Here is a 54,505-nt window from a genome sequence, read left to right as displayed (position 1 = left end):
ACACGAGCATCCCGGCAAGCGGCAAGGCGGTCTAGTGCCCCTGCTGCTGATCAGCGGTCTGGCAGCGGGGGGCATCGGCTACGGGGCCGAGACCTACCTTGACCGCCGACAAGACAGCGGCGCCGACTTTGCCGCTCTGATCGACGCCCAATCCGAACGTATCGACGCCCTTGGCGCCGAGGTCGATGCGATCCCGCCCGCCCCGGACCTGACACCGCTGAAAGACCGTATCGACGGGCTGCAACAGGACTTGACCCAGCAAATCGGCACGCTGGAGGCCGACCTGACTGACCGTATTGATGGTCTTGATGCACGCCTGACCGATGTCGAGAAGCGCCCGGAAGGCGATGGCACGCTGAGTGATACCGCCATGGCCGCCTATGAGCGCGAGCTGGATGACTTGCGCGCTGACCTTGCAACGCAGCGTGAAGAAGTCGCCGCCATTGCACAAAAGGCGGCCGAGGACCTGAGCGCGGCCCGTGCCGAGGCTGAACAGCTTGAGCAGCAGGCCTTGCAGGAGGCGCGTGCCGCCGCCGGCCGGGCCGCGTTGAACCGGTTGCGCGTGGCCGTGGCGGACGGGGACCCCTTCGATGATCTTCTGGGCGATTTGCAAGAGGTGGCCAGCGAGTTGCCTCAGCCGCTTGTGGCCGTGGCCGAGGCCGGTGTCGCGGACCAAGCGACCCTGGAAGAGGAATTCGACCCGGCCGCGCGTGCGGCACTCGCCGCTGCCCGGGAAGAAGGTCTGGCCGGGGAAACCGGCGGGTTGGGCACTTTCCTGCGTCAGCAGTTCGACGTCCGCTCGACCCAACCGCGCAAGGGAAGCGATCCCGATGCCATACTGTCACGGGCCGAGGCCGCGGTCGAAGAGGACCGTCTTTCCGATGCGCTGGCCGAAATCGCCACCCTCCCCGAAGTTGCGCGCGCCGAAATGACTGGCTGGACCGGCAAGGCGCAGGCCCGAGCCGATGCCTTGGCCGCGATTTCCGATCTGTCCCAATCACTGAACACAAACTGAGGCTGCCCCGATGATCTGGTCCCTGGTGAAGATTTTGGCCTTCGTGGTCCTCGTGACGGCTCTGACCTATGGCGGCGTGCTGCTGATGGAGGTGCCAGGGGAGGTCGTGATCGACGTGGCCGGCTTCAGCATGACGATGAGTGTACTGGAACTTGTCGTCGTCCTGGGGCTGCTTATCGCGCTTGTCTGGTTGGGCTTCAAGCTGGCGGGGCTTCTGGTGGCCTCTTTCAAGTTTCTCAACGGGGACGAGACCGCGATCTCGCGCTACTTCTCGCGGAATCGCGAACGCAAGGGGTTTGATGCCCTGTCCGAGGGGATGATGGCGCTCGCCTCTGGCGAGGGGCAGTTGGCCATGACCAAGGCATCGCGGGCAGAGAAATATCTCGGCAAGCCCCACCTGACGAACCTTCTGGCTGCACAAGCGGCCGAGATGGCCGGCGACCGAAAGATGGCCGAACGCACCTATCGCAAGCTGCTTGAGGACGAGCGAACCCGTTTCGTCGGCGTGCGCGGGATCATGAAGCAGAAACTCTCGGATGGGGATACCGACACGGCGATGAAGCTGGCCGAGAAGGCCTTTGCCCTCAAGCCGCGCCACGAAGAGACCCAGGACACGTTGTTGCGCCTGCAGGCCGAGACGGCGGACTGGAATGGTGCTCGGGAGACCCTGGGCATCAAGCTCAAGACAGGGACTTTGCCGCGCGACGTTCACACGCGACGCGATGCCGTACTTGCCCTGTCGCAAGCCAGCGAGATGCTGGAAAAGGGCGAAGAGGCCAAGGCGCAGGAAACGATCCTCGAAGCCAACCGCCTGTCGCCCGAACTGATCCCTGCTGCGGTCATGGCCTCCAAAGTGCATGTCGACAAAGGCAACACGCGGGCGGCGTCCAGGCTCATCAAGAAGACCTGGGGTAGCCACCCTCACCCGGACCTGGCCCGCGCCTTTGCCGCGATTGCTCCCGAGGAAGATCCGCAGGCGCGCATCAAGCGGTTCAAGCCGGTGCTCAAGGTTAGGCCCGAGGACCCCGAAACCCGAATGCTCCTCGCCGAGTTGCACATCGCGGCCGAGGACTTCCCCGAGGCCCGCCGTGCGCTGGGCGACCTTATCGAGACCGACCCGACGGCCCGCAGCCTGACGCTGATGGCGGCGATCGAACGCGGCGAAGGCAAGCCGGATACCGTGGTGCGCGGCTGGTTGACCAAGGCCCTGACAGCGCCGCGCGGCCCACAATGGATCTGCGACAAGTGCCACACGATCCACGCCGATTGGGTCCCCGTCTGCACGAATTGCAAGGCTTTCGACACCCTGACCTGGCGCCGCCCACCGGTCGGCGAGGTCGCGATGCCTGGTGGCACCGAGATGTTGCCCCTTATCGTCGGTCAGCTGGACAGTACGGCGTCGACGCAAACCAAACCTGCCGAGGACGCGGAGTTGATCGAGGACACAACGGAAGTGGCGACCAAGCCGGAAAAATAGCCCTTTTCCTTGGATGCGCCCCGGTGCTAAAGGAGCGCCGTGGCCGCTGTAGCTCAGCTGGTAGAGCACGTCATTCGTAATGATGGGGTCGGGGGTTCGAGTCCCTTCAGCGGCACCACCCAAGCAGGCAAAACACTGGTTTCCCTACAGCTTTTCGCAGCTGCTAGGAGCCGTAGACCATGTCTGAGACCATTTCACGCCACTTCACCTTCCTTAAGCTTGGAGTTTTCTACTTCAGTCGTCGCATCCCGAAGGACCTTCGGAGCCACTACAAATCATCCCGGATCGCATATTCGCTTCGCACTAGAATGGCCCGGATCGCTGAGACCAGGGCAAGGAAAGCTGCGGAGCAACTGGACGAATACTGGTTCCACTTGGGGTGTCGCGATAAAGGGCTTCTAGGTAAGCACCTTTTGCGTATGCTGGCTGTGGCTGGGGAGGTGACCGGTCATCCCTCCCCCTCGATTTCATCTGCATCTGTTCGGTTGTCGGAGGCCGTCCGCATCTATCTCGATCTCAACAAAGGCAAAGGTCGTCCTGCCACCTTCCATTGGTCCGCTGAGAGGGCCTGCGGCTACGTCGTGGAGGCCTGTGGCGACCAACACCTTGACGCATACACCAAAAAAAGCCGACGCCTTTCGTGACGCGCTGATCGCTCGAGGCCTGACGGGAAGCAGCATGACTAGGGTCTTCGATACCGTGAGGTCCGTGGTCAACTTCGCGGCCAGCGAACAGGCGCTATCAATCAACAACCCGTTCGCAGGTGTCTACTGCGACCGCTCTGCCGGTGCCTCGGGTCGCAACCCGGTCCTGAGAGAGTCGTTGAAACGGATTCAAACTGAATGTCGAGTGCTGGACGATGAATTGCGCTGGTTGGTTGCTATGGTCTCGGATACCGGACCGTGTCTCGCTGAAGCGGCGGGCATGAGGCGTGACGATATTGTCGCCCATGATGAGGGAGGTCTGTTTGCGCGTATCTGGGTCGAACAGGCCCAGCCGCGACACCTTGCCCACACCATCAGGTTTGGGCTGGATTGCTGGGCAATTCCGATTAGAGTCCAGTGCAGATTCAGTCGAACTGACAATCAGCCACCAGATTAGGAGACATCATGACCAGATTCGCAATTACGGCCGCAGCCCTCATGCTTGCAGCCCCTGCCTTCGCGGAGAGCCACGCTGCCTCGGGCGATGCCGCCGCCGGAGAACAGGCCTTCAACCGTCAGTGTGTGACTTGCCATAACGTTGTCGATGACGAGGGCGAGGTGCTGGCCGGTCGCCCGAACATGCGCACCGGACCCAACCTTTATGGAATTGCGGGTGGGCAGATCGCCTCGGTCGAGGATTTCCGGTATGGTCCGGGTATCCAGCAGCTGAGCGAGGAAGGCATGGTCTGGAACGAGGAGAACTTCGTTGCCTACCTGCAGGACACTACCGGTTGGCTGCGCGAGGCCACGGGCGATGACCGGGCCCGGTCCCGCATGTCGTGGCGCGTCCGTAACCCCGAAGATGCCGTCAACATCTATGCCTATCTCGCCAGCCTTGGCGGGGACATGGCCGCCGAATAGGCCAGTGACCCGAGTTGACCGTGGCGGCCACGCTCCTCGTAGCGTGGCCGTTTTTCATTGTGCGTGACACGGCCCGCTCACTTTCGCGTCAAGCGGATTGCCACCGGATTGCCACGGGGGCCCGTCTTCGCGAAAAGTGCCGCAGCGAGGAGTGCCAATGCTTGACGCCGCCGTCCGGAAACTGATTGACCCGCCGCTGACTGCGGTGGGCCGGCGTATCGCCAAGATAGGTGTCGGGGCAGATGTTGTTACCCTGATTGGTCTGGCTCTGGGCCTGCTGGCGGCGCTGTTGATCGCGCTGGGCCAACCGCTCTGGGCGCTTGTTCCCCTTCTGACCTCGCGCATCGCGGACGGTCTGGACGGGGCCGTCGCCCGCGCCACCCGCAAGACGGACTTTGGCGGCTACCTTGATATCGCATGCGATTTCCTGTTCTACGGCGCTGTTCCGCTGGCCTTCGTCTTTCTGGACCCGGCGGAAAATGGTTTGGCCGGGGCCTTTTTGCTTGCTGCTTTCTACGTCAACGGCACAAGTTTCTTGGGCTACGCGATCCTGGCGGAAAAACACGGCTTCGAGACGGCGGCGCAGGGGGTCAAGTCGCTCTACTTCTCCAACGGTTTGCTGGAAGGGACGGAAACGATTCTGTTCTTTGTCCTGCTATGCCTTTTTTCGGGGGCATTCGCCCCGCTTGCCTGGGTTTTCGGCGCCCTTTGCTTTGTGACCGCGGCCCTGCGTATCCTGGCTGCCCGAACCGCCTTTTCATCGAATGAGGACCACGCATGAGATTCCTGCCACTTGTCGCCGCCCTGGCCTTTCCCATGGCCGCCGCCGCCACGCCGGACCCCTCCGACTGGGAGGCCGTGCTTCAAGAGGCCGATGGCCAGACTGTCTACTGGAACGCTTGGGGCGGTTCCACCACGACAAACGATTTCATCGCTTGGGTGGGAGCGCGTGTGTCCGAACGGCATGGCGTGACGCTGGAGCACGTGAAGCTGACCGACACGGCCGACGCCGTTACCCGCGTGGTCAGTGAAAAGCAGGCAGGTGAAGACAGTGACGGCGCGATCGACCTCATCTGGATCAACGGCGCCAATTTCGCGGCGATGAAAGAGGCGGACCTCTTGTTCGGACCCTTCGCCGAGCAATTGCCGAATTGGGGCTATGTTGACACTGAAGGCAAGACGGTGCGTACCGACTTCACGGTTCCTACAGAGGGCTATGAAAGCCCCTGGGCCATGGCGCAGGTGGTCTTCATGTACGATACTGCTGACATTACGGAACCGTTCGGGTCGATGACCGCGATCCTGGAATGGGCCAAGGCGAACCCCGGGCGCTTTACCTATCCGCAGCCGCCGGATTTCCTTGGCACGACCTTCCTCAAACAGGCCCTGGTGGACCTGACCGATGATATCGAGGTCCTGCAAAAGCCCGTGACCGAGGTCGACTATGACGCGGTCACCGCGCCGCTCTGGTCCTTTCTCGAGGAATTGACGCCGAACCTTTGGCGGCAGGGGCGTGCCTATCCCCAGAGCGGGCCCGCGCAGCTGCAGCTGATCGCTGATGGCGAGATAGACCTCGCGATCTCCTTCAGCCCAGGCGAGGCGACGGCAGCCATTGCTAACAACCAATTGCCTGATACCGTACGCACTTTCGTGCTGGACAATGGTACCATCGGCAATGCCAGCTTCGTGGCGATCCCCTACAACTCCGGGTCCGCTGCGGGAGCCATGGTCGTGGCAAACGTTTTGATGTCGCCCGAGGCGCAGCTGCGCGCCCAAGACCCCGAGGTGCTGGGCTATGGTACGGTTCTGGACATGGACAAGATCCCCCGGGACGATCGCGCCGCCTTCGAGGCGCTGGATCTTGGTATTGCGACCCTGTCCCCCGAAGAGTTGGGCAACGTGCAGGCCGAGCCGCATCCCAGCTGGATGACGCGCATCGCGGAGGAATGGGCCACGCGTTACGGTACCGCCCGCTAACGTGCTGCGCCATGTGCCCCTTGTGACGCTGGTCGTGATGATTGGACCGGTAGTGGCCGGGCTGTGGGGCGCCTTGATCCCGGCCCTTGGGCACCTTCCGGGGGCTGGTCTGACCGGGCCGTCTTTCGAGGCTATCCGGGCTCTGTTCGATTGGCCCGGCCTCGAACGGGCCCTTCGCCTGTCCGTCAGCACCGGGGTTCTTGCAACGGTGCTGACGTTGCTGATCGTTGTTCTGGTCACCGCCGGATGGTCGGGCACGCGGACCTTCGCGCTGTTGCAGCGGGTGCTTGCGCCGATCCTGTCGGTACCACATGCGGCGGCTGCTTTCGGCGTGGCTTTCCTGATCGCCCCATCGGGCTGGCTCGCCCGCCTCGCGTCGCCTTGGCTGACCGGTTGGGACCGGCCGCCTGACCTTCTGATCATCCAGGACCCGGCGGGCTTGGCCATGACCGCGGGTCTTGTCACCAAGGAAGTGCCGTTCCTGCTGCTGATGACGCTTGCGGCTTTGGGGCAAGTTCAGCAGGAGCAGAGACTGAAAACAGCGCGCACACTCGGGTATGACAGGGTGACCGGCTGGCTCAAGTGTGTCTTTCCGGCTGTCTACCGGCAGATTCGATTGCCGGTTTACGTGGTGCTGGCCTATTCCATGAGTGTCGTCGACGTGGCCATGATCCTTGGCCCGACCCGGCCGCCCAGCCTGTCTGTTCAGATCGTCAAATGGATGGGCGACCCGGATCTGTCGATGCGGCTGGTCGCGGCGGCTGGGGCACTCTTGCAGCTTGCACTGGTCATCGGGGCGCTGGGGTTCTGGCGGCTGGGAGAGATCGGGTTTGCGTGGCTGGGCAGGATCTGGATCGAGGCCGGGCAACGTGGTGGACTCGACCCGGTATTGCGGATCGGCGGGATCTGCATGGGCATTCTTTCGGCGATGGCGACCCTGCTGGCTTTGCTTGGGCTTTTCGTCTGGTCCATCTCCGGGTTCTGGGGCTTTCCGAACGCGTTTCCTGAAGGTTTCACCCTGCGCAACTGGGAGAGGCATGGGCCTGGCACGCTGGAGGCGGCCGCCGAGACTTTCCTTGTTGCCGGGGCCGCCACCGGTCTTGCGCTGGTGCTGGTGCTGGGATGCCTAGAGGCCGAGCATCGCAGCGGCCGCACCCTGACCACGAGGGGGCTATGGCTGCTTTACCTCCCACTCCTGGTGCCGCAGACTGCCTTTTTGCCAGGGCTGCAGAACCTGCTTTTGTCGGTCGGGGCCGACGTCGGGCGCGGCCCGGTCATCCTCGCGCATCTGGTCTTCGTGCTACCTTATGTCTTCCTGTCGCTCGGGGATTCCTGGCGCGCCTGGGACCCGCGCAACGCGGTCGTCGCCGGCACCCTCGGGGCGGCGCCCTGGCGTGTCTTCTGGCAAGTGCGGTTGCCGATGCTGTTGCGCCCGATCCTGACCGCTGTTGCGGTCGGCATGGCCGTCTCGGTCGGGCAATACCTGCCGACCTTGCTAATCGGCGGGGGGCGTGTCGCCACCCTGACGACAGAGGCCGTGGCCCTCGCCTCGGGCGGGGACCGGCGGGCAATCGGTGTCTACAGCCTGATGCAGACCCTTGCTGCCCTGCTGCCCTTCGCCTTGGCGATCCTTGTGCCGGCTATGGCGTGGCGCAACAGGCGGGGGCTGCATGTCTGAGGGATTGAAGCTGGATGCTGTCCGCATCACCGATGGTCGGCAGATGGTGATCGAGGTCGATTGCACAATCGCCCCGGGCGCTGTCATGACGATCATGGGGCCCTCTGGCGTCGGAAAATCCACGCTTCTGGCCTTTGTCACCGGCACCTTGAACAGGGCTTTCACCGCGACAGGGCGGGTTCTTCTGGATGGGGAAGACATCACCTCCCTGCCTCCACACCGCCGTCATGTAGGCATCCTTTATCAGGACGATATCCTGTTTCCACACATGAGCGTCGGACAGAATCTCGCCTTTGGCATGGAGCGGGGCGGCAAACGGGCCGACAGATGGGCGACCGTCGTCGCCGCGCTCTCCGAGATCGGGCTGGAAGGTTTCGCGCACCGAGACCCGGCAACGCTTTCGGGGGGACAGGCGGCGCGGGTACAATTACTACGTGTGCTGCTGTCGCAGCCAAGGGCCCTGTTGCTGGACGAAGCCTTTTCCCGGCTGGACACGAACCGTCGGACACAGATCCGGACGTTGGTTTTCAACATGGCCCGAGACCGCAACCTACCGGTGCTCATGGTTACCCATGATGCCGAAGACGCCCGGGCTGCGGGCGGCCATATCATCACCTTGGGGGAATAGGGACTATTCCGCCGCGTTTCGCCTGGGCAACACCCAGTCAGGTCGCGGAAAGTGGCAGGTATAGCCGTTGGGCACCCGCTCGAGGTAATCTTGGTGGAACGCTTCGGCCTCCCAGAAATCGCCTGCCGGTTCCACTTCGGTCACGACATTGCCGGGCCACAGGCCCGAGGCCTCGACGTCCTTGACGGTCTCCAGCGCGATCTCACGCTGCCGCGCATCGGTGTAATAGATGGCCGAGCGGTAACTCGTCCCGATATCGTTGCCCTGCCGGTTCTTGGTGGTCGGATCGTGGATCTGGAAGAAGAATTCAAGAACCCGCCGGTAGCTGAGCGTTTCGGGATCATAGATTATCTCGATACCCTCGGCGTGGGTGCCATGATCGCGGTAGGTCGCGTTGGGCACGTCGCCGCCAGTATAGCCGACACGGGTCGAAATCACGCCGGGCAATTTTCGGATCAAGTCCTGCATGCCCCAGAAACAGCCGCCGGCAAGGACGGCACGGTCTTCAGCCATCAGATATCCTCCACTTGGTCAAGGTAGGCACCATAGCCCTTGGCTTCCATCTCGTCACGATGGATGAAACGCAGGGCGGCGCCGTTGATGCAATAGCGCAGCCCGCCCTGGCTGGACGGACCGTCGGGAAAGACATGGCCAAGGTGACTGTCGCCATGGGCCGAGCGCACCTCCGTGCGCACCATGCCAAGGCTGTTGTCCGTCAGTTCGGCCACATGCTCAGGCTCGATGGGCTTGGTGAAACTGGGCCAGCCGCAGCCCGAGTCATACTTTGCCGAGGATGCGAAGAGGGGTTCACCCGAGACCACGTCGACATAGATACCCGGTTTCTTGTTGTCCAGGTATGGCCCTGTCCAGGGCCGCTCGGTGCCGTTCTCTTGGGTGACGCGATACTGCTCTGGCGAAAGCCTGGCGATGGCGTCGGGAGTCTTGCGATAGTCGGTCATGCGCGATCCTTTCTCAAACAGGATATGGGGCATTCTTGGCGGGATGCCAGTGTCGGTCACGCGACCGCGATCCGCGCGGTCAAAGACGTTTTGACTTGGCAGGCGCTTTGGGATTCAGTGCTTGATGCGGGGGTAGTCAGGATTGGGATGTGTGACATGAACGGGCCAGTCGCCTGGCAGCTGCAGGACGTGACCCGACGCACGGCTCTCGGGCGCTAATCCAGTGGCAGGAGAGAACGGGAACATCCCCGACGCCGCCCGGGCCCTGCACCGCGCGGGCCGGCTTGAGGCGGCGCGTGCGCGCTACGTCGCCCATCTGGCGGCGCACCCGGACGATGCGGGCATCTGGTCCAATCTCGGGGCGCTGCTGCGGACGCAGGGCAGGCACCAGCTGGCCCGCCGTGCCCAGGATCGCGCCCACGCACTGGCGCCCCATGATCCCGTAATCTGCAACAACCGCGCCAACATCCTGTCGGACCTTGGGGACTACGACGCTTCGATCCGGCTGCGGCAGGCCGTGCTGGAACAGCACCCGTCGCGGGTGATGCATCATGCCATGATCGGGCGCTGCTTGCGTGGCAAGGGGGACTACCAGGCGGCGATCGACTATCTGGCGCCGAAGGTGCTGCAGTATCCCCAGAATCACGAGATCGAGCTGCAACTGGCCTTTGCCCAGCTTGGCGCCGGGCAGTATGGCCCTGGTTTCCGCAGCTATCGGGCCCGCTGGCGCAGCCCGGAAATGACGCCGAAGACCCTCGACCTGCCGAAATGGCGCGACGGTGATCCCATCGCGGGCAAGAGGCTGCTGGTCCTGCCTGAACAAGGCTTCGGAGATGCGATCCTTTTTGCACGTTTCGTCCCTGTTCTGGCCCAAATGGGGGTCAGGATGCATGTCCTGGCCGAGAGTCCCGTCGCCCGTCTGCTCGCTGATCTGGATGGGGCCGACTGGGTGGGAACCGCGACCCGGGGAGATGCGCGCTTTGACAACTGGATGCCACTGATGGACATGCCCATGGCGGCTTTCGGCTCCGCCGATCGCGGTGCGCCACCTCCGCCTGCGCGCCTGACCGTGCCGTCTGACAGCAGGGACAGGGCAGGAAGGATCGCAGCACCCTATCGCGACCGCTTCAAGGTCGGCGTGGTCTGGTCGGGTTCGGCCACCTACAAAGGTAATGTATTTCGCTCGTTTTCGCACCGGGCCTTCCTGCCCATGGCGGACATACCCGGCGTGCAGCTTTTCTCTCTCTACAAAGGATCGCGGTTGCAGGACCTGCATTCGGACGGTAGTTCCGCCTTCATCCTGGACGCTGCCGGGACAGACCGGGATTTCGCTGATTGCGCCGCGATGATGCAGGAGATGGACCTGGTCATCACCTCGGATACGGCCACGGCGCATATCGCCGGGTCTCTGGGTCTTCCGACCTGGGTGATCCTTCACTGGGATCCGTTCTGGGTCTATACCCATGCAGGAGAGACGACGCCGTGGTATCCGTCCATGCGGCTGTTTCGGCAGGACAGGCCGCTTGACTGGGACGGCGTATTCGCGAAGGTCGAAAAGGCCCTGCGTAAGCGGGTGACAGGAGGCTGAGGCGATGGAAAGGATCATGGTGCCCACCGCCCCGGCGGAACTGATCGACAAGCTGACCATCCTACGCCTCAAAATCGAGAACATCACGGACCAGGAAAAGTTGGCCAACGTCCTGCACGAGCAAGCGGCGCTGCAGGCCACCGCCGATGCATATCTGCCTCAAGAGGTTCCGCTTTCCGCCTTGTACGAGGCGCTTTACTGCATCAACGCTCGTCTCTGGCAGATCGAGGACGATATCCGGGCTTGTGAGGCCCGCCAGGATTTCGGCCCCGCGTTCATAGAACTGGCCCGTGCGGTCTACCTGACCAACGATCGCCGGGCCGAAGTCAAGAGACAGATCAACACCTTGCTGGGATCCGACCTGGTCGAGGAGAAATCCTACACTGATCATGGAGCCCAGACATGAGCGATGATGTCCTTGTCGAGGCGCGTCGGTCCCTTTTCGCCGAGGTGCGTCGCCTCTCCGGCCTGCTGGAGACCGAAAAAACCCGTCGCCGTGCGCCCATGGTCCGCCGCCTGCACGAGATCCGCCGGATGTTGGACCGAGGCTATCACTACAGTTCGCAGGCCGGTCAGGACCTGGTGATCGACATGATGATGCAACGCAAACGTGGCGGCACATTCCTGGATATTGGTGGGTATGACGGCGTAACAGGGTCGAACACTTTCTTTCTCGAGGTTTTTCGTGGCTGGACGGGCGCACTGGTCGAACCCGTGCCTGCGCAACTGCAGAAAGCGCAGGAGGTGCGGCGCTGTCCCTGCCATGGTGTCGCAGTGGCCGCGTCCGAGGGTGAGGCGGATTTCATCGAGGTTGTTGAGGGCTACACACAGATGAGTGGCCTGGCCGAAACCGATGACGCAAGGGTGCTCCAGACGGTGCGTGCGGACGCGCGCCACAAGGAACGCCGAATCTCCGTCAAGACCCGCACGCTGGCCCGGATCATGGCAGACACCGGCGTGACTGCGCCCGATCTGATCTCGCTCGATATTGAAGGAAGCGAGATCCCGGTGCTGGAGTCCTTCGATTTCGCCAAATACAGTGTCGAGTTCTGGTCGATCGAGAACAACACCGGCGACTTGGCGCTCAGCGAGATCATGCGGGCCAACGGTTATCGCCTGGCCGAGTTCTGCGGGCCCGACGAGCTTTACCAGCGTGTGCCGGAATAGGTTGTATTTGAACGGTTAGGCCCGTTTTCACCTTTGCCCTGCTACTCCGAACGCGGGTGAGAAAATGGGTGAGGTCATGGGCGACAAGTCCAACGCGCCGATTATTGTGAAACGCAAGAAGGTCGTCGCGAGCGATGCCCATCACGGCGGTGCCTGGAAGGTCGCCTACGCGGATTTTGTGACGGCCATGATGGCTTTTTTCCTGCTGATGTGGCTTCTCAACGCAACTACCGAACAGCAACGCAAGGGTATCGCGGACTATTTCTCACCCACCGTGCCGGTCAACCGCGTGTCAGGCGGCGGGGCCGACATGTTCGGTGGAGACAGCATCATGTCGGACCAGGCGCTTGCCCGGAACGGGACCGGGCAGGCCGCTGGCCTGCGCGTTCAGGGACATCAATTGGCCGCCGAAGCCGCTGCCGAGGTCGCGGTCCTGCGCGAGGTCGAGCGGAAGCTCATGGGTGTGGGCGGCGAAAGCCTGCTCCAGATGGAAGCGTTGCGCCACGTCGTGACCCGGGTGACGGACGAAGGGCTGATCGTCGAGATTTTCGCGCGCGAGGGCGCGCCGATCTTCCGGGGCAACACGAGCGAACCCACTCGCGTGATGATCGAACTGCTGACCAGCTTCGCGCCGGTTTTCGAAATGGTCAGAAACCCGATCGCCATCGACGGGCATGTCCGGACCCAGCCGCTGGTCCTGGCGGACAATCCCGTCTGGAACATCTCTGCCGGCCGAGCCGAAGCGGTGCGTGCGCGCCTCGTTTCCGCTGGCCTGGACGAGGAACGGATGGCGCGGCTGACGGGGCATGCCAACCGCGAACCGGCAACGGCCGATGGCTCGGCTATCCGCAATGACCGGATCGAGATCACGCTCCTGCGAGGGCGATAGGGCCTGGCGAACCGCATCGCATTTTAGACGTTAGCCTGCCGTTAATCGCCAGGGCGGTAGGAAGGGATCAGACCGCATGTGCGTTTTGTGACAGAAAGGCCAATAAGATGACAATCTCCTCCTCGCTCAATGCCGGTGTCGCCGGGTTGGCCGCGAATGCCAGCAAATTGGCGACCATCTCGGACAATATCGCGAATTCCTCGACATACGGGTACAAGCGCGCCGTTACGGATTTCCATTCCATGGTCATCGACAGCGGCCTTGGAAGCTATTCCGCAGGCGGTGTTCGGGCCACCACCCAGCGCCTGATAGACGAGCGCGGCCCCCTGGTTTCGACCGAAAACGCGACGGACCTGGCCGTGCGCGGTCGCGGCATGCTGCCGGTGTCGGATTCCTCGGCCATAGGCGCCGGCGGGGACTTGCCGTTCAAGCTGGCCTCGACCGGGTCCTTCCGCCCCGATGCCGACGGCTACCTGACCACCTCCAGCGGGTTGACCCTGATGGGCTGGGCCGCGAATCCCGACGGCACAGTGCCAACCTACCCCCGGGATACCACCGGTGGCCTGGAACCTGTTCAGATCAATTCGAACCAGTTCTTCGGCAATGCCACGACCGCCATAGACCTGGCGATGAACCTGCCCGCCACCGAGACCGAGGCCGGTGCGCCCGGTGCCACGCAGGAGCTTTCGGTCGAGTATTTCGACAACCTGGGCAAGTCCGAAAGCCTCTCGATCACATTCGTGCCGACGGTGCCGGGTGCCGGTGCTTCCAACCAGTGGACAATGATCCTCGAAGACAGCGCCTCCGGCGGGGCGGTTGTCGGCGAATACACCTTGTCCTTCGATGATACGCGGGGGCAGGGAGGGCGGCTTTTGTCGGTTGCCGATGTCAGCGGCGGACCCTACGACGCCGCCGCCGGCACGGTCCAGGTCAACGTCGATGGCGGGCCCATCGATATCGATATCGGTACGCTGGGCGATCCGGGCGGATTGACCCAGCTTTCCGATGCATTCGCGCCCGTCTCGATTTCCAAGGACGGCTCGCCGGTAGGCAATATGACCTCGGTCGAGGTCGATCCGACCGGCAATGTCCATGCCTATTTCGACAACGGTATGTCCCGGCTGATCTACAAGGTCCCGCTGGTGGATGTCCCCAATCCCAATGGTCTGCTGACCCAGGACCACCAGAGTTACACCGTCACGCCCGACAGCGGACCGTTCTTCCTGTGGGATGCGGGCGATGGACCCACGGGTGACGTGGTCAGCTTCGCGCGCGAGGAATCGGCCACCGATGTGGCCGGGGAACTGACCCAACTGATCCAGACCCAGCGGGCTTATTCTTCCAACGCCAAGGTCATCCAGACGGTCGATGAAATGCTCCAGGAAACGACGAACATAAAGCGGTAAACTGATGGTGGAGGTCCCGGCATGAGCCTGTCACATACCCTGTCCAACGCGGTCGGCGGCATGAATGCGGCAAGCCGACTTGCCGAGGTCGTTTCCTCGAACGTGTCCAACGCGCTGACCGAAGGTTATGGCCGACGCCAACTGGACTTGAACGCCGCATCCATCGGCGGGCGGGGGAGTGGCGTGCAGATCGGCCAGGTGACACGGGTAGTTGACAAGGCCGTGATCGGGGACCGGCGTCTTGCCGATGCCGCGGTTTCGGGCGCGGGGGCCACGGTCGACCTGCACGTCAGGCTCGAAGCGATCTTCGGCGCACCGGGTCAGCAGGATGCGCTGTCCAGCCGTGTCACGGTGCTCGAACAATCGCTCTTAGATGCCGCGACCGACCCGTCTTCGTCCCTGCGCCTCGACCAGGTGCAAAATCGGGCGCAGGACCTGGCCGGAGCGCTGAATACGGCCACGGACCGGGTACAGTCGCTGCGCCGCCGGGCGGATGCCGATATTGCTGCCCAAGTGGATCAGCTTAACACCGCGCTCGAACAGGTCGAACGACTGAACGGAGATATCGCCAACAGCCTCAACGTCGGGGCCGACTCCTCGGCGCTGATGGACCAACGCCAGAGGGTGATCGACCAAGTGTCCGGCATCGTTCCGATGCGTGAGCTGGCGCGCCCCGATGGCCGCATTGCCCTGATGACACCCGGCGGCGAGATGCTGGTCGATGGCCCGGCCAAGCGGTTCGACTTTGCCCATACGCCGGTTGTCACTGCCGACATGACCCTGTCAAGCGGCGGCCTGGTCGGCATTTCCGTCGACGGTGTTCCCATCGCTGCCGACGGCCTTGGCAAGCTCGCCGGCGGGAGCCTTGGCGCGGCGTTCGTGGCACGTGACGACACATTGGTCGCGGCACAGCAAAAGCTTGACCATGCGGCCGCCCATCTCATTCAACGCATGCAGGGCGGTTCCGTCGATCCGACCCTCGGCCCGATGGATGCGGGGCTCTTTACCGATGCCGGTCAACCCCTTGATCCTCTGAACACCACCGGGCTGGCTGGACGCATCGAGGTAAACACCGCTGTAGACCCGGCCCGCAATGGCGATACCCGGCGGCTGCGAGACGGTCTGAATGCACCCGCGCCGGGCGCGGCGGGCGATAGCACCCTCTTGCTGGCCACTGGCGCGGCACTTTCATCCAGTCAGCCCATTGGCGGCAGTGGATCGTCTCGCAGTGTTGCCGGCCATTTTGCCGACATCCAGTCGAGCATCGGCCAAGCGCGCGTGGAGGCCGACCAAGAGCTTGGCTTCACCAATGCCCGTCAGGCGACTCTGGCCGAGGCCGAGGCGATGACCGGCGTGGATACCGACCACGAAATGCAGATGCTTCTGCGCGTAGAACAAGCCTATGCAGCGAACGCACGGCTGGTTCAGACCGTCGAAGCCATGATCGACCGCCTGATGGAGCTTTGAAGATGGGCCTGACGACAATCGGTGATCTCAGCCAGCACCTCGTTTCCGTGCGGCACAACAGCCAGCTCAAGGAGCGGCTCAATACCTTGGCGCAAGAACTTGCGACCGGGCGCATCGCCGATCTGACGACCCACTTGGGGGGCGACCAGCAGCGCTACCTCGACGCCGGACGCCACCTCGATCTCCTGGCGTCCCGGGGGCGGTCGCTGGACGAAACCGCCAACATGCTCTCGGTCATGCAGACCGCACTGGGCGCTGTGCAGGATGCGGGGGCAACGGCGGGCGAGACACTCTTGACCGTCTCGCCGCAGTCGGGCCCGACGCACCGGGCAACCGCCGCGATCGAGGCCCGCACAGCCTTCGAGGGCATGGTCAGCGCCTTGAACACGCGCCTCGCCGACCATTCGGTGCTGGCCGGGGCAGAGCCGGACAAGACCCCCTTGCCGCCCGCTTCCGACATGCTCGACGCCATCCTGGCCGCGGCGTCCGGGGCAGTCGATGCGGACGGGGTCATTGCCGCCGTTGATGACTGGTTCGACACGACGTCCGGGGGTTTCATGACAACGGCCTATGGCGGAAGCATGACCACAAACCTGTCGCGGCCCATGAGCGAAGGGACGGCGCTCGAGATCGAGGCCCGGGCGGACCATCCGGCGATCCGGGGAGCGCTCAAGGCGGCGGCCCTGGGGACTATTGCCGAGGATGCCGGTCTGAGCCTCTCCGATACGGAGCGCGCTGGCCTCTTGCGACATGCCGGCGAGGCCCTCATCGCCGGCGCGGGGAACTTGGTTCAGCTCCGCGCCTCCGTCGGATCAGCCGAAGCGCGGGTCGAAGAGGCCTCAGCACGTCTCTCCGCGCGTGAGACCGCGCTGGAAATCGCCCGTAACGACATGAGCGCGGCCGATCCCTATGAAACCGCATCGAACTTGCAAGAGGTCCAGTTGCAACTCGAGACCCACTATACGCTGACCGCGCGCCTGTCGCGCCTGTCCCTGACGGAGTATCTTCGTTGACCCGCCTTCTTGCCATGATCCTCGCACTTGCCACGTGGGCGTCGTTGGCCGGCGCAACTCCTGTCCGTCTCAAGGACCTGGTGGAATTCGATGGTGTGCGCTCGAACGATCTTGTTGGATACGGGTTGGTCGTCGGCCTGAACGGCACCGGGGACGGGCTGCGCAACTCCCCTTTCACCGAGGAAATCATGTCGAACATCCTCGAACGCCTGGGTGTCAACGTGACCGGTGAACAGTTCCGACCGAACAACGTTGCGGCCGTTCTGGTAACAGCCAGCCTTCCGCCCTTTGCCCGGGCGGGCAGTTCCATTGACGTTACCGTTTCTGCCATCGGGGACGCGGACAGCCTGCTTGGGGGAACTCTTGTCATGACCCCGCTCAATGCCGCTGATGGTGAAATCTACGCGGTCGCCCAGGGTACGATCATCGCCGGTGGTGCTTCGGCCGAAGGTGAGGCAGCCACGGTAGTACAGGGGGTGCCCACCTCGGGAACCATCCCCAGCGGTGCGACGGTAGAGCGTGAGGTCGATTTCCAGTTTGCCGGTCTCAAGATCATCCGGCTGGCCCTGCGTACGCCTGACTTCACCACGGCGGCCCGGATCGAGGCGGCGATCAACAGCAACTTTGGCCGGGGCGTTGCAACGATGCTGGACGCGGGGACCGTGCGACTTGACATCGACGCGACCGGGGCGACCTCGCCTGCCCATGCTCTGGTGCGGGTCGAGAACATACTGGTCGAACCCGAGCGTCGTGCCCGCGTCGTCGTCGATCAGCGATCCGGAACGATCGTCATGGGCGAGGATGTGCGAATCTCGCGCGTGGCCGTCAGCCAGGGCAATCTGACACTGCGCATCGAGGAGGCGCCGCAGGTGGCACAACCAAACCCTTTCGCCCCGGGCGAAACGGTGGTTGTGCCGCGCACGAACGCCCAGATCGAGGAGGATCCCGGGCTGGCCATGGCCGAGGTGCCAGCGGGCACCTCGCTTTCCGAGGTCGTCGCGGGGCTCAACGCGCTGGGCGTCGCGCCTCGGGACATGATTGACATCCTCAAGAGCATAAAGGCCGCTGGGGCCCTGCATGCGGACTTTGTTGTACAATAGGATCAAGGTGCCCAAAGTGTGACGAGTAACTGTCGGACCCCAACACGATCTGCCCGATGGCCGGTCCCGGGGCCTTTTGAAAGGCTCGTTGCGTGACCGCCGCTCCGGGCGTCGAGGTTTGGAGAAAACCCCGGCCCGTCACCAGAAGATCCCAATTCGGCGCCGAGTAGAACAGGCTGACCGGGATCTGTGAACATATTCACGAGAGACAGCTTCCTGCTCTGCCTCGCGCCCCGCACATGGTTAGAAATAGCTGCGTACCAAGCTGCTCGCGATGAGGCTCCAGCCGTCTGCGACCACGAAAAAGGCAAGCTTGAACGGCAACGAGACGATCGCCGGCGGGACCATCATCATCCCCATGGACATCAGCACGGCGGCCACCACCAGATCTATGATTAGGAAGGGCAGGAACACGAGGAAGCCTATCTGGAAGGCGCGCTCGATCTCGCTGAGCAGGAAGGAGGGCACGAGAACAGAAAGCGGTGCCGACTCGAGTGGCGCTTGCGCCGGAACCGTGTCGCGCAGCGCGGCCAGATCCTCGAAGGTGCCCGGGTCGACCCGACTGCCCATGAAGGCCCGAAAGGGCTCCATCACGCGGGGAAAGGCCTCTTCCACGGTCAGCGCACCCTCGATCAGCGGGTCGACACCTGCGGCCCAGGCGGTGACGAAGACCGGTTCCATGACGAAATAGCTTAGAAACAGGGCCAGGCTGATGATCAGCATGTTCGGCGGCGATTGTTGCAGCCCTATGCCTTGGCGCAGGATAGCCAGAACTGTTACGATAAAAGGAAAGCAGGTGATCATGATCGCGATGCCCGGCACAAGGCTGAGTACCGTGAGCAGCAGGATCAGCTGGATTGATCGTGTCGTCAGGGACCCGTCGGCACCGAAGTCGATGGAGAGGTCCTGTGCCGACGCCGGTCCGGCCAGAGCGACAAGCCCCAGGACCAGCACCGCGGCGGTCGCGGAGCTGCGTCTAGCCAAGGGACAGCCCCCCGGAGACCACCTCGGTGAGGCGCACGGCGATGCTGCCGTTGCCCGCCTCTGACTCTTCGAGCTGGCCGCGGGCGATCAAGCGGCCGCCGACGAAAAGTTCGACCGGGTCCTCTACCCTGCGATCAAGCTGCAGCACGGCCTTTTCTTCGAGCGACAGCAGGTCGCGCACCAAGGGGCGGGCCCGCCCCACCGAGACAGTGATCTCGATCGGCAGGTCGTGCAGCGGGTGGTCGGATGATGTCGGCTCAGCCATTGGCACTTGTCCTTTCTTCTGGAAGCAGGGCGACCAGGGCGTCCTGCAATTGACGGGTCAACGCGGGCAGGTCGAGCAGGGTTTCCGTCTCTGTGCAGGAGAATCGCGCTTGATCTTCCGAGACCTCTGGGTCTGCAACGACCCGGACCGTCGCCCGGGACAGCGCCGCCGCGACGGATTCGTGCTGTGAGGGACTGACCGAAAGGGTCAGCGGTGTCTCCGCGGCCTCGGCGATGGAGTTCTGGATCGTTTGTGCAAGACGCGGCACGAAAGTCTCGGAGACAAGGTCGGGCAGAATCCTCTGAAACAGCTGCTCGATCACCGGTGCGATCGCCTCAAGCAACTCCTCGCGGACCTCTGACCGAGTGACTTCGGTGTTCTGAAGATGCGTAACGAGCGCCTTGCTCAGGTGGCCATGCTGTAGCTCGGCGGCGTGCTGGCCGGCGCGGACGCCATCCTCGAACCCGGCAAGATACCGCTTTGACGGGCCCGTTTCAGCAGCGGACCCGGATTGGACGCCGAAGTCTTCGAACTGCGGTGCGCCGCTCATCGTCCAGCCTCGTCGCCGTTGGTATCATCCATCCAGGATTTCAAGACCTGGACAGCCTCCTGGCGGCGGTCCTGGATCAGGTCGCGTAGCCGGTCCACCGGGTCGGAGGCTGGATCGGGTGCAGGCTCAACCGGGTCTCCGTTCCCGGCTTCTGCCCGGTCGCGTGGTGCCGCAAGGGCGGGCAATCCGGTTGTCGGGGCCGCGCCGCTGTCGTCCAGCCATGCTTCACCCTGCGTGCCTCCGGTCCGCCGCCCCGCCAGTATCGGGCGGACAACAAAAAGCCCCAGGATCAGCGCGACGAGGGCCAGCACCCCGGTCTGGACGAGGCGCATCACGTCCAGCGGTGCCGGCGACGCGGCAGTGGTGCCAGTGGCCTGTCCCGGTTCGGCGGGCGGCTCGAAAGCCATGGAGCGGATCGTGATTTCGTCGCCGCGGTCAGCGTTGAACCCCACGGCCGCCGCCACGAGCTGGCGCAGATCCTCCAGCTCTTCCTCGGCGCGGGGTGCTTGCTGGACCTCGCCCGCGTCGGTTGCCGTATCGACCGCGTTGACCAGCACGGCAACGGTCAGACGGCGCACGGCTCCGGGGGCCCGAACCAGTTCGCGCTGCGTCTCGGAGACCTCGTAATTCGTGATCGCCCGGCTCTCGGATGCTTCGTTGCTCGAGGTGCCCCTGTCGCCCTCTGCATCACCATCAGGCAGGTTAGAGGCGACGGTGACATCCCCGCCGCGACTGTCGGCGGCGGTGTTCGTGCTTTCCTCGACCTCGGTCGAGATGGCGATCCGGCTCTCCGGGTCGATCCGTCGCTCGGTGATCGATTCGGTCTCGGTGACGGTTTCAAGGCTCACCTCGACCACGGCATTGCCTGGTCCTACGCGTGCTGCCAGAAGGCGTTCGACCCGGGCGCGGATCTCTCCGGCGCGGTCGTCCTGGGCGCCGGGTGCCGCCGGGTCCTGCCCGCCCTGAACCAGGCCTTTGGCGCCGTCGATCACCGCGACATCCTCGGGCAGCATCCCCGGAACGGATGAGGCGACCAGAAACCGCAGCGCGTCCGCCTGCCCCGCGTCGAGGCGGCCGAGGATCGTCGCGACCGTCACCGCGGCCGTCGGCTTCTGATCGCGGCGAAAGGGCTGCGCGGTGGGCGAGGAGATATGCACCCGGGCGGATTTGATATGCGGGCTGGCCAGCATCGTGCGCGCCAGTTCGCCCTCCTTTGCGCGCCAGTATGCGGCGTCGAACATCTGTGATGTCGTGCCGAAGCCGGAAAGATTGTCGAGGATCTCGTATCCCTGCGTGGTGTTGGCCGGCAACCCCTCTGTGGCGAGGGTCATGCGCAGCCTGTCGCGCTGGTCGGCGGGCACAAAGATCGAGGTGCCGCGCACCTCGTAGCGCGCGCCTCGTTGGTCGAGGGCCATGATGACCTCGCCCGAGGCGGTATTGTCGAGATTCGCGTAAAGCAGGGACATCTCGGCGCTGGTGCTGGCCCGGGCCAACGCAAGGACAGCCACGAAGACCGCAACGGTGGCCCCGATGACGATGACCCGGCGGCGCATATCGAGTTTCGACCAGAGGGACGAGGGTGAATCCAAGGAAGTTCTCCGATGTCAGCGGGCGTTCTGCCGCGGAGACCTGAATAGGTCGGTCAGCCTTAACAATCAGTTAGTCAGTCCGGGGCTATCTGAGGGACAGCGTCTGAAAAGGGAATCGCTGCATGACCGACGAAACCGCCGACCGATTGGCCGAAGAAAAGGCGCAGCCGAAGAAGGCGCCCCGGTGGCCGCTGATCCTGGGGGTCGTGCTTGCAATCGGGGGTGGTGGCGGCGGGTTCGCGGCGGTTCAGATGGGCCTGTTGGACGGCGTGCCGAGTATCGGCGGCGCCGAGCCGAAGGAAGAGACAGCCAAGGCAGAGCCGCTGGATCCCTTGGCGTTCGTGCCGCTGGACACCGTGATCATCAGCCTCGCGCCATCGGCGGCGGCGGCCCACCTGCGGTTCAACGCGCAACTGGAAGTGGCGCCGGACCAGGTCGAAGAGGTCGAAACGCTGCGTCCGCGCATCATGGACGTGCTTAACGGCTACCTGCGCGCCGTCGCGGTCGAGGAACTGCAGGATCCCGCCGCTCTGGCCCGGCTCCGGGCCCAGATGCTGCGGCGCGTACAGGTTGTCGTCGGCGAAGGTCGGGTGCGTGACCTTCTGATCATGGAATTCGTACTGGACTAGAAAGGCGCGAGAGATGGCGATGATCGCGGATATCCTGCTGGCGGCCGGGGCCCTGGCTGCAAGTTTCTATTGTTTGACGCTGTCACGGCGGCTGCGGCGCCTGTCAGACCTCGACAAGGGGTTGGGCGGGGCAATTGCCGTGCTGTCGGTTCAAGTCGACGACCTTGTTACGGCACTGAAGCAGACCGAGGCCGCCTCGGAGCGGGCCACGGATGACCTGGTCCGTCAAACCGAACGTGCCGAGACGGCGGCGCAGCAGCTGCAATTGCTGATCGCCTCGTTGCACGACCTGCCCCGGCCCGTGCGGGACGAGACCCCGATCTCGCCCTTCTTCAGCCAATCCGAACACAAGACCAAGGAGCGGACATGACCCCTCGTGCCCCATCGGCTCTGGGCATCCTTGTCGGTATGCTTTTCTTCTCGGCGGCGTTGCGGCTGACCATCGGTGCCGGTCCGGCGTTGGCCGAGGCCGAGGAGATGCTGGCCGGAAGCCCGGAGGCCCCCCGCGAGGCACCCGCCGATTGCAATGATGCAGTTTCGGAGGAACTGCTGGCGGCGCTTCAGGCCCGCGAGGAGCGTTTGAGCACGCGCGAGTCCCAGGTTGCGGATCGGATGCAGGCGTTGCGCGTGGCCGAGCGGGAAGTGCGGGAACACCTGGAACAGTTGCGTGCTGCCGAAGAAAGCCTCGAGGCAACGATCGCGACGGCCGAGACAGCCAATGATGGCGACATAACAAACCTGGTCAGTGTCTACGAAAGCATGAAGCCGGCCGAGGCCGCCGCGCTCTTCGAGGAGATGACCCCGGAATTCGCCGCTGGTTTCATGGCACGGATGCGCCCCGATACGGCGGCCGCCGTCATGGCCGGGCTGGAGCCTGCAACGGCCTATTCCATCAGCGTCGTCATCGCTGGCCGCAACGCCCGGGTTCCAACGGAATAGGCCCACGTCACTGGTGGATCAGCAAAGAATTAACGATCCACGTGGCAGAACTCGTTCGTCATGAAGTGATCGTGGAAGGCCGAAGTTCATGTTCAGTATCGTGGGAATCATCATCATCTTCGTCATGGTGTTCGGGGGCTACATGCTTGCAGGTGGCAAGATCGGCATGATCCTCAAGGCCCTGCCGTTCGAGATGATGATGATCGGAGGTGCGGCCATAGGGTCTTTCGCATTGTCCAATGACGGCTCGATCGCCAAGCATACGCTCAAGGACCTTGGAAAGGTCTTCAAGGGCCCTCAATGGAAGAACGAGGACTACCGCGACCTGCTGTGCCTGCTGTTCGAACTGATCCGCCTGGCCCGGGCCAACCCCGTGGGGTTGGAGGAACATATCGAGGCCCCGGGGGAGAGCAGCATTTTCGCCCGCTACCCCCGAATCCAGGCCGATGACGAGGCTGTTGCCCTGATCTGTGACACGCTGCGCACCGCTTCGATGAACTACGATGACCCGCATCAGGTCGAGGAGGTGCTTGAAAAGCGGATCGAGGCCTCGTTGCATCACAAGCTGCACACGGCTCATGCCCTGCAGACGGTGGCCGACGCACTCCCCGCGCTCGGGATCGTCGCCGCCGTTCTCGGCGTGATCAAGACAATGGCCTCTATCGACCAGCCACCCGAGATTCTGGGCAAGATGATCGGGGGTGCCCTTGTGGGGACCTTTCTGGGCGTCTTTCTCGCCTACGGTTTCATGGGGCCATTCGCCAACAAGGTGAAATCCGTGATCGAGGAGGATGCGCACTTCTACCAGTTGATCCGCGAGGTGCTGGTCGCGAATCTGCATCGTCATGCGCCGAACATCTGTATCGAGGTGGGCCGACAGAACACACCCGGGCATCATAGACCCAGTTTCTTGGACCTGGAGGCGGCGCTGAAGGCCACAAAGGAAGCCGCATGAGGGTTCTGTGGCTTTGCCTGGCACTCCTGCTTGGCGCTGTGTCCGCCGTGGCGCAAAACGTCGCGATTCGCTCGGGTGAGCACGAGAGTTTCTCGCGCCTTGTCCTGAACATTGGCGATGGCACCCAGTGGCAGCTGGAGACACACAGCGCGGGCGCCCGCCTGCGCCTGTCAGACCCTGAGGCGGCGTTCGACACGTCCGGCATATTCGACAGGCTTCCCCGCCAGCGCCTCGATGCCGTCACGGATGAAGGTGGTGGTGTCCTGTCGCTTCGGCTCGCCTGTGATCCCTGCCACGTCGACCCCTTCCTTTGGCGGCCCGGGCGGCTGGTGCTCGATATTGTCGAGGGCCCTGACCCTGCGGGGCTCGGCCCGCCCAAGCTCACGACCAGTCCGATCCGTTTGCCGCTGGCTCGGGACTGGACCGGACGTGAAAGGGCTTTCCTTTTGCCCGGGGCCTTCTCTTTCGGGCCGGACGCGCCCGCTGCCGATCCGCGGGTGGCTACCATGGCGGCAGAGGTCGCCCGCGCCGTTTCAGCCGGTTATCTGAGGCCGTCCGTCGAGAGCGCCACCGCCTCGAAGGACGAGATGAGACCCCCGCCCCAAGATCCGCCCGAGACATCCAGCGGGGCGCAATCGGCTGCGCCTCTCCCCCCTGTGCCGGGTGCGGCGCGACCGGGCCTGAGCGTGGGCAACGCGCTCGACCGCGAACTCGTGGCCCTCAATGCCGCTCTGGCCGATGCCGTCGATCCGACATGTCTCGCCCCCGAGGTTTTCGATGTGGCCGGCTGGGCCGATGATACGGGTTTCTCTCAGCAGATCGCGACCCTGCGCAACGGCCTCGTGACCGAATTCGACCGCCCGTCCCAGCAGGCGATACTGAGGCTCGCGCGGGGCTATGTTCATTTTGGCCTCGGGCGTGAAGCGCTGGCAACGCTTGAGCGCGGTCGCGCCGCTGACCCGGCGCGCGCGGCGCTGTCCGAGATGGCGCGTCTGGTGGACGGTCTGCAAGGCACCTATCCCGTGCTGTCCGCTCAGGCCGACTGTGACAACAATGCGGCCCCCTGGCGCCTGCTGTCGGGCACCGCCCCGTTGCAGGCGCTGGACCGCAACAACGTGATCCGTACCTTCCGGCTGTTTCCCCAGCCGCTACAGGCGCAACTGGCAACGCGCATGGCTGGGGCCTTTCTCGAGGCTGAGGATGTCGATGGCGCCGCGCTGGTTTTCGAATCCATTCATGGTCATGACGCGGCCCGAACCCCGGCGGCTGTGCGGATGCGGGCGTCATTACTGGAGGCCGGAGGAGATATCGGAGCCGCCCTCGGTGTGCTGGACGGTGCCGCAGGCCGGACAGAGCCCGCCTCCCTGATCCGGCTTCTGGACCTGACGCTCGAGACTGGGGCCCTGCCGCAAGAGGGGGACATGACCCTGGGTGCCGCGTTACTGCGCGAAAATGCCGGGACAGAGACGGAATTGAGCCTTGCGTCGATCATGTTGCGCGCTCATGTCGCCCGTGCAGAGTGGGATGAGGCGCTGGGGCTGCTCGCCCGCCATGATGGCCGCTGGCCCAGGTCCGAGCGCCGGACGCTTTCCGATACACTCTTCAACGGGGTGGCCGACTCCGCTGCGGCGCCCTCGTTTCTTGAAATGGTCTTTGGGGACGTGCCGCAAGACCTGGATTCAGGGACCGTGAACAGGCTGGCCGCGCGTCTGGTGAATCTGGGGTTCCCGGAACGGGCACTCGAATTGATGGCCCGGCGTGCCTCTGCCAGCGCCATGGGCGAACGGCGTTACCTGCGTGCCCAGGCCGCTCTTCAACTGGGCCGGAACGAGGATGTCTTGCAGCACCTGGGCGGGATGACGGATGCCCGTGCCGCACGCTTGCGTGCTCAGGCCCTCTTTGCCATGGGTGACGACCGGGCTGCCCTCGGCGCCCTGCCAGACACCCCTGACGCCGAGACCGATTTCCGGGCGGGCGCTTGGGACCGACTGGCGACGTCCGAAGACCCGCTGTTGCGGCGTGTCGGCGAACAGGCCCTGATCCGGCCTGACATGACTAGGATGGAGGATTTGGCCGCGCGCCGCTCTGCACTTGAGCGCGCCCGGGAAACACGGCGAACGGTCAACGAACTGCTCGCGCGGTTCCCTGCGGCAACCCAGGACCAATCGACACGGTAAGTCCGGCGCGGCAAGACGCGACGGCTTACGAGTTGGTAACCGTCCCGGTCTAGCCTCGGCATGACAGCAGGCAGCAGAAAGCGCTTAGATGAGAATCCAACGACTGATCCCTCGACCCCCGTTCGCAGGGGGCTGCCACCCGGCCCTGCCTGCTCCTACCTGCAGGCCGATTGGGACGCACAATCGGCGCGTCCGCGGGCTCGATGCCCTCCTTGGGGTCTGATCGTGCCGGCGATCACGCTGTCCGATATCTTCAGGCCGACGATCCTGCTCGCGCTGGCGCTAATGGCGGTGATCGTCATGATGATTCTGCCCATGCCCGCCTGGGTGCTGGACATCGGCCTAGCAGCTTCATTCGCGCTGGCCATCCTGATCTTCACGGTCACTCTGTTCATCGAGCGTCCGTTGGATTTCTCGGCCTTTCCGACGGTCCTTCTGGCATCGCTCATGCTGCGACTTTCGCTCAACGTTTCGTCTACGAAGCTGATCATCGGCAACGGGCATGCCGGGACGAATGCCGCCGGCGACGTTATCGAGGGGTTTGCGGATTTCGTCATGGGCGGCAGCGTGTTCCTGGGGCTGGTCGTCTTCGGGGTGCTGCTGATCGTCAACTTCGTGGTGATCAACAAGGGTGCCACCCGTATGGCCGAGGTTGGCGCCCGCTTTGCGCTGGACGGGATGCCCGGCAAGCAACTGGCCATCGACAGCGACATGAGTGCCGGGGCCATCGACCATGAGCAGGCCCGGCAGCGGCGCGAGACGGAACAGGCTGAAACGACCTTTTTCGGCTCGCTGGACGGTGCCTCCAAGTTCGTCAAGGGTGATGCCATCGCCGGGTTGCTGATCACCTTTCTCAACCTTGTCATGGGCCTGATCATGGGCACGGTGATTCACGGGATGCCGCTGGGAACCGCATTCGAGACCTACGCCATCCTGACCGTGGGTGACGGGCTGGTCTCGCAGATCCCGGCGGTGATCATCTCGATCGCCTCGGCGCTGCTGCTGGCGCGCGGTGGGGCCAGCGGCGCGGTGGACATGGCACTGGTGGGCCAGTTGGGCCGCTATCCCCCTGCATTGGTCACCGTTGCGATCCTCATGGGTCTCTTTGCGCTGGTGCCGGGTCTGCCCTTTCTACCCTTCATCCTGGGTGGGTTGGTGCTCGGTGGCGCGGCATGGCTCGCGCACACGGCCGCAAAACGGGCCGAGGCCCCGCCTGAAAAAGGCCCGGAAACGGCACAGGACGGCGTGAATGCCCCCAGCTTGGGCGACCTTCTGGACCTCGACGACATCCATGTCGAATTCGCGCCCGACCTTGTCGACATGGTGCTGGACCCGGGCATCGGGCTGGACGTGCGCATCTCCAACATGCGCAGCCATGTTGCCACGGAATACGGGTTGCTATTGCCCGAGATCCGCTTAACGGACAATGCCGCACTTCCCGACGGAAGCTACCGCATTCTTGTTCAGGGCGTCGAACAGGTTCGGGACACCCTCCGCAGCGACCAGGTGCTGGCCCTTCTGTCCGGCACGGGTGACCCGGACGTGTCTGGCGAGGATGTCAAGGAACCCGTCTACGGCGCCCCGGCCCGCTGGATCGACCCCGGGGACCAGGACCAGGCGGCCCTGATCGGCTTGACGACCGTGCAGCCAACAGAGGTGCTGGCCACCCACCTGCTCGAGACCATAAAGAAGAATTTCCCCCGATTGCTGACTCTGCGCGCGTTGCGCCGGCTGCTCGACGAGATGGTCAACCTGAGCGACCCTGCACGGGCCGAAAGCAACCGAAAGATGCTGGACGAACTGATGCCCGACAAGGTGCCCATGGACATCCTGCTGTCCGTACTTCGCCTGTTGCTGGAAGAACGTGTCTCGATCCGCAACCTTGCGACCATCATCGAGGCGGTCGGCGAAGGCCGACAGCTCTATCCCGGTACCGAGGGTATTTCCGAACACGTGCGACAGCGCCTCGGCTTTCAATTGGTGTCGGATCTGCGCCGCCCGGACGGGACCATACCGCTGGTCCAGCTTGCCCCCGAATGGGAAGACACCTTCGCCACCTACCAGATTCCTTCTGACAAGGGGGGCGGGGACATCGCCCTGCCGCCGGATGAATTCAACCGGCTGGCCACCTCGATCTCGGAAAAGGTCGCCGCGGCTGGCCAGGCCGGAACCTACCCGGCCATTGTCACCTCGATGAAACGCCGTCGGTTTTTGCGCACGGTCCTGATGGCCAAGGGTGTTTCGAACCCTGTCCTGTCATTCGAGGAGATCGGGATCGACGCCAAACCGGCCCTGGTTGGCCTGGTGCCAGCGTGATCGGCCTGCCGCCGGAGCTTCTTGGCCTCGGGCGCGAAACGCTGGTGGCCGCCTTCGCCGTCTTCCTGCGTGTGGCGGGGATGATGGCGCTGCTTCCAGTCTTCGGTGAACGGTCCGTCCCCGTGCGGGTCAAGCTGGGGCTGGCGCTGGCCTTTACCCTTATCATCCTGCCCGCGGTCCCGCGCCCGGACGAGATTACCGTCGGCATCCTTCTGGCCGAGACTGTCACCGGCTTGTTTTTCGGGCTTATGCTGCGGCTTTTCATCTTTGCGCTTCAGATCGCTGGCACCATCGCGGCGCAGTCCACATCGCTGTCACAGATATTCGGCGGCAGCGCCGGGGTCGATCCACAGCCGGCCATGGCGCATGTGCTGGTGGTGGCCGGCCTGGCCTTGGCGGCCACGATGGGCCTCCACGTGGCCATCGCCGAATACATGATCCACAGCTACGCCCTTGTGCCACCCGGGCGGATGATCCCGTCCGAGATGCTGACCATCGCGGGGGTGGGCAAGGTGGCGCGCAGCTTCGCACTGGGCTTCACCCTGGCCGCGCCCTTCGTCATCGCTTCCATGCTCTACAATGTCACGCTCGGCGTCATCAACCGTGCCATGCCGCAGCTCATGGTGGCCTTTGTCGGCGCCCCGGCGATCACCGCCGGGGGGCTGGTGCTGCTGTTTCTTTCCGCACCCATCCTGCTGTCGGTCTGGGCGGATGCACTGCGAAGCTTTCTGGACGCTCCGCTAGCAGGTGCTCCATGAGCGAGGACGGTGAGGATGATGACAAGCAGTATGAGCCGACCGCGAAGAAGCTCGAGGATGCGCGCAAGAAGGGCGAAATCCCGCGCTCGAACGATCTCAACACCGCGGCCGCCTATGCCGGGTTGCTGGTGGCCGGACTGGCGCTGGGTGGCCCGGCGCTGGAGGCCACCGGACGGGCCCTCATGACCCTGCTGGACCGGTCGAGCGAACTATCTCACCTTGTCTTCGCGGGCACTGGCACGCCAATGACGGGCGGGTTGATCCTGTCGGTCGGGCGCGCGCTGGTACCGTTCTTCATGCTGCCCATCGCCGTGGTCATCCTGGTGATCCTGACCCAGCGCGGGTTCGTCTTTGCTCCCGGCAAGCTGGCACCCAAGGTCAACAAGGTCTCGCCCATTGCCCAGGCCAAGCAGAAATTCGGCCGGTCAGGCCTGTTCGAGTTTCTCAAGAGCTTCGTCAAGCTGACGATCTACTCGGTCGTTCTTTTTGTCTACCTGGCCGGGCAGATGCCACGCATCCTGATGACCATCCACCTTGATCCGGGGATTGTCACCGCAGAGTTATTGCGTCTCACCATGGGGCTTCTGGCGATCGTTCTGGTCATTGCGCTTGCTCTGGGCGGGATCGACTTCACCTGGCAGCGGGCTGAGCATCTGCGCAAACATCGCATGTCACGCAAGGAAATGACCGATGAACACAAGGAGTCCGAGGGCGATCCCGAGATGAAGCAGCAGCGGCGGCAGAAAGCCCATGAGGTGGCCAACAACCAGATGTTGCAGGATGTCCCCGAAGCCGACGTGATCATCGTTAACCCGACCCATTACGCCGTGGCCCTGAAATGGCCGCGCAGCGCTGGCAGCGCGCCTGTCTGCGTAGCCAAGGGCGTTGACCATCTGGCAGCGCGCATCCGCGAGGTCGCAACCGAGCACGGCGTGCCGGTGCATTCCGACCCGCCCACGGCCAGGGCGCTACATGCCACCGTCGAAATCGATCAGGAAATCCGTCCCGATCACTACCAAGCGGTCGCGGTGGCTATCCGGTTCGCAGAACGCGTCAGAAAGGCGGCCCGGAAATGAGCCTGACCCCGGCACGGCTGGCGGGCCTGAAAGAGGTTCTGGAAGCTGCGTTTCAGGCGGAACAGGCTCGATTGGCCGAGGTCTCGGGTCGGATCGAAGCGGTTCGGGCCCAGTTGGACGCCCTGCACAGGCCGCCTGTCCCCGAGGCGGGGCAAGAGGTGTCGGCGACTGCCATGGCCGGGGCGAACATGCGCTGGCGCACCTGGGTCGAACAGCGTCGCCGCAGGCTCAACGAGGAGCTTGCAAGGTTGCTGCAAGAGAAAGAGGCGCGTCGCGCCGATCTCGCCGCGGCCTTTGGCAAGCTCCAGGCGGCCGAAGCGATGCAAGTAAAACTTCAGGCACAGGCTCGGCAGAAGGCGCGCTGATTTTAGAGCACGCCGCGACTCGCGGAGAACAGGCCCTAACCTGCCACGTCCTGTCGGACGATGTCGATGATCAGGACATCCGTTATGCCGCCGCCCACGTGGCGAATCGCGGTTTGACGCAGGGCGTCACGCAGCAGCTTCATGTTCGATGATGCGGTGAAGGCCCCGTTGAAGCCGCCCATGTTGGCGTGGTCGAAGAGCACTTGCAGAAAGAGATCGCGCAGCCGGGGTTCGTGGGCGAAGACGTTTTCCTTGGCCCCGGTTTCGACCTCGACCGAGAGTGACAGCACCACGAGAGAGCTGACCTTGCCCTCCTGCACCACGGGCACGACGAACTGGTTGTTGAGCCTGGCATATTCGCGGCCGTCTGTGATCGGCGCGCCGTCCTCGTCAGGCGCCTGTGCGGCGTCGCGCTTGTTCGCGGAACGGGTGACGCCGCAGGGGTCTTCGGCCACCACCTCTTCCTTGGCCGGGGGCGGGGCGAGGAAGAGCCCGGCCCCGACACCCCCGCCGAGGCCCATGACAAGAAGAAGAAGTGGCAGAAGAATCCTGGCCATGATGGTCCCTCAGAATGGTAGCACGATGTCCGCGGCCTGCTGGCCGTAGCGCGGTTGCTGCATGTCGCTGATCTGCCCTCTGCCGCCATAGGAGATGCGCGCCGAGGCAATCTTGTCGTAGGTGATCTCGTTCTGGCGAGTGATGTCCTCGGGGCGGACGAAGCCCGAGACCAGAAGCTCGCGCAGCTCGAAATTGACACGCACCTCCTGCAGGCCCTCGATGGCCAACACGCCATTCGGCATCACACGCGTGACCGTGGCGGCGACCTTCAGCTCGAGTTGCTCGTTGCGCTGGACAGAGCCGTCGCCATTGAAACTGGAGGACGAGTTGGTCTGCACGCCGGGATCGAGGTTCGCGCCTTCTGGCAGACCTTCCTGCGCTTGTTGGGGGAGGCCGAAGAGCGCCGAGATGCCCATTTGTTCAGAGCCGGAGCGCGACCGGCCGGTGGAGTTCGAGATCGTTGCGCTGTCGTCGATCTCGATTACTACCGTCAGGATGTCGCCGCGCTGCATCGCGCGCCGGTCCCCCAGCAGCGAGCCGCGCGCTCCGGTCCAGAGCGAGGGCTTGTCGGTCTGCGGGGCCTGCCGCTGCAGATCTTCGCCCAGGCCGTAGGTCATCATCGCCGTGGCCTCGTCCGAGGCCGCAGCCGGAGACAGGTTCGGTGCGCGGCCGATCTCGGCCATGCGTCCACAGCCCATCATGCACAGCAGGGCAAGGCTGGCGGCAATCAGTCTAGTCGGTGGCATGGGCGACCCCCTCCTCGTTGATTCGGGCGCGAACGGAATGCCGCGACATGACGTTCATCACGCGGATGACGTCGCCCGGCCCGGCCCTGTCCAATGCGCGTCCCTCGGTGCGGATGACCAGCCCATTGCGGGCATAGACCAGCGTGACGATCTGGTTGCGCTCGACCACGGCTGGTGGACCGATATCCGCGCTTCGGATCGGACGCCCCGCGTAAAGAGCGACGCGTGCCTCCTGGCCGATGATCTGCCCCGGGTCGGTGACGGCGCCCGGCGTTGCCACCTGGCGAAGAAGCAGGTCGTCTGGGTCGATCAGGGTCTTGGCCGGGATCGTGCGCGCGGCCACGACGGTCCGCTCCGCGTCCTGGGCGGCAAGCGGCGCGGACAACAGGCACAGCAGGATCATGAGGCGTGTCATCGCATCTGCACCATGGCGCTCATCATCTGGTCAGCGGCGGTGATGACCTTGGAATTGAGTTCATAGCCGCGCTGGGCCGCGATCAGATTGGTGACCTGTTTGACCGGATCGACCGAACTCTCCTCGAGATAACCCTGGCGGATCACGCCAAGCCCGTCCTGTCCGGGGGCCGAGACGGCGGCCGGTCCCGATGCGGGCGTTTCGAGAAAGAGGTTCGATCCGATCGCCTCGAGCCCGCGGGGATTGACGAAGCCCGACAGGCTGATCTGGCCCAGCAGCTGAGGCTGAACCTGGTCGGCGAAATAGGCATAGACCTCGCCCTCGGGGTTGATCGAGATCGACCGGGCATCGCGCGGAATGGTAATATCGGGCACCACCGGGTAGCCGTCCGAGGTGACGACCTGGCCGTCGCCGGTCAGCTTGAGCCCACCGTCGCGGGTATAAGCAGGGCGGCCGTCGGACGTCGTGACCTCGATATAGCCCTGGCCCTCGATCGCGATGTCCAGGTCGCCACCGGTCGCGGCCAGCGATCCTTGCGAGAGCATGACCGAGACCGCCGCGGGCCGCACGCCAAGGCCCAGTTGCACGCCGGTCGGTAGCACGCTGCCGTCGCTGGCATTGATCGTACCGGGCCGCTGGACCTGCTGGTAGTGCAGGTCGGCGAATTCGGCCCGCCGTGCGTTGTAGCCGGTGGTGTTCATGTTGGCGAGGTTGTTCGAGATCACCTCGACCCGTGTCTGCTGGGCGGTCATGCCCGCAGCGGCGATTTGAAGGGCACGCATTCTGCTGCCTCCTTGGGTTGGCTAGATCACTTTCCCAGGGCGCGGATCGCGCCCCGGATGCGTTCGTCTTCCTTGTCCATGAAGCTCTGGCCCAGTTCGTAGGCCCGCTGCACTTCTATCATGCGGCTGACGGAGAGGATCGGGTCCACGTTGGACTGTTCAAGGAAGCCCTGGACCATCTTCGCCCCGGGTGCGGGTTCATAACCGCCGCGGGCCTCGAAGCGCACCCCGTCCTCGCGGATCATGCCGTTGGGGTCGGCCGGGCGTACCAGTCCGATCTGGGCGACGGGCTGGCCGCCGGCACTGACCGTGCCGTCGGGGGCGATGCCCACGGGGCCGGCGTTGGTGGGAACGAAGACGGGTGCCCCGCCGGCGTCGAGCACCCGGTCGCCCTGTGGCGTGACAAGGTCGCCGTTCTCGTTGGGGGTGAAGGCCCCCGCGCGGGTCAGGCGTTCGCCCTGCGGCGTCTCGACCAGGAAGAAGCCATCTCCCTCGATTGCCAGATCCAGCGGTCCACCCGTCCGGGTCAGGCTGCCTTGGGTCTGCACCGTTTCGCGGACGGCCGCGCCGGCCATGGACAAGGAGGGCGTGTCCGGACCCAGCGCCGCAACATGCTCGGAAAAGATCATTCCCTCGGCCCGGAATCCCGTGGTCGCGCTGTTGGCGATGTTGTTGGCCACGATCCGCATCTCGCGCATCAGGCCGGATTGCCGGGTCAGTGTGGTGTAGGTTGCGTTTTCCATGGCTCAGCCTCCGGCAATGATCGGGATGAGCGTGGCCTGGAAGAAGGTCACGAGCGTTTCGGTCATGAAGTTCATCGTGACCCAGAATATGCCGACGATCGTCAGAAGCTTGGGCACGAAGGTGAGTGTCATTTCCTGTATCGAGGTCAGTGCCTGGAAGAGGCCCACGACAAGCCCCGCGGCCAGTGCAACCCCGAGGATCGGAATCGAGATCACGACAGAGACCCACAGCCCCTGGCGGAGCGTGTCATAGAGCAGGGCCTCACTCATCATCAGACAGGCATCCTGAGGATTTCCTGGTAGGCCTCGACCACCTTGTCGCGCACGGTGACGGCGGTCTGCACGGCCAATTCCGTCTGGGCCAGGGCTTGCACCAGGGCATGCGGGTCGGCGCCGCCGTTCATGGCCTGCATGGCTTGGGATTCACTGTGTTTCAGGGTCGAGGTGAACTCCGAGGCCATGTCGGCGAAGGTCGCCCCGGTGTCCTGGTCGGGTCCGGGGGCCGTGACTGGTTTGTTGGCCGCGTATTGCTGAGCGGCGAACTGGATCGGTGTGAATTCCACCTCGATGTCTCCTCTTGGTTGTTACTTGCGAAGGATTTCGGTCAGCGATGAGGACATCTGCCGCACCTGGTCGAATAGCTTGAGATTGGCCTCGTAGCTGCGCTGGGCTTCGCGCGCGTCCGCGATCTCGATCAGAAGGTTCACGTTCGAGCCCTCGTAGCTGCCGGTCTCGTCGGCCAGCGGGTGCGAGGGGTCGTGGACCCGTTCAAGATCTGCACGGTCGAGGCGGACCCGGCCGGTCTCTACCAACCCGGTGGCGCGGCCCGATTCGATCACCTCCTCGAAAGCGACGATCTTGCGGCGATAGCCGGGCGTGTCGGTATTGGCGATGTTCTCTGACACGTGGCGCAGGCGGCTGGCCTGGGCTTTCATTCCGCTCGCGGCGATCGACATGGCGTCGGAAAACTCGGTCATCGCTTACCTCCGCCCGATGGACAGGCGCAACACCTCCAGCGAATGCTGGTAAATGGTAAGAGCCCGGCTGTGTTCGCGCCCGATCTCGACGGCGCTCAGCATCTCTTGCTCGATCGAGACGGAATTGCCGTTCGGTGCCGGATCGGCATCGGTGAATTCGGGCCGCGCTGCGCTGCCGAAACCTTGGCCGGTCGACAGGTGGCCGGGGCGCGTCCGGTGAAGGCCTCCGGTGGGTGCGGAGTCGTAAACCTCGGAAAACGGGGCAATGCTGCGCGCCCGGTAGCCGGGTGTGTCGGCATTGGCGAGGTTAGCCGCGGTGACGGCCTGCCGTGCCCCGGCGTGTCGGGCCATGTCCATGGCCGTCTGGAGTACATCCAGTGAATTGAACATCGGGGCTTCTCCCTCGATTGGCTTCAACGAAGGCTTAAGCGTGATTCCCTAAGGATTGGTTTTCAGACGGAGGGTGAAGGCCGATGCAAAACTCTGAATTCGTGAACATGGCGTCCGCCATCGAGCGTGCGACTGATACCTATCCGGTGGGGCGCGTCATCGGTGTGAGCGGGTCGCAGGCGGTCTTGCGGGGCCTGTCCGGCCGGGCCGCGCTGGGCGACCGGCTCCGATTGGCTCGGGGCGGTCACACCGGCATGGTGACCCGCGCGGATGGTTCGGAAACCCACGTGATGCTGGACGGGCCGGCCGATGGCGTGTCGGTGGGCGACTGGGCAGTCTTGATGCCCGCACCGGCCTTTGCGCCGCACGATGGCTGGATCGGCCGGGTCGTCGATCCCGACGGTCAGCCGTTGGATGGGCGCAGGCTTAGCCAGGGCGCCGTGCCTGTCTCGCTTCTGGCCAAGGCGCCCCTCGCCGGCGAGCGACGCGCGCTGGGCCCCCGAATCGGGACAGGACTGGCACTCTTCGATACGATCCTGCCGCTCGCCCGTGGGCAGCGCGTCGGGCTGTTCGCCGGGTCCGGCGTGGGCAAGTCCACGCTGCTGGCCAACCTCGCCCAGGGGGTGGAGGCGGATGTGATCGTCATCGGTCTGGTGGGGGAGAGGGGCCGCGAACTGCGGGAATTCATCGAGAACGTGCTGGGTCCCGATGGCATGGCGCGTTGCGTTATCGTTGCCGCCACCTCGGATCGGCCGGCTCATACTCGTCGGCGCTGTGCGGCGGCGGCCACCGCGGTCGCCGAGCATTTTCGCGATGCCGGGCGGCATGTGCTTTTGCTGGTCGACAGTGTGACCCGTTTCGCCGAGGCGCATCGTGAAGTGTCCAGTGCCGCGGGCGAGGCGACCAACCTGCGAGGATATCCTGCCTCGACCGGCGCGTGGATCGCTGCGCTTTGCGAACGCGCGGGGCCAGGCACCGGCGCGGCTGGGGACATCACCGCTGTTTATTCCGTGCTCGTTGCCGGCTCTGACATGGAGGAACCGATCGCCGATATCCTCCGCGGTGTACTGGATGGTCATATCGTGCTGGACCGAGCCATCGCCGAACGTGGCCGTTTTCCGGCGGTCGATGTGGTGCGCTCCGTCTCGCGGTCACTTCCGGATGTCGCAACCCCGCACGAGAACGGCCTGATCGCCGCGGCGCGGCGGCACTTGGGTGTTTACGCGCGGTCGGAGTTGATGATTCAGTCAGGCCTTTATGTACCCGGAAGCGACAAGGTGGTGGACGAGGCCATCGCCTGCCACACGTCCCTTGACAGTTTCTGCACCGAAGCCGCTCCCCATGGGCCAAAGGCGGCATTCTGTGCCCTGCAACGCGCCCTCTCTCCCAAATCGGAGGGCAAGCGTGATGCAACCTCGGCCGGCGATCACCGTGTCAGGAGCTAGGACCGCGTGGCCACAGGGACTTGCTTGCGGGCCTAGGCCAGGGGCATCCGGGCCTGTTGCAGCAGGGTAAGCGCCACCGAGGCGCCGCCTTGGTTGAATGTGGACGGGGCCTCGTTGCGGACCATGAACAGCTGGATCAGCTTGTCCTGGCTGCCCTCTGAGAGGATCGTCTCGAGACTGTCCGTGCCAAGAATCGCCTCGCTGCGTGCCTTGAACTGGTCCAACTGCTGGTCGATGTCGATGCTGCCGAAACTGGCGGCAAAGCCAAACGCGGTCTCGAAGACCTTCCGTAGCGGCGGGTTACCCATGAGGGCAAACCATTGGGCATCGCCAGTCCGGTTGGCCGAGACCACGTCGCGCAGGGCCGGCTCCAGGTTCAGGGCCAAGCGCATGCTGTTGTCGCTCTCGCCCACCGCGCGCTCGAACTGGCGCGCTTCGTAGCGGTCGATGATCTCTTCGGCAAAACCGGGCGCCCGGGTGCGCGGCTGGCCGATCTCGCCGAAGCCGAAGGCATCGGCAAGTTTCGCGTATCGGCTGTCGGACAGGCGGTTGGCCAGGGCATCCTGGTCCCGTGTGCCGCCCTCGAGGATCTTGCGCACGAAGAAACGGTTGTTCAGATCGTCGTCAAGGCCGAAGGCGCCCAGGGCGACCTGAAGCAATTGGCGATCGCCGACCAGTTGTTCTGCGGTGGTGATGCTGCCGATCCGGTCGCGGAAACTCTCGGTCGCGGTCTGGATGGGGCGGTTTTCGGTAAAGGCCGCCCGCTGGGTGCCCAGCGTCCGTTCAAGGAATTTCCAGCCGGCATAACCAGAGATCGGGACAACCGGCTGGAAGCTCATGACAGGCCCTGGGCCGTGGCAAGCAGCCTGTCTTCCCGGGGCAAAAGGCTGCGCAGGCGTTTGAGTGCACGGTAGAAGTCTCCTTCCGACAGCGCCGCGGTCGCCTCGGTCAGTTGGGTGCGGCTGTCCGGGTCACACAGCGCATGGCTGAGCTGCTCTATCCCGCGCAGGAGCTGGTGGCGCGCCTCCTCGGCATCCACGTCCCCCGACAGGACCAGTTGGGCGATGTAGCAGACCCGGCGGACGGGCGTGGTGGCCTCTTCGGGGCGGATGGCATCGCGCAGGCGCAGGATGTTGGCATTGGGCGTGAGGATCGAAACGCGCGAGCGTCGCTCGCCGTTCTCGATCACCGCGCCATTGACCAACACCCTCTCGCGGGGTCCGAGCTTGAGGACCAGACCGCTCATTGCGCGGCTCCGGTCGCGTTCAGGCCACGCATGACGGCCCGGTTGATTTCGACCAGGGCCTCGGCATCCGCCCCTTCCTTGAGGACCTTGGAACTGTGGAGGAAGGTGAATTCGGCGAGATAGAGAATTTGTGCACGGAGCGTTGCGGGAAGACTGTTGTCGTCATCCGCGACATCAACCGCGAGCACCCCCCATAGCCGCCGGTTGTCATGCAGTGCCTCGGCCAGTTGCGCAAAGGCGCCGGGCCCCTTGTCGATCGCGGTCTGGATACGTGCGGTGATCTGTCCGAAGAGCTGGGCCTCGGCCGACCGGCCAGTGCGCAGCGTGGTTTGTGCCGGGTCATAGGCTTGGCGGGCCAATTCGATGGCGTTCATCTGGTGTCCTTTCGGGACGGGGTCGTTGCGACCAGGGCGGCATGGAAGGGGCGCGCGCATCGGGACACGCGCCCCTCAATGGCGTCAGCGGAACAGCGACAGGATCGACTGAGGTGCCTGGTTGGCGATGGACAGCGACTGTGTGCCGAGCTGCTGCTGCACCTGCAATGCCTGCAGACGGGCCGAGGTCTCTTCCATGTTGGCGTCCACCAGTGACCCGATGCCGGAATTGAGCGAATCCGTCAGCTTGCTCACGAATTCCGATTGGGTCGATATCCGGCCTTCGGCCGAACCGAATGACGCCGCCGCATCCACGGATTTCTGGATGAGGCCTTCGATCGCGTTCAGCGCGCCGGTGGCGCCGGCATCGCTGGTGACGTCCAGGTTCTGCAAGGCCCCCAGCCCGCCGCTGGCTGCGGAGGAGCCCGGAGTGCCGCCGGTCTGTGCGCGCAGACCGATTTCCAGGTTCCCGTTCGATGTTCCACTGTCGCCGTTGGTGATGGTGATCTGGTTATCGCTCACCGTCGCGGACAGGTTGAGGGACGATCCGGTCGCCGCCTCGAAGAACGAGCTGATCTGGTTCGTAAGGTTCTGCGCCACGTCGGCGGTGCCGTCTGTCGCGCTGGCCACGTATTCGAACGTCCGCGCGCCCGTTGCCGTGCCGCCGCCGGCCACGTTGACCGGGACATTGCCGAGGTCGATCTGGAAGCTGTCGCCCTCCGAGACCTGGCCGATAGTGATGACCTCGTTGGCGTTGTTGGCCACAGAGGCATTCGACGTTCCGCCGTCGATCGGCGCACTGTTGTCATGGATCGTGGTCGAGTTGGCGCTGTCGATCAGCGCCTCGGCGGCCGCTGCGTCAGCCAGGCCGGTGGTGCCGAAGTCTTGCGCCGTGGTGGGCGTGGTCACCGACAGGTTCTGGCGGCCGACCTCGATCTCGTTGCGGGATACATTGCCCGAGGAATCCCGATCAAGCGACGAAAGGACATTCACCGGATCGGTGCTGCTGCCGTTGAGGAGGTTCAGGCCGTTGAACTGCGCAGCATCAACGACCGACCCGATCTGCTTGGTCAGCTGGTCGATATCGGTCTGGATCTTGGAGCGGTCGACGTTCTCTTCCTGGGCGGCGACGATCTTGCCCTTTACCTGGGTCAGGAGGTCGGTGACGGTTTCGGCACCCTGGCGGGCGACGGCGACTGTCGATTCCCCGAGTGAAAGGCTTTCGGAGATGGCCTTGAAACCTTTCACGTCGGACTCCATCACCTTGGAGACCGACCAGATGGCGGCATTGTCCTTGGCGCTGGCCACCGATTTGCCGGTCGAGATCTCGGACTGGGTCTTGGCGAGGTCGCTGTTGATGCCCTTGAGTGTCTGAAGGGCCACCATTGCACTGTTGTTCGTCAGAATACTGGACATGTGTCTGGTCCTGTTATTGGAGGCGCGTTTTGCGCCGGGGTTTTCAGGGACCGGTCCCGGGTGGGGCCGGACGTGGCGCCATTCTGACGATTGCGGATGCCTGTGGTGGCAGCGCGCCATCCGATCGGATGCAAGGTAACCTTGTGCGGGCGGGGCCTAACGGTGGTTTAACGCGATCCGGGCATTTCCGGGGCAAATCATCACAGTTTTAGATTAATCCCGGCGGCCCTGGCGACCGGTCTCAAAAGCGCCGTTCGGTGTCCGGCCGGGCCGGCCCTATGCGGCTTTCCTGGCCGCTACGGTCGTAGGTCGTCATGCCCTGACGCAGTCGTAGCTGCTCGTTCAGGCGCGCCTGAACGTCGCGCACCCCTTCGCGCGCCGAGGTCAGAAGGCCGAGGTTGCGCTCCAGCAGGGCACGAATCTCTTCGAGTTGCGCCCGCGGCAGCGCCGCATCCTTGGACAGGTCATTGGCAAGGGTCTCTTTCAAGGGGGCAATATCGGTGAGCGCGGCAAGGTCACCGTGCCGCAGGGCCAGGCGCTCGGTTTCGAGAACCGCGTTCAGCCGCGTGAGTACGTCAGACATCATGGCGCTCCCTCATGGCTTCGAATAGGCTCTGAGCCAGCCCGATTCCGCCGACCTGAGCCATTTCGCGGGCCTGTTCCCGGCGCAGGAACGAGGCGAACTGTTCTTCGCCGATCCCACCGCCGAATCCCTCCGGCATCTCACCGACGCCGGCGGACTTCAGCATCTGCGCCAGAAAAGAGGTTTCGAGTTGCTCCGCTGCGGATTTCAGGCGTTCGGTCTCTTGCGGCGGGTGGGGCAGGCCGGGTGGCAGTGCTGAAATCATCATCCTGGCGGTCCTCGGATTGTTCGAAGTCGTCGGACTATTGCTCCGGGGCGGTAAAGATTGGGTAAGTATCCAGAGGGTATTCCGGTAGGGCAACAGCAGTCGGAGATCCTGATGATTCCCACGCAAGTCCCGTTGACGTCGCAAGGCGCGCCGGTTCCGGGCCCGGCCATCACGAAGACGCGGGCCGCGCAGGACGGCCCCGCCCGGGAGGGAAGCATCCTGCACGGCTTTGCCGAGGTGCTGTTTCGGCAGCCGTCGGGGCGCGATGGCAAGGAAGCTATCGCTCCACCGTCTGTCCCCGACCAGCTCCATGCGACCGGCGTTGCCGACACGGAGGGCCCGGTCGGGGAAGCCGTATTGACCGAGGAGATCCGGGCTGAAGTTAGCGCAACGCTCAAACCTATGGATGACCGTGCTGCCTTGGCGTCCGGAAACGCGACGAGCGTGCCTGTCAACCGGTCCGTTGAACAGGATCTCAACTCGGCTGCGCCCGCCGAGAAGGGTGCCACGGCCCCGGGCGGCGCCGGGGCGGTCTTTCGCACTGGTCCGGAGGGGTCGAAGCGGTCCGCGGTGGGGGTTGGCGCGATGCCCGGCCCCATCAACATGTCCCCAGGGGCAGGCGACACACCGGCCGTCCACCCAGCAGAGCCTGCTTCGGCTAAACCTGCTCGCCCGTCTGGCGCGGACCAAGCGCCCGTGACGGCGCACCAACCAATCCACCCCCGGACCGGCTCATTGATACGGGGCACGACAAAGGAGATGCCTGCGCAAAGTGCGCCCGCAGGCGCTGAACCGGCCGTGCCCGCCGAACAGCCCGCTTGGGCGGCGCAAGCGCCACCGGCGCGGTACGAGCCGCGCGGCGCGGCGTCTCGCGATCTGCCCCCGCCAACCGCAACGCTTCCGGGGCCGGTCGGAAGTGCTGCGCAGGCCAAGGCCCAGACCGCGGCGTCTGCCGCCACGCCGTCTGCGCCACCGTCTCTGCCGGTCCAGACCATTCCTTTTCCGACTGAAGACATGGTCCGCCCGCCTGTCGCGGACTGGGCCCTGCCCGGTAGCGATCTTGCCGCGGGATCGAATGGCGAGCGCCCCGCCGCGGGAACCCCTGCCGGATCCGGCATGCCGTCTTTCGTCCGCGCCACGCCGGCCCAGATCGCGCAGCAGATCGCGGTCAGCGTCTCTGCCTCCGAGGGAGGCCAGACCGATCTGCGGCTCAACCCCGAGGAACTGGGCCGGGTGCGCCTTTCGCTTTCGGGGGGCGAGGGGATTCTGACGGTCTCGATCACCGCGGAACGGCCCGAGACCGCGGACCTTCTACGCCGGCATATTGACAGCCTGGCCCGTGAATTCGCGGCAATGGGCTACGAGGATGTCGGGTTCCACTTCGAGGGCGAGACCTCGCGTGACCGCGACCAGGACCGCGGCGGCCCACAAGGACATGCGGCACCGGGCCAGGCCATGCCCGACGCGCACGAACCGCCCGCACAGGGCCCGGCGCTTCTCCTCGGGGGCGGCCTAGACCTCAAGCTATAGGACATGAATATGGAAATCGCGCAGACACAACCCGGGGTCGCCTTTGCCAGCGGCCAGAGCACCGAAATTTCCGAGGCGGTGATCAGCTCGGACTTTGAGACCTTTCTAAAGATGCTGACAGTGCAGATGGAAAACCAGGACCCTTTGAACCCCACCGATTCCGAGAAATTCGCGACACAACTGGCCACTTTTTCGGGGGTTGAGCAGCAGGTCCTGACAAACGATCTTCTGGAATCCCTGATCAGCCAGATGGGCGCTACAGGTATGGTGCAGATGGCGGCCTGGGTCGGTCGCGAGGCGCGCGCCGCGGTGCCCGGCCGGTTCGATGGCGACCCGGTTACAGTCGCACCAAACCCGGCCACGGCCGCCGACCGTGCCGAACTGGTCGTGACCGACGCGCATGGCACCGAGGTGCAGCGCCTAGAAATCCCACTGTCTGCCGACATCTACGAATGGCAGGGGCTGGCGGCCGATGGCACCGCGCTGCCGCACGGACAGTACGGGTTCAAAGTCGTCAGCTATTCCGGCGACGACGTCCTCGTTGACGAGCCGGCGGAGATCTATGCTCGTGTGACCGAAGTCCGTGCCGAGAATGGCGAGACGATCCTGATGCTTGAGGGTGGGGCCAGTGTGCTGGCCACGCAGGTCAAGGCCCTGCGCGAGGCGATCCTATAGCAGCATGAACAGGGCCACGGCCCCTGCGCCGATGGCGCCGCCAGCCGCAGCCCAGCCCAGCGCATGCCAGCGTGCGGGCGGTGGGGGTTTTGCCTCTTCCCGCGACAGGCGGATCAGGGCCTCTTCGGCAAGGGCGGGCAGCCGCGGGCCGAAGCGTGCCAGCACCCGCGCGGTCTTCGCCAGGTCCCCGGCCACCGCACGCGGGCCGATGCTTTCGGCGATATAGCGCTCCACGACAGGCTTGGCCGCGTCCCAGATGTTCATTCGGTCATCCAGCGTGCGCGCCACGCCCTCGACCACCACCATGGTCCGCTGGAGCAGGATGAGTTCAGTCCTGGTTTCCATGCCGAAACGTTCGGTCACCTCGAAGAGATAGGCCAGCAGCTTGCCCATGGAAATCCGGCTGGCGTCCATGCCGAAGATCGGCTCGCCCACGGCCCGCAGGGCACGTGCGAATTCATCCACGTCGCGATCGGCGGGCACGTAGCCGGCCTCGAAATGAACCTCTGCCACCCGCTGGTAGTCGCGCTTGATGAAACCGTACAGGATCTCGGCATAGACTCGGCGGGTGTATTCGTCGATATGGCCCATGATCCCGAAGTCGTAGGCGATGATATCGCCATTGGGCGCGACCTTGAGGTTGCCGTGGTGCATGTCGGCGTGGAAGTAGCCGTCACGAAGGGCATGGCTCAGGAAAAGCTGGATCACGCGTTGGCTCAGCCCAGTCATGTCGTGACCGGCTTCCCGCAGTGCCTCGACGTCGCCCGCGTTGATCCCGTCGGCCCATGTCATTGTCATGACCCGGCGGGAGGAATGATTCCACATCACCTGCGGCAGGCGGAACCCTTCGTCATTCTTGGTATTGTCGGCGAATTCCGAGGCCGAGGCGCTTTCCAGCCGCAGGTCCAGCTCGCCCAGGACTGTCTGCTCGAAATGCGTTATCACTTCAACCGGGCGCAACCGGCGCGATCCGGGCAGGAACTTGGCCACGAGGCCCGCGGCGAAATAGAATGTGTCGATGTCCCGGCGAAAGGCCCTCTCGATACCGGGGCGCAGCACCTTCACGGCCACGTCGCGGTCGCCATCGACCAGCCGCGCCCTGTGGACCTGCGCGATCGAGGCCGCGGCGACCGGCTCCGAGAATTCGGAAAAGACGTCTTCGGAGGGACAGCTCAGTTCTTGCGCGACAGTGGCCTTGGCCATCTCAATAGGGAAAGGCGGCAACTTGTCCTGCAGCAACCGCAGCTGGAGCGCCAGGTCGTCGCCCACGACGTCGGGCCGCGTCGACAGAATCTGACCGAACTTGATGTAGGCGGGCCCCATGGCGGTCAGCGCCCGCGCAACCGGTGGCAGGCTCTCGTCGCCGCGATAGCCCAGCCACCTGAAGGGCCAGGCGAAGGTCCGTAGTGCGATCCGCGCGGTCCGCGGTGCGTCGACGGCCTCCATGATGTCCGCCATTGCCTCGTTGCGCTCCAGCGTTGCGCCGGTCCGGACCAGGCGAAAGATGTTGTGTGGTCCGCGCATTCAGAGCTTCCAGCCTGAATGCAGGCAGGCGATGCCCAGGGACAGGTTGCGGTATTTCGCGGTCTCGAACCCGGCCTGTCGGACCATGGACAGAAAGGCCTCCTGGTCGGGGAAGCGACGGATCGATTCCACGAGGTATTGATAGCTGTCCCGGTCGCCGGTGATGACCCGGCCCATCACAGGGATCGCGTTGAACGAATAGAAATCGTAAAGCCGCTGCATCATGTCGTTGGGTAACTGGCTGAATTCCAGCACCATGAGCCGCCCACCCGGGCGCAGTACGCGGTAGGCCTCGGCCAGGGCCTCTTGCGGGCGGGTCACGTTCCGAATGCCGAAGCTGATGGTGTAGACGTCGAAACTGTTGTTTGCGAAGGGCAGGGCCATTGCGTCGCCAACGATCCAGTCCAGGTTGTCGGCCATGTCCGCTGCCTCGGCCCGTTTGCGGCCTTCATCCAGCATGGGCGCGGTCAGGTCCAACACCGTTGCATGCCCCGACCCGGCCCTGCTCAGGAAACGGAAGGCGATATCGCCGGTTCCGCCCGCAACATCGAGCAAACGCTGACCGGGGCGTGGGGCCAGCCAGTCCATCATCGCGTCTTTCCAAAGGCGGTGGATGCCCAGCGACATCGCGTCGTTCATGACGTCATACTTGCTGGCAACGCTCGAAAACACGCCGCGCACGCGCCCGGCCTTGTCGTGTTCGGGGATGGTTTCGAAGCCGAAATGTGTGGTGCGGTCGGTCTCGGTCATATGCTGTGCCTGGGCCTTGGTCCGTCTATCTGCACCTACAGCTAAGTCCGGTGGGACACAAACCCACTTTCTGACGCAGGATTTCTGGCAATGCGCGGCCCGGCCCGGTTTGCGCTTGCCGGGCGCTGCGGGGTGCTTACCTTTGCGCCATCCGATCCAGTGGTAAGAAGCAATGCCAGAACTGCCCGAAGTCGAAACCGTACGCCGCGGACTGGTCTCCGCAATGGAGGGGGCGGTGATCGCACGCACTGCGGTGAACCGCCCTGACCTGCGCTGGCCTTTCCCCACGGCCATGGCGGCACGTCTGACCGGGGCGCGGGTGACGGCGCTGCGGCGCCGGTCGAAATACATCCTCGCCGATCTGGACCGGGGCGAGACCTTGCTGATCCATCTCGGCATGTCGGGTCGGATGACTGTGTCCGGCGACCCGCTGGGGGTCTTCCATCATGACCACGCCGCACCCATGAAACACGACCACGTTGTGCTGGACATGGACAACGGTGCCCGGATCGCTTTCAACGATGCGCGCCGTTTCGGGGCGATGGACCTGTTCGCGACGGGAGGAAAGCACTGGCTGCTGGACGAGCTGGGGCCCGAACCGCTGGGCAACGCCTTCAACGAACCTTATCTGATCGCGGCTCTGCACGGGCGCAATACGCCGATCAAGGCGGCGCTGCTGGACCAGCGCATCGTGGCGGGGCTGGGCAATATCTATGTCTGCGAGGTCTTGCACCGGGCGGGAATCAATCCGCGCCGGAAAGCGGGGCGCATCAGTCCCGCACGTGTCGCGACCTTGGTGCCGATCATTCGCGAGGTATTGTCCGAGGCGATCACGGCGGGCGGGTCGACACTGCGTGATCATCGTCAGTCCAATGGCGAGCTGGGGTATTTCCAGCATGTTTTCAATGCCTACGACCGAGAGGGCGCCCCCTGCGCGACGAGGGGTTGCCCCGGCCATATCCGCCGTATCGTGCAATCGGGCCGCTCGACATTCTACTGCCCGCGCTGCCAAAGATAGGTTGATCCCTGTCCCGCCTCTGGTAACCCTTCCAATCCATGCAATGCGCGGGAGGGCGGAGATGGCCTATGAAACGATCAACGTCGAGATCAAGGATCACGTCGCGCTGATCACCTTGAACCGGCCCGAGGCGCTGAACGCGCTCAACAGCAAGCTGCTTGGTGAGCTGACGTCCGCCCTGGAAGAGGCGGACGCCAGTGACAAGGTGCGTTGCATGGTCGTCACCGGATCGGAAAAGGCATTTGCCGCCGGTGCGGACGTGACCGAGATGGCCGACAAGGGCTTCGTCGAGATGTACAAGCGCAACTTTTTCGGCACCGAAAGCGACCGGTTCCTGCGGGTGCGCAAGCCGATCATCGCGGCCGTGTCGGGCTACGCGCTGGGCGGGGGCTGCGAACTGGCCATGATGTGCGATTTCATCATCGCCTCGGACACCGCGAAGTTTGGCCAGCCCGAGATCAACCTCGGAGTCATCGCCGGACTTGGTGGCACCCAGCGGCTGACCCGCTTTGCGGGCAAGTCGAAATCCATGGATATGCACCTGACCGGCCGTTTCATGGACGCCGAGGAGGCCGAGAGCTGCGGCCTGGTTTCACGTGTCGTGCCCGCCAAAAGGCTCAAGGACGAGGCTCTGTCGGCTGCCGGCAAGATCGCCGAGAAATCCCTGTTGGCCACCATGTCGGTGAAGGACGGCGTCAATCGGGCCTACGAGACGACCCTGGCCGAGGGGCTGACCTACGAACGGCGGCTGTTCTTCTCGCTCTTCGCGACCGAGGATCAGTCCGAGGGTATGGCCGCCTTCATCGAGAAGCGCGAGCCGCAGTTCCGCGATCGTTGACAAGAGGCGGACAACCGGTCGCCGAAAAGCTGTTTGCAAGCGCGGCGAAAGGCTGTATACGCGCCGCCAGACATGCGCGTGCGGCCCGCTCTGGCCAGAATCGCCCGGTATCGAACCCGGGGTCGGGACGTCCCGTGCATACGCATTTTGAAACGACCTGACGAAAGAGATCACGCACATGGCGAACAATCCCCAGTCCAAGAAGCGCGCCCGCCAGAACGAGCGCCGCTATGCCGTCAACAAGGCCCGCCGCTCGCGCATTCGCACCTACCTGCGCCGGGTCGAAGAGGCCATCGCCTCGGGTGACAAGGACGCTGCTCGCACTGCTCTTCAAAAGGCCCAGCCGGAACTGATGCGCGGCGTCACCAAGGGCATCCTCCACAAGAACACTGCTGCGCGGAAGGTGTCGCGGCTCAGCGCACGGGTCAAGGCGCTTGGCTAGGCAGAAACGGGGCATTCTTGTCCATCGGTAACAAGCAAGGGGCGCCCGGTGAGGCGCCCCTTGTCGTTTTAGCGCCACAGGGGAACGGGACTTTCCTTTGGGATTCAATCCCCGTCCGGATTCGTTCTCTCCCGGCACCTCGTCAAGCCCAACCTTGCAGTTGATAAGCGCGGCCCGCGATAGCTATGGTCTAGCAGCGATTCACATCGTTCCTGGGGGAAGATGGGGGATCAGCCCGGGTGCAATCCTGCGTTTTGACAGGTCGGTTGCACCGGGCAGATCCATAGGGACGCCGGCGAAGGCGATGACCGGTCCGACCGGCCCTCCCGTTTCCACGTTCCGCCGGCAGCAGCGCCGTTTCGGGATTTTCCCGTGGTGTCGCCGTCCGGCTCTGAGGTTGGGCAGAATAGGGGCCGCCGGGTTCAAAGCCGGCGGATAGGGTCCTTTTTTGCGCTAGGCAGGACCGTTGTGATTGCGGGGCGGACGGTTAACCGGCCGCGCGGGACAGGTCAGAAAAACGAAGGCGGTCGGGACAGAATGACACAGCAGGATTGGGGCGCGGTTAAGGAAGACATCCGAAGCGCAGTCGGGGCGAGCAACTACAAGAACTGGATTGAACCGCTGGTTTTGTCGTCGCTCAGTGAAGGGGTTGCGCATATCAACGTGCCCAACGCATTCATGGGCGATTATGTCGGCAAGACCTTTGGCGACCAGATCATCTATCACCTGAATCGCAAGGGTGCCGGTGTACAGCGCTTGGCCTTCGCCGTCGCCGAACATGCCGCGCCCGGCCCGGGCCCGGGGGGGGCTGCCACGCAGCCCGCGAATGCCGCCCTTACCCCGGGGGCGAAGGGCGAAGCTCGGCCCGACCAGCGCTTTACCTTCGATACCTTCGTGGTGGGCAAGCCGAACGAGCTGGCCCATGCTGCGGCCAAGCGCGTGGCCGAGGGCAGCCCGGTCACCTTCAACCCGCTGTTCCTCTATGGTGGCGTTGGGCTTGGCAAGACGCACCTGATGCACGCCACCGCGCACGAACTGTCCGTCCGCCAGCCCGATCTGAACGTTCTCTATATCTCTGCCGACCAGTTCATCTATCGTTTCATCTCTGCCTTGCGGGATCGCAAGATGATGGACTTCAAGCAGATGTTCCGATCAGTCGACGTGCTGATGGTCGATGACATCCAGTTTCTCGCCGGGAAGGAAAGCACGCAAGAGGAGTTCTTTCACACCTTCAACGCGCTCGTCGACCAGAACAAGCAGTTGATCATCTCGGCCGATCGCGCGCCGGGCGAGCTCAAGGACGTCTCCGAACGTATACGCTCGCGCCTGCAGTGCGGCCTGGTGGTTGACCTGCACCCCACCGATTATGAACTTCGCCTGGGCATCCTGCACGCCAAGCAGGAAATGTACCGCTCGATCTATCCGGGGGTCGAGGTCGCCACCGGGGTTCTGGAATTCCTGGCTCACCGCATATCGTCCAACGTGCGCATCCTCGAAGGGGCGCTTACCCGGCTCTTCGCCTTCGCCTCGCTCGTCGGGCGCGAGGTCACGATGGAGCTGGCTCAGGACTGCCTGTCGGATATCCTGCGCGCCTCGGACCGCAAGGTCACGATCGAGGAAATCCAGCGCAAGGTGTCCGAACACTATGCTATCCGGCTTTCCGACATGCTGGGGCCCCGGCGCCCTCGCAATCTTGCCCGGCCACGGCAAATCGCCATGTGGTTGTGCAAGAACATGACGAGCCGCTCGCTGCCCGAGATCGGTCGCAAGTTCGGGAAGCGCGACCACACGACGATCATGCACGGCATCCGCAAGATCGAGGAACTGCGGCAGACCGACAGCCAGATCGCCGATGACCTGGAGATGCTGCAAAGGGCGCTTCAGGAATAGGCATTTCCGCCACGCGCGGGCACAAGCGGGCCACGCGTGTTTCCGGGCGGTTGACGCTTGTGCCCGGCTTGCGGACAGTCCATCAAAAGACTTGTATGACAGGGCGAAACCGATAGGTTCGCTTTCCCGGCGCCCCGACCTGTTCGGCCGGTGCCGCAAAGGACGGAGCGAGGGCTATGAAATTCAGCATTGAACGCGGCGTGTTGCTCAAGGCGGTGGCACAGGCTCAATCCGTTGTGGAACGACGCAACACCATTCCAATCCTTGCCAATGTCCTGATCGAGGCCGAGGAAAGCGATGTCCATTTCCGCGCCACCGACCTGGATGTCGAAGTGGTCGACAAGGCCCCGGCCCAGGTGGAGCGCGCGGGCGCGACCACTGTCTCGGCGGTCACGCTCAACGAGATCGTGCGCAAGCTGCCCGACGGGGCGCTTGTCACCTTGACCGAAGACAGCGCGGCGGGTCGCCTCTCGATCGAGGCGGGCCGGTCGAGTTTTTCTCTCGCCACCTTGCCCAAGGAAGATTTCCCGGTCATGGCGTCATCGGACTACACGACCAATTTCGCGGCCCCAGCGCCGGTGCTGCGGCGGCTTTTCGACAAGTCGAAATTCGCCATCTCCACCGAGGAGACGCGCTATTACCTCAACGGTGTTTACATGCATGTCTCCGAAGGCGAGGGCGGTCAGGTCCTGCGCTGCGTGGCGACCGACGGGCACCGTCTGGCCCGAATCGACGCCGACCTGCCCAAGGGGGCCGAGGGTATGCCCGGTGTGATCGTCCCGCGCAAGACGGTCGGCGAGTTGCGCAAGCTCCTTGACGACGACGACATGCAGATCGCCGTGTCGGTCAGTGAAACAAAGGTGCGTTTCGCAACTCCCGATATCACCCTGACCTCCAAGGTCATCGACGGCACCTTCCCCGACTACACGCGTGTGATCCCGCAGGGCAATACCCGCAAGATGGAGGTGGACGCCGGCGAATTCGCCAAGGCGGTGGACCGGGTCGCCACTGTGAGTTCGGAACGCTCGCGCGCCGTGAAGCTAGCGCTGGACGAGGATCGGCTGATCCTGTCCGTGAATGCCCCAGACAGCGGGGCCGCCGAAGAGGAACTGGCCGTGGCCTATGGCGATGAACCGCTCGAAATCGGCTTCAACGCGAAATACCTTTTGGAGATCGCAAGCCAAGTGGACCGCGAAAACGCCGTCTTCCTGTTCAACTCCTCGGGCGATCCAACGCTGATGCGCGAAGGCAGTGACACGACCGCCGTCTACGTCGTGATGCCGATGCGGGTGTGACGGGCGCCGGAATCCCCCAGATAGTTCCGGCCTTTTGGGCGCATCGGAAGACTGGTTTTGACCGATGACGGGGCTCCTGATCCAATCTCTCGGCCTGTCGCATTTCCGCTCGCACAAGCGCGCGCGATTGGCGCTCGACGGGCGCCCTCTGGCGATTCACGGTCCCAATGGTGCCGGCAAGACCAACATCCTCGAGGCGGTGTCGATGCTCTCGCCGGGCCGGGGCATGCGCCGGGCGAGTGTTGAAGACCTCTCACGGCGCCCCGAGGCGCTGGGCTGGAAGATCACCGCGGCGCTGACCTCACTTGGCCGGGCGCACGAGGTCGAGACCCTGTCCGAGAACGCGGCCCCGCGCCAGGTGCGCATCGACGGCAAAGCTGCGCCGCAGATAGCGCTGGGCCGCATTGCCCGCATTCTTTGGCTGATCCCGTCGATGGACAGGCTCTGGATCGAGGGGGCCGAGGGGCGACGGCGCTTCCTGGACCGGGCCACGCTCAGCTTCGAACCCGGTCACGCCGAGGCCGTTCTGGCCTATGAAAAGGCCATGCGCGACCGGAACCGCCTGCTCAAGGATCAGGTCAATGATGCCCATTGGTATCGTGCGCTCGAGGCGCAGATGGCCGAGGCCGGGGCGAAGATCCATCGCAATCGAGCCCAGTCGCTTGGACGCTTGGCCCAGGCTCAGGATCAGGCCGAGACGGCCTTTCCCATCGCCAAACTGACCCTGACCCATCCAGACCCGACTGTGGAAGCCCCCGACGATCCCGATGCCTTGCAAGCCGCCTTGGCGGCGGGACGGACGCGCGACATGGCCGCCGGGCGCACCCTGGCCGGGCCCCATCGCGCCGATCTGGAAGCGGAATTCGCCGCCAAAGGGGTGGCAGCGCGTGATTGTTCCACGGGCGAACAGAAGGCCCTTCTCGTGTCGTTGGTCCTGGCCAATGGCCGCGCCCTGGCCGAGGATTTCGGCGCGTCCCCCATCCTGTTGCTGGACGAGGTCGCGGCACATCTTGACACTCACCGTCGGGCCGCGCTCTATGATGAGATATGTGCACTTGGGACCCAGGCCTTTCTCACCGGCACGGGACCCGAGCTTTTCAGTGATCTTGGCGCGCGCGCTCAGTGGATGTCCGTGTATGAACACGACCAGACAAGCCACATCGAACTTCAGGACCCTGCATGACCCTGCCCTACAACCGCGTGACTTTCATCACGCTTGCCGTGTCCGATCTCGCCCGTGCCCGCTCCTATTACGAGGCGCTGGGCTGGTACCTTGAAAGTGCGAACGAGATGGTTGCCTTTTACGACATGGACGGGACAAAGTTCGGGTTGTTCACGTTGGCGGGCCTGGCACGCGAAACCGGACGCGACCCCGGGAAATTGCGAACTGGGGCCATGACGCTGGCCCAGAACCACCCGGACCGGGCGGCGGTGGACGCGGCCTATGATCACGCGCTGGCCTGTGGGGCGAGTCCCGTGCGCGCGCCCTTCGAGACCGCCTGGGGCGGTTATTCCAGCTACGTCGCTGACCCAGACGGGCACCTGTGGGAATTCGCCTGGAACCCCTTCGATCCGCTCGATGCGGAGGGTCGCATCGCGTGACCATATCGGCACCCGAGGCGGCGTTCTATGCCGGGGCGCTTCTGATCCTGTTCCTGACCCCCGGCCCGGTCTGGGTGGGCCTGCTCGCGCGGGCCATGTCAGGCGGGTTCGCCGCCGCCTGGCCACTGTCCCTGGGCGTCGTCGTGGGCGATGTGCTGTGGTCGCTGCTGGCGGTGCTGGGCATGGCCTGGGTCGTGGACCAGTTTTCAATGGCCATGGTTGTCATGAAGGGGGTCGCCTCCATCACCTTTCTGGTCATGGGTCTGCTGGTGCTGCGGTCGGCGGGCGTCTGGGTCGGCGGCAATGGCCGCCTGACGCGGCCCGGCTTCGCCGCCGGGTTCCTGGCCGGTCTGGCGGTGATCCTCGCCAATCCCAAGGCCATCCTGTTCTACATGGGCATGCTGCCGGGATTTTTCGACCTGAGCGTTCTGACGCCCGCCGATGTGGCGGCCATCGCGGCCATGTCGGCGGTGGTGCCGCTGGTCGGAAACCTCATCATTGCTGGCTTTGTGAGCCAGGTGCGGGCGCTGCTGACATCGGGCCGGTCGGTGCGCCGGATGAACATCGCCTCGGGCTGTCTTCTGATCGGCGTGGGGCTTGCCATCCCGGTGTTCTGACCTCCCGAAAGGGGCCGCATCGACGTGACAATCCCCAGCCGATCCCGTATAAGATTGCAGGAATGATACAAAGGGTCCGAAATGGCCGAAGAGCAGCAGCTGCCGTATGAATATGGCGCAGAATCCATAAAGGTTCTCAAAGGGTTGGAGGCGGTCCGCAAACGTCCCGGCATGTATATTGGGGATACCGACGACGGCTCGGGCCTGCACCACATGGTCTACGAGGTTGTGGACAACGGCATCGACGAGGCGCTGGCCGGTCATGCCGACTATGTCCACGTGAAGATCCATGCGGATTCCAGCGTATCGGTGCGCGACAATGGCCGCGGCGTGCCAGTTGAACTGCACGAGGAAGAGGGCGTTTCGGCCGCCGAGGTCATCATGACCCAGTTGCATGCGGGCGGGAAATTCGACAGCAATTCCTACAAGGTTTCGGGCGGTTTGCACGGCGTCGGTGTCTCGGTGGTGAACGCCCTGTCCGACTGGCTGGAACTGACGGTCTGGCGCAATTGCAAAGTGCACAGGGCCCGCTTCGCCCACGGGGATACCACCGACCACCTGGAGGTCATCGGTGAGGCGGCGGGCGAGACCGGCACGGAGGTGCGGTTCCTCGCCTCGACGGAGACCTTCTCGAACCTCGACTACAGCTTCGAGACGTTGGAAAAGCGCCTTCGCGAACTGGCCTTCCTCAATTCCGGCGTGCGCATCATCCTCGAGGACGCGCGCCCTGCCGAGCCGCTGAAGTCCGAGCTGTTCTACGAGGGTGGCGTCAAGGAATTCGTCAAGTACCTCGACCGGTCGAAATCCGCCATGATGCCCGAACCGATCTACGTGCGCGGCGAACGCGACGACATCGGCATCGAGGTTGCGATGTGGTGGAACGACAGCTACCACGAAACCGTGCTGCCCTTCACCAATAACATCCCGCAGCGCGATGGCGGCAGCCACATGGCCGGTTTCCGCGGTGCGTTGACGCGGACAATTTCCAAGTATGCCCAGGACAGCGGCATCGCAAAGAAAGAAAAGGTCAATTTCACCGGTGACGACGCCCGCGAGGGGCTGACCTGTGTCCTGTCCGTCAAGGTGCCGGACCCGAAATTCAGCAGCCAGACCAAGGACAAGCTGGTCAGTTCAGAGGTGCGTCCGGCGGTGGAGAACCTGGTGGGCGAGAAACTGTCCGAATGGTTCGAGGAAAACCCGAACGAAGCCAAGATGATCGTCGGCAAGATCATCGAGGCGGCACTGGCGCGGGAAGCCGCGCGCAAGGCGCGTGACCTCACGCGTCGCAAGACGGCGATGGATGTGAATTTCCTGGCTGGAAAGCTCAAGGATTGTTCGGAAAAGGATCCGTCGAAGACGGAATTGTTCTTGGTCGAGGGCGACAGCGCCGGCGGGTCGGCCCAGACCGGGCGGGACCGTCGTGCGCAGGCCATCCTGCCCCTGCGCGGCAAGATCCTGAATGTGGAACGTGCCCGCTTTGACCGGATGCTGGGCAGTCAGGAGATCGGCAACCTGGTCATGGCGTTGGGCACCGGCATCGGACGCGATGAATTCGACATCAGCAAGCTGCGCTATCACAAGATAATCATCATGACAGACGCGGACGTGGACGGCGCCCATATCCGAACGCTTCTGCTGACCTTCTTCTTCCGGCAGATGCCCGAGATCATCGAGGGCGGTTATCTCTACATCGCGCAGCCGCCGCTGTTCAAGGTCAGTCGCGGCAAGTCCGAGGTCTACCTCAAGGACCAGCCCGCGTTGGACGATTACCTGATCGAACAGGGCACCGAAGGCGCCATGCTGCGGCTTGGCACCGGCGAGGAGATCACCGGCCAGGACCTCAAGCGGG

General features: G+C 64.1%; 60 protein-coding genes and 1 tRNA gene (2 of these 61 running past the window's edge). 38 read left to right on the top strand and 23 right to left on the bottom strand.

Going from position 1 to position 54,505, the window contains the following annotated elements; translation table 11 throughout:
* The 9 genes from VJ897_RS00600 to VJ897_RS00560 form a co-directional block, all read left to right on the top strand.
* Positions 1-1,015, top strand: the 3' portion of a protein-coding gene (locus VJ897_RS00600) for a COG4223 family protein (RefSeq protein WP_324052252.1). Its footprint begins 245 nt before the window's first position; 1,015 of the gene's 1,260 nt are visible here — the last part of the coding sequence; the start codon falls outside the window, past its left edge; its stop codon occupies positions 1,013-1,015.
* A 10-nt stretch (positions 1,016-1,025) separates the two neighbouring features.
* Complete coding sequence (locus tag VJ897_RS00595; RefSeq protein WP_324052250.1) at positions 1,026-2,492, top strand: heme biosynthesis protein HemY; 1,467 nt, start codon at positions 1,026-1,028, stop codon at positions 2,490-2,492.
* A gap of 42 nt (positions 2,493-2,534) precedes the next feature.
* Positions 2,535-2,610, top strand: a tRNA-Thr gene (locus VJ897_RS00590).
* A gap of 61 nt (positions 2,611-2,671) precedes the next feature.
* On the top strand, positions 2,672-3,136 hold the full coding sequence (locus tag VJ897_RS00585) for a DUF6538 domain-containing protein (protein ID WP_324052248.1): 465 nt from the start codon (positions 2,672-2,674) through the stop codon (positions 3,134-3,136).
* A 465-nt stretch (positions 3,137-3,601) separates the two neighbouring features.
* Positions 3,602-4,057, top strand: coding sequence for a c-type cytochrome (locus VJ897_RS00580; protein ID WP_324052246.1), 456 nt, complete (start codon positions 3,602-3,604; stop codon positions 4,055-4,057).
* Between the two features lie 157 nt (positions 4,058-4,214).
* Positions 4,215-4,838, top strand: coding sequence for a CDP-alcohol phosphatidyltransferase family protein (locus VJ897_RS00575; RefSeq protein ID WP_324052244.1), 624 nt, complete (start codon positions 4,215-4,217; stop codon positions 4,836-4,838).
* Positions 4,835-6,034 (top strand): ABC transporter substrate-binding protein, encoded by a 1,200-nt coding sequence (locus VJ897_RS00570; protein ID WP_324052242.1) that lies wholly within the window; start codon positions 4,835-4,837, stop codon positions 6,032-6,034. The genes VJ897_RS00575 and VJ897_RS00570 overlap by 4 nt, the downstream gene beginning before the upstream one ends.
* 37 nt (positions 6,035-6,071) lie before the next feature.
* On the top strand, positions 6,072-7,712 hold the full coding sequence (locus VJ897_RS00565) for an ABC transporter permease (protein ID WP_324052240.1): 1,641 nt from the start codon (positions 6,072-6,074) through the stop codon (positions 7,710-7,712).
* Entirely contained in the window at positions 7,705-8,340 is a 636-nt protein-coding gene (locus tag VJ897_RS00560; RefSeq protein WP_324052238.1) for an ABC transporter ATP-binding protein, read from the top strand. The genes VJ897_RS00565 and VJ897_RS00560 overlap by 8 nt, the downstream gene beginning before the upstream one ends.
* A gap of 3 nt (positions 8,341-8,343) precedes the next feature.
* Here VJ897_RS00560 and msrA read toward each other — a convergent pair whose 3' ends face one another.
* Positions 8,344-8,853, bottom strand: coding sequence for a peptide-methionine (S)-S-oxide reductase MsrA (msrA, locus tag VJ897_RS00555; RefSeq protein ID WP_324052236.1), 510 nt, complete (start codon positions 8,851-8,853; stop codon positions 8,344-8,346).
* Positions 8,853-9,299, bottom strand: coding sequence for a peptide-methionine (R)-S-oxide reductase MsrB (gene msrB / locus VJ897_RS00550; protein ID WP_324052234.1), 447 nt, complete (start codon positions 9,297-9,299; stop codon positions 8,853-8,855). The genes msrA and msrB overlap by 1 nt, the downstream gene beginning before the upstream one ends.
* 223 nt (positions 9,300-9,522) lie before the next feature.
* On the opposite strand from msrB, the gene VJ897_RS00545 reads away from it, so the two are divergent.
* The 8 genes from VJ897_RS00545 to VJ897_RS00510 all read left to right on the top strand — a co-directional run bounded on the left by VJ897_RS00545 (position 9,523) and on the right by VJ897_RS00510 (position 17,929).
* On the top strand, positions 9,523-10,887 hold the full coding sequence (locus tag VJ897_RS00545; protein ID WP_324052232.1) for a tetratricopeptide repeat protein: 1,365 nt from the start codon (positions 9,523-9,525) through the stop codon (positions 10,885-10,887).
* A 4-nt stretch (positions 10,888-10,891) separates the two neighbouring features.
* Entirely contained in the window at positions 10,892-11,293 is a 402-nt protein-coding gene (locus tag VJ897_RS00540) for a DUF6165 family protein (protein ID WP_324052230.1), read from the top strand.
* A complete protein-coding gene (locus tag VJ897_RS00535) occupies positions 11,290-12,054 on the top strand; it encodes an FkbM family methyltransferase (RefSeq protein ID WP_324052228.1) in 765 nt (254 codons plus the stop codon). The genes VJ897_RS00540 and VJ897_RS00535 overlap by 4 nt, the downstream gene beginning before the upstream one ends.
* Positions 12,055-12,118: 64 nt before the next feature.
* Positions 12,119-12,943 (top strand): flagellar motor protein MotB, encoded by an 825-nt coding sequence (locus VJ897_RS00530; protein ID WP_324052227.1) that lies wholly within the window; start codon positions 12,119-12,121, stop codon positions 12,941-12,943.
* Between the two features lie 107 nt (positions 12,944-13,050).
* The gene (locus tag VJ897_RS00525; protein ID WP_324052225.1) at positions 13,051-14,349 is read left to right on the top strand and encodes a flagellar hook protein FlgE; all 1,299 of its coding nucleotides are present in this window, start codon (positions 13,051-13,053) and stop codon (positions 14,347-14,349) included.
* Positions 14,350-14,370: 21 nt separating this feature from the next.
* Complete coding sequence (flgK, locus tag VJ897_RS00520) at positions 14,371-15,816, top strand: flagellar hook-associated protein FlgK (protein WP_324052223.1); 1,446 nt, start codon at positions 14,371-14,373, stop codon at positions 15,814-15,816.
* Between the two features lie 2 nt (positions 15,817-15,818).
* A complete protein-coding gene (locus VJ897_RS00515) occupies positions 15,819-16,829 on the top strand; it encodes a flagellin (RefSeq protein WP_324052221.1) in 1,011 nt (336 codons plus the stop codon).
* 14 nt (positions 16,830-16,843) lie between these two features.
* The gene (locus VJ897_RS00510; protein ID WP_324052272.1) at positions 16,844-17,929 is read left to right on the top strand and encodes a flagellar basal body P-ring protein FlgI; all 1,086 of its coding nucleotides are present in this window, start codon (positions 16,844-16,846) and stop codon (positions 17,927-17,929) included.
* A 243-nt stretch (positions 17,930-18,172) separates the two neighbouring features.
* Here VJ897_RS00510 and fliP read toward each other — a convergent pair whose 3' ends face one another.
* The 4 genes from fliP to fliF are packed head-to-tail and all read right to left on the bottom strand — an operon-like array spanning position 18,173 to position 21,317.
* Entirely contained in the window at positions 18,173-18,913 is a 741-nt protein-coding gene (fliP, locus tag VJ897_RS00505; RefSeq protein WP_324052219.1) for a flagellar type III secretion system pore protein FliP, read from the bottom strand.
* Positions 18,906-19,178 carry a FliM/FliN family flagellar motor switch protein gene (locus VJ897_RS00500; RefSeq protein ID WP_324052217.1) on the bottom strand — a complete coding sequence of 91 codons (273 nt, stop codon included), beginning with the start codon at positions 19,176-19,178 and terminating at the stop codon, positions 18,906-18,908. The genes fliP and VJ897_RS00500 overlap by 8 nt, the downstream gene beginning before the upstream one ends.
* On the bottom strand, positions 19,171-19,728 hold the full coding sequence (locus VJ897_RS00495; RefSeq protein WP_324052215.1) for a FliH/SctL family protein: 558 nt from the start codon (positions 19,726-19,728) through the stop codon (positions 19,171-19,173). Before VJ897_RS00495 ends, VJ897_RS00500 begins: the two co-directional genes overlap by 8 nt.
* Positions 19,725-21,317, bottom strand: coding sequence for a flagellar basal-body MS-ring/collar protein FliF (gene fliF, locus VJ897_RS00490; RefSeq protein ID WP_324052214.1), 1,593 nt, complete (start codon positions 21,315-21,317; stop codon positions 19,725-19,727). Before fliF ends, VJ897_RS00495 begins: the two co-directional genes overlap by 4 nt.
* Before the next feature lie 122 nt (positions 21,318-21,439).
* On the opposite strand from fliF, the gene VJ897_RS00485 reads away from it, so the two are divergent.
* The 9 genes from VJ897_RS00485 (at position 21,440) to VJ897_RS00445 (ending at position 30,532) form a co-directional block, all read left to right on the top strand.
* Positions 21,440-21,946, top strand: coding sequence for a flagellar basal body-associated FliL family protein (locus VJ897_RS00485; protein ID WP_324052213.1), 507 nt, complete (start codon positions 21,440-21,442; stop codon positions 21,944-21,946).
* Positions 21,947-21,959: 13 nt separating this feature from the next.
* Positions 21,960-22,316: a hypothetical protein gene (locus tag VJ897_RS00480; RefSeq protein ID WP_324052212.1), complete on the top strand. Its 357-nt coding sequence runs from the start codon at positions 21,960-21,962 to the stop codon at positions 22,314-22,316.
* Positions 22,313-22,885 (top strand): MotE family protein, encoded by a 573-nt coding sequence (locus VJ897_RS00475; RefSeq protein WP_324052211.1) that lies wholly within the window; start codon positions 22,313-22,315, stop codon positions 22,883-22,885. The genes VJ897_RS00480 and VJ897_RS00475 overlap by 4 nt, the downstream gene beginning before the upstream one ends.
* Positions 22,886-22,973: 88 nt before the next feature.
* A complete protein-coding gene (motA, locus tag VJ897_RS00470) occupies positions 22,974-23,840 on the top strand; it encodes a flagellar motor stator protein MotA (RefSeq protein WP_324052210.1) in 867 nt (288 codons plus the stop codon).
* Complete coding sequence (locus VJ897_RS00465) at positions 23,837-26,017, top strand: hypothetical protein (protein ID WP_324052208.1); 2,181 nt, start codon at positions 23,837-23,839, stop codon at positions 26,015-26,017. Before motA ends, VJ897_RS00465 begins: the two co-directional genes overlap by 4 nt.
* Positions 26,018-26,302: 285 nt before the next feature.
* Positions 26,303-28,333: a flagellar biosynthesis protein FlhA gene (gene flhA, locus VJ897_RS00460; protein WP_414706639.1), complete on the top strand. Its 2,031-nt coding sequence runs from the start codon at positions 26,303-26,305 to the stop codon at positions 28,331-28,333.
* Positions 28,330-29,091: a flagellar biosynthetic protein FliR gene (locus tag VJ897_RS00455; protein WP_324052204.1), complete on the top strand. Its 762-nt coding sequence runs from the start codon at positions 28,330-28,332 to the stop codon at positions 29,089-29,091. Before flhA ends, VJ897_RS00455 begins: the two co-directional genes overlap by 4 nt.
* Positions 29,088-30,167: an EscU/YscU/HrcU family type III secretion system export apparatus switch protein gene (locus VJ897_RS00450; RefSeq protein ID WP_324052202.1), complete on the top strand. Its 1,080-nt coding sequence runs from the start codon at positions 29,088-29,090 to the stop codon at positions 30,165-30,167. Before VJ897_RS00455 ends, VJ897_RS00450 begins: the two co-directional genes overlap by 4 nt.
* Positions 30,164-30,532, top strand: coding sequence for a hypothetical protein (locus tag VJ897_RS00445; RefSeq protein ID WP_324052200.1), 369 nt, complete (start codon positions 30,164-30,166; stop codon positions 30,530-30,532). Before VJ897_RS00450 ends, VJ897_RS00445 begins: the two co-directional genes overlap by 4 nt.
* 35 nt (positions 30,533-30,567) lie before the next feature.
* On the opposite strand, the gene VJ897_RS00440 is transcribed toward VJ897_RS00445, so the two are convergent.
* Genes VJ897_RS00440 through VJ897_RS00400 form a run of 9 tightly spaced genes read right to left on the bottom strand, consistent with a single transcriptional unit; the run spans position 30,568 to position 35,143 of the window.
* A complete protein-coding gene (locus tag VJ897_RS00440; protein WP_324052199.1) occupies positions 30,568-31,089 on the bottom strand; it encodes a flagellar basal body-associated FliL family protein in 522 nt (173 codons plus the stop codon).
* Between the two features lie 9 nt (positions 31,090-31,098).
* Positions 31,099-31,836, bottom strand: coding sequence for a flagellar basal body L-ring protein FlgH (gene flgH, locus VJ897_RS00435; protein ID WP_324052197.1), 738 nt, complete (start codon positions 31,834-31,836; stop codon positions 31,099-31,101).
* The gene (flgA, locus tag VJ897_RS00430; protein ID WP_324052196.1) at positions 31,823-32,251 is read right to left on the bottom strand and encodes a flagellar basal body P-ring formation chaperone FlgA; all 429 of its coding nucleotides are present in this window, start codon (positions 32,249-32,251) and stop codon (positions 31,823-31,825) included. The genes flgH and flgA overlap by 14 nt, the downstream gene beginning before the upstream one ends.
* Positions 32,248-33,033, bottom strand: coding sequence for a flagellar basal-body rod protein FlgG (gene flgG, locus VJ897_RS00425; protein WP_324052195.1), 786 nt, complete (start codon positions 33,031-33,033; stop codon positions 32,248-32,250). Before flgG ends, flgA begins: the two co-directional genes overlap by 4 nt.
* 26 nt (positions 33,034-33,059) lie before the next feature.
* Positions 33,060-33,776 (bottom strand): flagellar hook-basal body complex protein, encoded by a 717-nt coding sequence (locus tag VJ897_RS00420; RefSeq protein ID WP_324052193.1) that lies wholly within the window; start codon positions 33,774-33,776, stop codon positions 33,060-33,062.
* A gap of 3 nt (positions 33,777-33,779) precedes the next feature.
* On the bottom strand, positions 33,780-34,049 hold the full coding sequence (locus VJ897_RS00415; protein WP_324052192.1) for a flagellar biosynthetic protein FliQ: 270 nt from the start codon (positions 34,047-34,049) through the stop codon (positions 33,780-33,782).
* Positions 34,049-34,339 carry a flagellar hook-basal body complex protein FliE gene (gene fliE / locus VJ897_RS00410; protein ID WP_324052191.1) on the bottom strand — a complete coding sequence of 97 codons (291 nt, stop codon included), beginning with the start codon at positions 34,337-34,339 and terminating at the stop codon, positions 34,049-34,051. The genes VJ897_RS00415 and fliE overlap by 1 nt, the downstream gene beginning before the upstream one ends.
* Before the next feature lie 21 nt (positions 34,340-34,360).
* Positions 34,361-34,753, bottom strand: coding sequence for a flagellar basal body rod protein FlgC (flgC, locus tag VJ897_RS00405; RefSeq protein ID WP_324052190.1), 393 nt, complete (start codon positions 34,751-34,753; stop codon positions 34,361-34,363).
* 3 nt (positions 34,754-34,756) lie between these two features.
* Positions 34,757-35,143 carry a FlgB family protein gene (locus VJ897_RS00400; RefSeq protein ID WP_324052189.1) on the bottom strand — a complete coding sequence of 129 codons (387 nt, stop codon included), beginning with the start codon at positions 35,141-35,143 and terminating at the stop codon, positions 34,757-34,759.
* Between the two features lie 83 nt (positions 35,144-35,226).
* Here VJ897_RS00400 and VJ897_RS00395 point away from each other — a divergent pair, with 83 nt between their 5' ends.
* Positions 35,227-36,588, top strand: coding sequence for a FliI/YscN family ATPase (locus tag VJ897_RS00395; protein WP_324052187.1), 1,362 nt, complete (start codon positions 35,227-35,229; stop codon positions 36,586-36,588).
* Between the two features lie 32 nt (positions 36,589-36,620).
* Here VJ897_RS00395 and VJ897_RS00390 read toward each other — a convergent pair whose 3' ends face one another.
* The 6 genes from VJ897_RS00390 to VJ897_RS00365 form a co-directional block, all read right to left on the bottom strand.
* A complete protein-coding gene (locus tag VJ897_RS00390; RefSeq protein ID WP_324052186.1) occupies positions 36,621-37,427 on the bottom strand; it encodes a DUF1217 domain-containing protein in 807 nt (268 codons plus the stop codon).
* A complete protein-coding gene (gene flbT, locus VJ897_RS00385) occupies positions 37,424-37,834 on the bottom strand; it encodes a flagellar biosynthesis repressor FlbT (protein ID WP_324052185.1) in 411 nt (136 codons plus the stop codon). The genes VJ897_RS00390 and flbT overlap by 4 nt, the downstream gene beginning before the upstream one ends.
* Positions 37,831-38,208 carry a flagellar biosynthesis regulator FlaF gene (gene flaF, locus VJ897_RS00380; RefSeq protein ID WP_324052183.1) on the bottom strand — a complete coding sequence of 126 codons (378 nt, stop codon included), beginning with the start codon at positions 38,206-38,208 and terminating at the stop codon, positions 37,831-37,833. Before flaF ends, flbT begins: the two co-directional genes overlap by 4 nt.
* 84 nt (positions 38,209-38,292) lie before the next feature.
* The gene (locus tag VJ897_RS00375) at positions 38,293-39,624 is read right to left on the bottom strand and encodes a flagellin N-terminal helical domain-containing protein (RefSeq protein ID WP_324052182.1); all 1,332 of its coding nucleotides are present in this window, start codon (positions 39,622-39,624) and stop codon (positions 38,293-38,295) included.
* A 241-nt stretch (positions 39,625-39,865) separates the two neighbouring features.
* Positions 39,866-40,207, bottom strand: a complete 342-nt coding sequence (locus VJ897_RS00370; RefSeq protein WP_324052181.1) for a flagellar biosynthesis protein FlgN — start codon at positions 40,205-40,207, stop codon at positions 39,866-39,868.
* The gene (locus VJ897_RS00365; RefSeq protein WP_324052180.1) at positions 40,200-40,475 is read right to left on the bottom strand and encodes a rod-binding protein; all 276 of its coding nucleotides are present in this window, start codon (positions 40,473-40,475) and stop codon (positions 40,200-40,202) included. The genes VJ897_RS00370 and VJ897_RS00365 overlap by 8 nt, the downstream gene beginning before the upstream one ends.
* Before the next feature lie 1,116 nt (positions 40,476-41,591).
* Here VJ897_RS00365 and VJ897_RS00360 point away from each other — a divergent pair.
* Positions 41,592-42,005 carry a flagellar hook-length control protein FliK gene (locus VJ897_RS00360; protein ID WP_324052178.1) on the top strand — a complete coding sequence of 138 codons (414 nt, stop codon included), beginning with the start codon at positions 41,592-41,594 and terminating at the stop codon, positions 42,003-42,005.
* A 9-nt stretch (positions 42,006-42,014) separates the two neighbouring features.
* Positions 42,015-42,680 (top strand): flagellar hook capping FlgD N-terminal domain-containing protein, encoded by a 666-nt coding sequence (locus VJ897_RS00355; protein WP_324052176.1) that lies wholly within the window; start codon positions 42,015-42,017, stop codon positions 42,678-42,680.
* Here the strand turns inward: VJ897_RS00355 and ubiB are convergent.
* Both ubiB and ubiE read right to left on the bottom strand, forming a co-directional pair.
* Positions 42,675-44,204 carry a 2-polyprenylphenol 6-hydroxylase gene (ubiB, locus tag VJ897_RS00350; protein ID WP_324052174.1) on the bottom strand — a complete coding sequence of 510 codons (1,530 nt, stop codon included), beginning with the start codon at positions 44,202-44,204 and terminating at the stop codon, positions 42,675-42,677. The two genes, VJ897_RS00355 and ubiB, sit on opposite strands and share 6 nt — an antisense overlap.
* Positions 44,205-44,954: a bifunctional demethylmenaquinone methyltransferase/2-methoxy-6-polyprenyl-1,4-benzoquinol methylase UbiE gene (gene ubiE / locus VJ897_RS00345; RefSeq protein ID WP_324052172.1), complete on the bottom strand. Its 750-nt coding sequence runs from the start codon at positions 44,952-44,954 to the stop codon at positions 44,205-44,207.
* Between the two features lie 172 nt (positions 44,955-45,126).
* Here ubiE and mutM point away from each other — a divergent pair, with 172 nt between their 5' ends.
* From mutM to gyrB, 9 genes are all read left to right on the top strand, one after another.
* A complete protein-coding gene (gene mutM / locus VJ897_RS00340; RefSeq protein WP_324052170.1) occupies positions 45,127-45,972 on the top strand; it encodes a bifunctional DNA-formamidopyrimidine glycosylase/DNA-(apurinic or apyrimidinic site) lyase in 846 nt (281 codons plus the stop codon).
* Positions 45,973-46,033: 61 nt separating this feature from the next.
* Positions 46,034-46,810 (top strand): enoyl-CoA hydratase, encoded by a 777-nt coding sequence (locus VJ897_RS00335; RefSeq protein ID WP_324052168.1) that lies wholly within the window; start codon positions 46,034-46,036, stop codon positions 46,808-46,810.
* Positions 46,811-46,988: 178 nt separating this feature from the next.
* The gene (gene rpsT / locus VJ897_RS00330) at positions 46,989-47,252 is read left to right on the top strand and encodes a 30S ribosomal protein S20 (RefSeq protein ID WP_324052166.1); all 264 of its coding nucleotides are present in this window, start codon (positions 46,989-46,991) and stop codon (positions 47,250-47,252) included.
* Between the two features lie 537 nt (positions 47,253-47,789).
* Positions 47,790-49,142 (top strand): chromosomal replication initiator protein DnaA, encoded by a 1,353-nt coding sequence (gene dnaA / locus VJ897_RS00325; RefSeq protein WP_324052164.1) that lies wholly within the window; start codon positions 47,790-47,792, stop codon positions 49,140-49,142.
* Between the two features lie 176 nt (positions 49,143-49,318).
* Entirely contained in the window at positions 49,319-50,437 is a 1,119-nt protein-coding gene (gene dnaN, locus VJ897_RS00320) for a DNA polymerase III subunit beta (RefSeq protein ID WP_324052162.1), read from the top strand.
* Positions 50,438-50,501: 64 nt separating this feature from the next.
* Positions 50,502-51,620 (top strand): DNA replication/repair protein RecF, encoded by a 1,119-nt coding sequence (gene recF / locus VJ897_RS00315; protein ID WP_324052160.1) that lies wholly within the window; start codon positions 50,502-50,504, stop codon positions 51,618-51,620.
* Positions 51,617-52,039, top strand: a complete 423-nt coding sequence (locus VJ897_RS00310; protein ID WP_414706637.1) for a VOC family protein — start codon at positions 51,617-51,619, stop codon at positions 52,037-52,039. The genes recF and VJ897_RS00310 overlap by 4 nt, the downstream gene beginning before the upstream one ends.
* Positions 52,036-52,656 carry a LysE family translocator gene (locus VJ897_RS00305; protein WP_324052159.1) on the top strand — a complete coding sequence of 207 codons (621 nt, stop codon included), beginning with the start codon at positions 52,036-52,038 and terminating at the stop codon, positions 52,654-52,656. Before VJ897_RS00310 ends, VJ897_RS00305 begins: the two co-directional genes overlap by 4 nt.
* Positions 52,657-52,737: 81 nt before the next feature.
* Positions 52,738-54,505, top strand: partial view of a DNA topoisomerase (ATP-hydrolyzing) subunit B gene (gene gyrB, locus VJ897_RS00300; RefSeq protein ID WP_324052158.1) — the 5' portion only. Its footprint extends 650 nt past the window's final position; 1,768 of the gene's 2,418 nt are visible here — the first part of the coding sequence; it begins with the start codon at positions 52,738-52,740; its stop codon lies beyond the right edge, outside the window.

Origin of the sequence: Salibaculum sp., assembly GCF_035270045.1 — a bacterium.
GTDB lineage: Bacteria > Pseudomonadota > Alphaproteobacteria > Rhodobacterales > Rhodobacteraceae > Salibaculum.
Note: the sequence above shows the minus strand (reverse complement) of the source record. Positions and strands in the feature narration are given on the sequence as shown.

Coding starts and splice junctions, on each gene's coding strand:
- VJ897_RS00595 (WP_324052250.1), top strand. CDS start 1,026: ATGATCTGGTCCCTGGTGAAGATTTTGGCCTTCGTGGTCCTCGTGACG.
- VJ897_RS00585 (WP_324052248.1), top strand. CDS start 2,672: ATGTCTGAGACCATTTCACGCCACTTCACCTTCCTTAAGCTTGGAGTT.
- VJ897_RS00580 (WP_324052246.1), top strand. CDS start 3,602: ATGACCAGATTCGCAATTACGGCCGCAGCCCTCATGCTTGCAGCCCCT.
- VJ897_RS00575 (WP_324052244.1), top strand. CDS start 4,215: ATGCTTGACGCCGCCGTCCGGAAACTGATTGACCCGCCGCTGACTGCG.
- VJ897_RS00570 (WP_324052242.1), top strand. CDS start 4,835: ATGAGATTCCTGCCACTTGTCGCCGCCCTGGCCTTTCCCATGGCCGCC.
- VJ897_RS00565 (WP_324052240.1), top strand. CDS start 6,072: ATGATTGGACCGGTAGTGGCCGGGCTGTGGGGCGCCTTGATCCCGGCC.
- VJ897_RS00560 (WP_324052238.1), top strand. CDS start 7,705: ATGTCTGAGGGATTGAAGCTGGATGCTGTCCGCATCACCGATGGTCGG.
- msrA (WP_324052236.1), bottom strand. CDS start 8,853: ATGGCTGAAGACCGTGCCGTCCTTGCCGGCGGCTGTTTCTGGGGCATG.
- msrB (WP_324052234.1), bottom strand. CDS start 9,299: ATGACCGACTATCGCAAGACTCCCGACGCCATCGCCAGGCTTTCGCCA.
- VJ897_RS00540 (WP_324052230.1), top strand. CDS start 10,892: ATGGAAAGGATCATGGTGCCCACCGCCCCGGCGGAACTGATCGACAAG.
- VJ897_RS00535 (WP_324052228.1), top strand. CDS start 11,290: ATGAGCGATGATGTCCTTGTCGAGGCGCGTCGGTCCCTTTTCGCCGAG.
- VJ897_RS00530 (WP_324052227.1), top strand. CDS start 12,119: ATGGGTGAGGTCATGGGCGACAAGTCCAACGCGCCGATTATTGTGAAA.
- VJ897_RS00525 (WP_324052225.1), top strand. CDS start 13,051: ATGACAATCTCCTCCTCGCTCAATGCCGGTGTCGCCGGGTTGGCCGCG.
- flgK (WP_324052223.1), top strand. CDS start 14,371: ATGAGCCTGTCACATACCCTGTCCAACGCGGTCGGCGGCATGAATGCG.
- VJ897_RS00515 (WP_324052221.1), top strand. CDS start 15,819: ATGGGCCTGACGACAATCGGTGATCTCAGCCAGCACCTCGTTTCCGTG.
- VJ897_RS00510 (WP_324052272.1), top strand. CDS start 16,844: ATGATCCTCGCACTTGCCACGTGGGCGTCGTTGGCCGGCGCAACTCCT.
- VJ897_RS00500 (WP_324052217.1), bottom strand. CDS start 19,178: ATGGCTGAGCCGACATCATCCGACCACCCGCTGCACGACCTGCCGATC.
- VJ897_RS00495 (WP_324052215.1), bottom strand. CDS start 19,728: ATGAGCGGCGCACCGCAGTTCGAAGACTTCGGCGTCCAATCCGGGTCC.
- VJ897_RS00485 (WP_324052213.1), top strand. CDS start 21,440: ATGACCGACGAAACCGCCGACCGATTGGCCGAAGAAAAGGCGCAGCCG.
- VJ897_RS00480 (WP_324052212.1), top strand. CDS start 21,960: ATGGCGATGATCGCGGATATCCTGCTGGCGGCCGGGGCCCTGGCTGCA.
- VJ897_RS00475 (WP_324052211.1), top strand. CDS start 22,313: ATGACCCCTCGTGCCCCATCGGCTCTGGGCATCCTTGTCGGTATGCTT.
- motA (WP_324052210.1), top strand. CDS start 22,974: ATGTTCAGTATCGTGGGAATCATCATCATCTTCGTCATGGTGTTCGGG.
- VJ897_RS00465 (WP_324052208.1), top strand. CDS start 23,837: ATGAGGGTTCTGTGGCTTTGCCTGGCACTCCTGCTTGGCGCTGTGTCC.
- flhA (WP_414706639.1), top strand. CDS start 26,303: ATGGCGGTGATCGTCATGATGATTCTGCCCATGCCCGCCTGGGTGCTG.
- VJ897_RS00450 (WP_324052202.1), top strand. CDS start 29,088: ATGAGCGAGGACGGTGAGGATGATGACAAGCAGTATGAGCCGACCGCG.
- VJ897_RS00445 (WP_324052200.1), top strand. CDS start 30,164: ATGAGCCTGACCCCGGCACGGCTGGCGGGCCTGAAAGAGGTTCTGGAA.
- VJ897_RS00440 (WP_324052199.1), bottom strand. CDS start 31,089: ATGGCCAGGATTCTTCTGCCACTTCTTCTTCTTGTCATGGGCCTCGGC.
- flgH (WP_324052197.1), bottom strand. CDS start 31,836: ATGCCACCGACTAGACTGATTGCCGCCAGCCTTGCCCTGCTGTGCATG.
- flgA (WP_324052196.1), bottom strand. CDS start 32,251: ATGACACGCCTCATGATCCTGCTGTGCCTGTTGTCCGCGCCGCTTGCC.
- flgG (WP_324052195.1), bottom strand. CDS start 33,033: ATGCGTGCCCTTCAAATCGCCGCTGCGGGCATGACCGCCCAGCAGACA.
- VJ897_RS00420 (WP_324052193.1), bottom strand. CDS start 33,776: ATGGAAAACGCAACCTACACCACACTGACCCGGCAATCCGGCCTGATG.
- VJ897_RS00415 (WP_324052192.1), bottom strand. CDS start 34,049: ATGATGAGTGAGGCCCTGCTCTATGACACGCTCCGCCAGGGGCTGTGG.
- flgC (WP_324052190.1), bottom strand. CDS start 34,753: ATGACCGAGTTTTCCGACGCCATGTCGATCGCCGCGAGCGGAATGAAA.
- VJ897_RS00400 (WP_324052189.1), bottom strand. CDS start 35,143: ATGTTCAATTCACTGGATGTACTCCAGACGGCCATGGACATGGCCCGA.
- VJ897_RS00395 (WP_324052187.1), top strand. CDS start 35,227: ATGCAAAACTCTGAATTCGTGAACATGGCGTCCGCCATCGAGCGTGCG.
- VJ897_RS00390 (WP_324052186.1), bottom strand. CDS start 37,427: ATGAGCTTCCAGCCGGTTGTCCCGATCTCTGGTTATGCCGGCTGGAAA.
- flbT (WP_324052185.1), bottom strand. CDS start 37,834: ATGAGCGGTCTGGTCCTCAAGCTCGGACCCCGCGAGAGGGTGTTGGTC.
- flaF (WP_324052183.1), bottom strand. CDS start 38,208: ATGAACGCCATCGAATTGGCCCGCCAAGCCTATGACCCGGCACAAACC.
- VJ897_RS00375 (WP_324052182.1), bottom strand. CDS start 39,624: ATGTCCAGTATTCTGACGAACAACAGTGCAATGGTGGCCCTTCAGACA.
- VJ897_RS00370 (WP_324052181.1), bottom strand. CDS start 40,207: ATGTCTGACGTACTCACGCGGCTGAACGCGGTTCTCGAAACCGAGCGC.
- VJ897_RS00365 (WP_324052180.1), bottom strand. CDS start 40,475: ATGATGATTTCAGCACTGCCACCCGGCCTGCCCCACCCGCCGCAAGAG.
- VJ897_RS00360 (WP_324052178.1), top strand. CDS start 41,592: ATGCCGTCTTTCGTCCGCGCCACGCCGGCCCAGATCGCGCAGCAGATC.
- VJ897_RS00355 (WP_324052176.1), top strand. CDS start 42,015: ATGGAAATCGCGCAGACACAACCCGGGGTCGCCTTTGCCAGCGGCCAG.
- ubiB (WP_324052174.1), bottom strand. CDS start 44,204: ATGCGCGGACCACACAACATCTTTCGCCTGGTCCGGACCGGCGCAACG.
- ubiE (WP_324052172.1), bottom strand. CDS start 44,954: ATGACCGAGACCGACCGCACCACACATTTCGGCTTCGAAACCATCCCC.
- mutM (WP_324052170.1), top strand. CDS start 45,127: ATGCCAGAACTGCCCGAAGTCGAAACCGTACGCCGCGGACTGGTCTCC.
- VJ897_RS00335 (WP_324052168.1), top strand. CDS start 46,034: ATGGCCTATGAAACGATCAACGTCGAGATCAAGGATCACGTCGCGCTG.
- rpsT (WP_324052166.1), top strand. CDS start 46,989: ATGGCGAACAATCCCCAGTCCAAGAAGCGCGCCCGCCAGAACGAGCGC.
- dnaA (WP_324052164.1), top strand. CDS start 47,790: ATGACACAGCAGGATTGGGGCGCGGTTAAGGAAGACATCCGAAGCGCA.
- dnaN (WP_324052162.1), top strand. CDS start 49,319: ATGAAATTCAGCATTGAACGCGGCGTGTTGCTCAAGGCGGTGGCACAG.
- recF (WP_324052160.1), top strand. CDS start 50,502: ATGACGGGGCTCCTGATCCAATCTCTCGGCCTGTCGCATTTCCGCTCG.
- VJ897_RS00310 (WP_414706637.1), top strand. CDS start 51,617: ATGACCCTGCCCTACAACCGCGTGACTTTCATCACGCTTGCCGTGTCC.